The organism is Aquirufa sp. (assembly GCF_044239315.1).
In the GTDB taxonomy this organism is placed as follows: Bacteria; Bacteroidota; Bacteroidia; order Cytophagales; family Spirosomataceae; genus Aquirufa.
Genome location: NZ_JBIIBQ010000006.1, coordinates 57,672 through 115,342 on the forward strand (window position 1 = coordinate 57,672; position 57,671 = coordinate 115,342).

Genomic DNA, 57,671 nt, shown 5'->3' on the forward strand with positions numbered 1-57,671 from the left:
AAGCACAATCGCCTTTACTGATTTGCTCTCGCGAAGTTTCTTCAACTCTTTCACAAAATCATCTGAACCAATGTTTCCTTCACTGGCTCTCGTTCCAGAAATCTCCCCTTCCGCTACTAAAACCGCAATACGATCTTTCCCTTCGACTTCATCAATTGGATTTTTTGCTTTTAAATAGTTATTCAAAGACACATAAATCACTTTTTCCTTTTCCCCCGACGCCTTTTTCAATAAAGCCTCAAACTCATCCCAATATCCTTGCTTAATCATGCCTAATTTCTCTGCTGATGATGGCTCAAACGCTTGAAGACTATCCGCAATTTGATCTAATTTACGCACCGGGATATTTTTACTACGGGCTATTTTATCAAAAATATAGGTGTTAATGGATTGCAAGAAAGACGAGGTCTGTGCCTTGCTTTCCTCGCTCATATCTTCACGAATGAAGGGCTCCACCGCTGATTTATAGGTTCCTACGCGAAATACTAATGGTTCGATGTCTAATTTGTCCAAAGCCTTCTTATAGAAAGTGTACTGAACGCTAATTCCATTAAAATCCAATAAACCATTCGGATTTAAATAAGTCTGATCCGCCACGGAAGAGATGTAATAGCCTTTCTCTGTGTAGGAATTGGCATAAGCATAGACGAATTTACCAGACTTTTGAAACTTCTGAATCGCCTCCCGAATCTCCGATAACTGAGCATATCCAGCCATTGGAAAACTAGCATCTAAATAGATTCCCTTGATTTTAGGGTCTACTTTTGCGCGCTCTAAAGCGGACAATAATTGAATCAGACCCAGATTTTCAGTAGGAGCAAAATACGCATCTGTTAAAGCTGAAAATGGATTATCCTCTGTCGATGCATTTTCCACGATAGGCCGATTCAAATCCAACCTTAGAACGGAATTATCTTTCAATTCGTATACCTCGTCTGAACTACCAATAGCGGCACCCACGCCAGCTAAAAGCAATATAGAGACGATTGCAAATAAGAAAAGACCAAAAACAGTCGCTAATGAATACTTGACAAATTGCCACATAATCTTATTTTTTATAAGTTTCTAACCAAAGTTTTTACGGTAATCCTCGCGCGCTTGACGAATCACTTCATAAGCTACTTCGCGACCATAAATATCATCAATATCTACCGTATTTGAGGTAGTTTCACCTGGTAACATTTTATAGGTCCAAAAATAATGCCTCAATCGCTCTACAATAGCCTTGGGCGCATCAGAAATATCTTTCCATTTGCCATAAATCGGATCATCCTTCAATACCGCAATAATTTTATCATCCGCCTCTCCCTTATCAATCATGCGAATTCCTCCAATTGGAATCGCTTGACATAAAATATCGCCATGCGTAATCGCACGCTCTGAAAGCACTAAAATATCTAATGGATCCCCATCCCCTCTTTCAATATCCTTTCCCGAATATTTACGTGCTAATTCCGCGATTCCATCAGAACAATAGGTTTGTGGCAAAAATCCATATAAAGCGGGGACAATGTTCGAGAACTTCTGCGGACGATCAATCTTTAAATAGCCCGTCTGCTTATCAATTTCGTACTTTACCGTATCAGTAGGTACAATTTCAATAAACGCGGTCACTAATTCAGGCATTTGATCACCTATTTGAACGCCATGCCAAGGATGTGCCTTAAAGAAGTTTCTATTCATAATCAATTTAATAAATCTCACTTAGGTTAAAAATCCCTGCAAATTACGAAAAACAAAGGATAAATTCTGCTAAATTTGTTGTTTGCATTGCGTTAATAGACATGATTTATCCAATTATACCCTACGGGGATCCCGTTTTAAGAAAAGTCGCATCCCCTATACAATTAGGTAGTATCGATTTAATCAAACTATCGGAAGACATGTTTGAAACGATGTATGCTGCTAGTGGAGTAGGATTAGCTGCCCCTCAAATAGGCATGGACATTCGCTTATTTGTAGTGGATGGACGCCCCATGAACGAAGGAGAAAAAGACGAGGATGTAGATCAGTCATTAATTGGTTTCAAAAAGGTGTTCGTCAATCCCACCATTTTAGAAGAAACAGGCGACGAATGGGGTTTTGAAGAGGGTTGCCTTTCTATTCCCGGCATTCGCGGCGAAGTGTATCGCCCAGAATATGTAAAAATCCACTATTGGACGGAGCAAGGCGAGGAAAGAACCGACCTATTCGAAAGTTTAGCCGCCCGTATTATCCAACACGAATACGATCATATCGAAGGCATTTTGTTCACAGATCATTTGAATCCCGTGAAAAAGCGCCTTATCAAAAATAAGTTAAGTGATATCACGAGAGGAAAAGTTTCCGTGGATTACAAAATGAAACTTACCCGTTAATTAGACAGATGAAAATTTCCCTTAATTGGTTACGCGATTTTATTGATATTTCGAAGCTTCCTGCAAAAGGCAGCCCAGAAGAATTAGACGTTTTATTAACAAACACGGGCTTAGAAGTGGAGGGAATCGAACCTCATGACAAGATTCCAGGTGGCTTAAAAGGATTTGTGGTAGGGGAAGTTTTAACCTGTGAGAAATTTGAAGTAAAAGAAAAGACTTTAAGCTTAACAACCGTAGATGCTGGTGTAGATGAAATATTAACCATTGTTTGTGGAGCTGCGAATGTAGCTGCCGGCCAAAAAGTAATCGTAGCAACTCCCGGCACCCAATTATACGATAAGGACGGTAAAGAATTGTTCACGATTGAGAAGCGTAAAGTCTACGGACAGCCTTCAGAGGGAATGATCTGTGCAGAAGACGAAATCGGAATTGGCACGTCTCATGACGGCATTTTAGTCTTGGATACAGACGCGCCTAACGGAACTCCTGCTGCCTCGTTTTTCGACATTGCTGGCGATTTAGTTTTGGAGATTGGATTAACGCCAAACCGCGCGGACGCTGCCTCTCACTGGGGCGTGGCTCGCGATATTCGTGCCGTAACAGGTCTTCCGATTCAATTGCCTTCGCCTGCTTTAGTCATTGAGAGCAACGCTCATCCAATTAAAGTAGAAATTAAAGACACTGGTTGTGATCGTTTCTGCGGAATTACGCTAGATGGCATTCAAGTGGCACCATCCCCTTCTTGGTTACAGGAACGCTTAGCTGCTATCGGCTTGCGCCCCATCAACAATGTGGTGGACATCACTAACTTCATCTGCCACGGCTTAGGACAGCCGATGCACGCGTATGATTGGCATGAGATCAAAGGTGGTAAATTAATCGTTGATAGCTTACCTGCGGGCACCTTATTCAAAACCTTAGACGGCGTAGAACGCAAGTTAACAGGGGAAGAATTAATGATCTGCGACGCTTCAGGTGCGATCGGATTAGCCGGTGTCATGGGCGGAGAACATTCTAGTATTAAAGATACTACGTCACGCGTTTTCTTAGAAGTGGCCCACTTCAAGCCAGAACGCATTCGTAAAGCGAGCCAAATCCATGGCCTGAAAACAGATGCCTCTTTCCGGTTTGAACGTGGGACAGATATCCAAGCGAAATTGTTCGCATTAGAATACGCAGCCCAATTAATTCAAGAATTAGCCGGCGGTAAAATCACATCCGAGCCGATTGATTATTATCCTACACCTGTTTCTTTAGTTCATATTCCAGTTAGCGTTCAACGTGTTCAACAATACATCGGTGTTGAATTAGCGGCAGATCGAATTAAAGAAATTTTGACACTTTTGGATTTCAAAATTGAGGCTGAAAAAGGCGATGATTTCACAGCCATTGCACCCGCATACCGCGTAGATGTCACCAGAGAGGCAGATATCATTGAAGAGATTTTACGTATCCATGGTTTAGATAACATTCCGTTATCGGATCATTTAAGTGCTAATTTCATTTCGGAATTTCCTTTGTTAGATAAAGAGCGCGTTCAGTTAAATATCTCACAGATTTTGACGGCCAAAGGTTTCCAAGAAATCATCACCAACTCGCTAACGAAAGCCGATGCACACGCAGCGATTGCAAAAGATTTACAATTCGAAACGGTAGAAATCCTGAATCGTCTTTCAGAAGATTTAGGCGTCATGAGACAGCACATGTCCTTCGCCGGATTGGAAGTATTAGCACACAATATTAACCGTCGCCAAAAAGATCTAAAGGTCTTTGAATTTGGCAAAACATACCATAAAAAAGGCGCTAAATACATCGAAAAGAAGCATTTAGCCTTATTTACTACGGGATTGTGGGCCGGAGAAACCTGGTCTAGTGCTACCACTAAAACCGCTTTGCACCACTTATACCAAGTGAGTATCGAGATCATGCGCTCTTTAGGGGTAACACAATTCGAGACAGACACGATTGAGAATTCGAGTGTATTCGCGTTCGGTTTACGCATCTCGATTAACAAAAAAGCTTGTTTAGAGGTAGGTATGATTCACCCGAATCTAGCCAGCAAATGGGAGGTGAAACAAGAAGTATTCTTTGCGGATTTCGATTGGGATTATTGGGTGAAGCAAGAGAAAGCTGACTTCGTGTACCAGGAGATTTCTAAGTTCCCGGAGGTGCGTCGCGATTTATCACTGGTGATTGACAAAACCGTGAGCTACCAGGCGATTCGTAAACTAGCCGAGCAATACGAGAAGACTTTGTTGAAAAACGTATCCATCTTCGATGTGTACGAAGGCAAGAACCTAGGTGAAGGAAAGAAAGCTTATTCTGTCAGCTTCACGCTACAAGACGAGTCTCAAACCTTAACAGATAAGGTCATCGAATCGACTATGGATCGCTTAATGAAAGGATTTGAGAAGGAAATCGGTGCGATAATTAGAAAATAATTATCGCTTGAACATGCCCCCTAAATTAGGCATCTTCATCTTTCCATCTTGTACCTTGTTCATCATCTTCATCATTTTGCGCATGTCCTCGAACTGCTTCAATAGGTTATTTACCTCTTGAATCGACGTTCCAGAACCAGCCACAATGCGATTCTTACGTGATGGATTTAAAATATCCGGATTCTGACGCTCTTTTGCTGTCATCGAATTGATGATCGCTTCGATCGGCTTAAAGGAATCATTGGAAATATCTACATCTTTCACCGCCTGACCCATTCCCGGCACCATTCCCATCAAATCCTTGATGTTACCCATCTTTTTGATTTGCTGTAATTGCGCGTAGAAGTCTTCGAAGGTGAAGTTATTTTGGCGTATCTTCTTATTTAAACGAGCCGCCTCATCTTCGTCAAAAGCCTGCTGAGCACGCTCCACTAACGATAAAACGTCCCCCATTCCCAAGATACGGTTCGCCATACGATCAGGATAGAACTGATCCAAGGCCTCCATTTTCTCCCCAGTAGAGATGAATTTAATTGGCTTATCTACGATTTGACGAATCGAAAGTGCCGCACCACCTCGCGAATCACCATCTAATTTCGTTAAAACAACACCATCAAAATTCAAGCGATCATTAAAAGTCTTTGCTGTATTCACCGCATCCTGACCCGTCATGGAATCCACAACGAACAAAATCTCGGTCGGCTTAATCGCGTCCTTCACGGCTGCAATCTCATTCATCATCACCTCATCTACGGCTAAACGTCCAGCCGTATCGACGATAACTACTTTCTTGCCCATCTTGCGAGCATAAGACAACGCATTTTCTGCGATGCTAACTGCATTCTTATTTTCCGGCTCAGCATATACCTCCACACCCACCTGTTCTCCCAATACTTTCAATTGGTCAATCGCGGCAGGACGGTAAATATCGCAGGCTACTAAAAGCACATTGCGACCCCCTTTTTTAATGTATTGAGCTAATTTTCCCGAAAAAGTTGTCTTACCAGAACCTTGTAAACCAGCGATCAAAACAACGGCTGGCTCCCCTTTCAGGTTAATATCCTGCTTTTGACCACCCATCAATTGGGTTAGTTCGTCGTGCACAATCTTAGTCAATAATTGACCTGGCTCGACGGCGATAAGGATTTTTTGGCCCATCGCCTGATCCTTAATTCTATCCGTGATTTCTTTTGCGACCTTGTAGTTAACGTCCGCATCCATCAAGGCGCGGCGAATTTCCTTCACCGTAGCAGCAACGTTAATATCTGTAATTCTGCCGTTCCCCTTCAGGGTACGCATAGCAGTGGTCAACTTCGAACTTAAATTCTCAAACATAGTATCTAAAAAAAGGACTGCAATTTACGTTTTTTCGGACAAATTTTAATCAAATAAACGAACTGAACTTTACCTGCCCCTTTTACTCAAAAAAATATCCAACATTTGGACAAAAATACCCCAAAATAATGGAGGAAAAAAGATTTAGTCTTTACCTTTGCAGGATTAACATAACCTATCAAAATTTTGATATTATAAAAATGGAAAAAATTAAAGTTGCCAACCCAGTCGTTGAATTAGACGGCGACGAAATGACTCGAATCATCTGGAAATTCATCAAAGACAAATTAATCTTGCCTTATTTAGATCTAGACATTAAGTACTATGATTTAGGCGTAGAATACCGCGATGAGACGAATGACCAAGTAACGATCGAGGCTGCTGAGGCAATCAAAAAATACGGTGTAGGTATCAAATGTGCTACCATCACTCCAGATGAGGCGCGTGTTTCAGAATTTGATTTGAAGCAAATGTGGAAATCTCCTAACGGAACCATCCGTAACATTCTAGATGGCACTGTTTTCCGTGAGCCTATCGTTTGTGCAAATGTTCCTCGTTTAGTACCAAACTGGACTGCTCCGATCATGATCGGTCGTCACGCTTTTGGTGATCAATACAGAGCAACCGATTTCGTTACAAAAGGGAAAGGTAAATTAACCGTTACATTCCAACCAGAAGATGGTGGTGCTGCTCAAACTTTCGAAGTATATAACTTTAAAGGCGATGGTGTTGCGATGACCATGTACAACACAGATGAGTCTATCAAAGGTTTCGCGCACTCATGCTTCAACATGGCATTGAGCAAAGGATGGCCTCTATATTTATCGACTAAGAACACGATCTTGAAGAAATACGATGGTCGTTTCAAAGATATCTTCGAAGAAATCTACTTAGCGGATTACAAAGCACAATTCGATGCTAAGGGTATCGTTTATGAGCATCGTTTAATCGATGACATGGTTGCATCTGCGTTAAAGTGGAATGGTAACTTCGTTTGGGCTTGTAAAAACTATGATGGAGACGTTCAATCAGATACCGTTGCGCAAGGTTTCGGTTCATTAGGTTTAATGACGTCTGTATTGATTACTCCAGACGGAAAAGTGATGGAAGCGGAAGCTGCTCACGGAACGGTGACTCGTCACTACCGCGATCACCAAGCTGGAAAGCCTACTTCTACGAATCCAATCGCGTCTATCTTCGCTTGGACACGTGGTTTAGAGTTCCGCGGTAAATTAGATAACAATGCGGCGTTGATTAATTTCTGCCAAACTTTGGAAAAAGTTTGCGTGGCTACAGTGGAGTCTGGTAAGATGACCAAAGACTTAGCCGTTTGTATCCATGGAAACAAAGTAAACCACGGAGAGCACTACTTATATACAGAAGAGTTCTTAGAGGCTTTAGATACGAATTTGAAGGCAGCGCTAGCGTAGTCGCCGCAGGCGGCTCAGTCGCGACTTCGTCGCTTAGTCGGAGAAAAGTCGTCTCTACGAGACTTAGTCGTTGCTTCGCAACTTAGTCAAAGAGTCGTCTCTGCGAGACTTAGTCGACTTCGTCTTAGTCAAAGAGTCCGGAGGGGAAGAAATTCCTTTCCGGATTTTTTTTGCTTTTTTTCGACTAGGCGACGCAGTCACGACTAAATCGCGCAGCGATGACTAAGTCCGCAGGACGACTAAGCGACGCAGTCGCGACTAAATCGCGCAGCGATGATGACTAAGTCCGCAGGACGACTAAGCGACGCAGTCACGACTAAATCGCGCAGCGATGACTAAGTCCGCAGGACAACTAAGCCGCTTTGCGGCGACTAGCGACTAGATTTTTTTTGGCTTAGGCCAAAAAAAATCGCGCCGATTGCTCAGCGCGATTCCTACTTATCGTTTTGTTTCAAATACTATTCTGAAACCACAGAGAAAGCAATCTTGTGCTTTACTTCCTTGTGTAAGTCAAGCGTAGCAGCGTAATCGCCGATAGTCTTCACTTCTGTATCAAATGAAATTTTCTTACGATCGATATCAAAGCCTTTTTCTTTCAGCATTTCTGAAACTTGAAGGCTAGTCACACGACCAAAGATTTTTCCACTATCACCTGTCTTCGCAGGAATAGTCAATGTCATTTCACCGATCGCTGTAGCTAAATCGAAAGCATCTTGGCGAACTTTCTCCACTTTGTGAGCAGCTTGCTTGATGTTTTCCGCTACAACCTTGCGGTTAGACGGAGTCGCCATGATAGCGAATCCTTGTGGAATTAAGTAATTACGACCGTAACCAGCTTTCACTGCAACGATATCGTTCTTATAACCTAATCCAGCAATATCTGTTTTTAATATAATTTCCATCTTATGTATACAATCAAATGTTTATTGGATAAGGATCTATTTTAAACCGTCAGCCACGTAAGGCATCAATGCCAAATGACGAGCACGCTTAATAGCTTGTGCCACACGACGTTGGAATTTCAATGAAGTTCCAGTGATACGACGAGGTAAGATTTTACCTTGCTCATTCACTAACTTCAATAAATAGTCTGGGTTTTTGAAATCAATATATTGAATACCAGATTTCTTGAAACGGCAATATTTCTTACGGTTACCGTTCTTATCTACAGGTTCGTTAACTAGTGTCATATTATTCTTCTGTTTTTTCTGGTTTTCTACCTACTAATCCTTTTCTCTTTTTTTCATTGTACGCTAAAGCGTGCTTATCTACCGCTAAAGTTAAGAAACGAATCACGCGCTCATCACGCTTGTATTCTAATTCTAATTTAGCGACTAAGGTAGGAGCTGCTGCGAATTCGAAAATTTGGTAATATCCGGTGTGCTTGTTCTGAATCGGGTAAGCTAACTTACGTAAGCCCCAAGCGTCTTCATGAACGATTTGCGCACCGTTTTCTACCAACAGATTCTTGAATTTCTCAACAGTGTCCTTTGTCTGTTGTTCAGACAAAACGGGAGTTAAAATGAACACCGTCTCATAGTTTTTTAATTCCATAAAAAAATTGTTGTTTAAAAACTGGTAAAAATTTGGAATGCAAAGGTACAAAAATTCCTTCACAATCAAAACGTTAACAACAAAATTTTGGAATTAGCGCACTTCGAAAGTGCCCAAGCCGATCAAATAACCTTCTGCATAAAGTTCGATTTCATGCTTCCCATTTTTAAATCCATTGGGTCTCGTATAGATAAACTCCACCGATTGATGGTTATTTTCATAGAATATTCGCTGGCGGCTCGTAAAGGTCAAATCCCGGCCTTTAAATTCAAAGGAACCTGAACCTAAATTGTAATCTGAGATGGTGGAACCGGTAGGCTCAATGATACGGAGAAAAATTGTCTTAATTTCTTTCGAAGCAAGTGTGTTTTCTTGCAGATGAAACATCACCCGTATTTTATCTACTTTCTTTGCTTTCTGATTATTCACTGTGGCCTCTTTCCCTCTAGAAGAAATAGCGTATACATTCACGCCTTCTGCACGCAAGGCTGCTGCGGCACTCACTTTGTCTGCTAACTCTTTGTTCTTGATTTCCAAAACACGGGATCTCTCACTTAACTCTCTTGCTTTTAAACCAAAGGTCTTGCTGGAATCCTTAAGAGCCTTTTGAATAGTAACTAAGCCTACTTTTAGATTTTGAGCTTCCCTGCTAAGCGAATCATTACGTTTTGTTAAGTTAACATTCTCTTTCGTAAGCTTTTTAATCTCTGCATCCTTTAGTCCTAAAAGGTGAACATAAAAACTGATCTTTTTTTGAAATTCGGCCGGATCGATATCCTCTAAGTGTGCTTGGTCGCCCAAAATTTGCGCCTTGGCCGTTTCTAGCTCATTTACTTTCCCACCTAATTTCTTGATTTGAATCAAACGCAAATTCAATTGCTCAGAGACTGAATCTAGTTTATCCTGCGCATTTTCGACGAATTCGTCTTGAGATGGCTGCGATTTCCCTGTACTAAATACTAACTTGTCTACGAGAATCCAACCTACTAATAAGCAGACCAAAATTGTCAAAAGCAATACACGCCGCTTCAAGCCACTCTCCTTTACCTTTGTATTCTCGGATTCCATTTAATCTGCTTTATTTGATCTTATACTCTTGAATCAAAAATAATAAATTAATTTTAATAATATTTTTTAGCCCAAACAAAATTTATACTCCAAGCCCCATGGCCATCGCAGAACAAATTTCCTTGATTAACAAGCAATTAAACGACAGCAATGCTCGTCTTATTGTGGTTACTAAAACAAGAAGCATCGAAGAATTGCAAGAAACGTATGCAGCTGGGGCGATGGAGTTTGGGGAAAACCGGGTGCAAGAGATGGTGGAAAAGCAGGCGGTGTTGCCTAAGGACATTCTTTGGCATCAAATAGGTCACCTGCAGACGAATAAAGTAAAGTATATTGCCCCTTTCGTTCACTTAATTCACTCCGTGGATTCGCTGAATTTATTACAGGAGATTAATAAGCAAGGGGCAAAGAACAACCGGGTAATCAATTGCTTACTTCAACTATTTATTGCGACTGAGGAAAGTAAGTTTGGATTAGATTTCGCAGAGGCGGAGTCTTTGCTAGCGGATCCAGCTTTTGCGCAAATGCAACATATTCGCATCGTAGGATTAATGGGTATGGCTAGTTTTACTGAAAATGAATCACAAATTCGAAAGGAGTTCACGAGTTTAGCTGATTTTTTTCAACAGCTTAAAAACAACAAAACCGGTGTTTCGACCGGTCTTGTTGAATGGACTGAATTGTCCATGGGTATGTCGGGAGATTACTTGATCGCAGCAGAACTAGGAGCCACTTTAGTACGCGTAGGTTCTGCGATCTATGGCCCTCGTCACTAACGCGTTAAGGACATAATCTCAAATTCAAGCTTACCAGCAGGAGCTGTAATTTCAGCTAAATCCCCTACCTTCTTGCCTAATAAACCTTTTCCAAAAGGAGACGAAACCGAGATTTTTCCCAATTTCAAATCTGCCTCTTCTTCAGAAACAATCGTATAGGTTACGGTCATTCCACTTTTCGTGTTTTTGATTTGAACAATTGAATAGATCGAAACCACCGATAAATCGATTGTCGACTCATCCAATACACGGGCTATAGAAATGATTTCCTCCATTTTAGAGATCTTCAATTCCAATAAGCCTTGTGCATCTTTCGCCGCATCGTATTCGGCGTTCTCACTTAAATCACCTTTATCACGCGCCTCTGCGATTTGTTTGGCCATATCTGAACGACCTGTAATCTTCAAATAATGTAATTCCGCTTTTAATTTATCGAGCGCCTCTGCCGTATAATATTGAAACTTTGCCATTCTCTTTTTAGGGTTTTACCTCTGTGCTTAAAAACAAAATAGAACGGCCTCCGACCGTTCTACCTAATTTATTTGTAGTTTTGTTTCGGGTTCGCAACTAAAGTTTTTGTTTTTCTAACAGCACGCAAGGGTTGTTTTGTAGGGGACAAAGATAATAAAAATTCAGACGGATTCCACAAACTATCAAAATCAAGGATGCGGATTATATTTTTTGGAACCCCAGAATTTGCAGTAGCTAGTTTACAGGCCTTAGTTGAGGCTAAGATGGAGGTGGTTGCCGTCGTAACCGCACCAGATAAGCCAGCGGGACGTGGACAGCAGATGCAATCCTCCCCAATCAAGGCCTATGCTTTGTCCTGTGGCATCCCTGTTTTACAGCCTTTAAAACTAAAAGACCCTGTATTTTTAGAGGAACTAGCGGCTTACAAAGCTGACTTACAAATCATAGTAGCCTTTAGAATGCTTCCGGAAGCGGTTTGGAATATGCCGCCGATGGGTACGTTTAATTTACATGCCTCCTTACTTCCTCAATACCGTGGTGCGGCGCCTATTCACTGGGCGGTCATCAATGGAGAGATGGAAACGGGAATTACGACCTTCTTTCTGCAACATGAAATAGATACAGGGGACCTCTTATTTCAAGAAAAGGAACCTATCTCGGAGACAGATACAACGGGGGAACTTTATGAACGCTTGATGAACAAAGGCGGTGCTTTGGTGGTCAAAACGGCCAAAGCCATCGAATCTGGCGATATTCACCCGACTCCACAACAAGAAATAGCTGAACTAAAATCCGCTCCTAAGCTAGATCGAAGCACGGGCGAAGTTCATTGGACGCAGGATGGACAGAACATCGTTAATTTAGTGAGAGGAATGCATCCTTTTCCAGGAGCACATACTGTTTTTCAGGGCAAAAATTGCAAATTAATTGCCGTCGAATTTCATCCAGAAATCATCCCCGATCTAGGGCTGGGGGTTTGGGATACAGATAAAAAAACGTTCTTGCGGGTAGGTTGCAAGGATGGGTATATTAAGATCTTAGAGTGGCAGATGGAGGGTAAAAAACGGCTTAAGATCGACGAATTTTTACGCGGATACAACTTTAATTTCTAACTAATTTCCAGCGACCCGTCGAATAAAAGTAGCCATAGGAGCCTTTTTGGATGAAAATATAATTCTCCTGTAAGTTCGCTAAAACGGTAACGGTGTAGGATTTCAAGGTAAGGTTCTTTGCTGAACTCGGAAAAGGAATCGCTTGAGAGCATGCGCATGGCTTATTGTCGCGCAGCTTATTTAATTCATTCAATAAATCACGCGAATCCTCCACCAATTCTTCTCTACCAATATCCACCTTTTTAAAGTAATTCCGTTCATAGGCATTCTTAAATGGCTCATATTCCAAGGCTACCTCCGGATATTTTTGAATCAAGCTTGCACTGTTTGAAAAGGCTTGAATGTGGCCAGGATCTGGGAATCCCACAAAATCACCGCCCCAATACAAGCCTATTCCCTTTGCTTTGGCACCATATTGATCGTAAATAGCGCCATGTCGCAAATGTTTGCCTTTTCTAGAAATGGCTCCATCCGCAGCTAAACCAAAATTATGAAAGGAAATGAACGCTTTCGAAAAACCCCTCTTCTGTAGCGCTAATTGTTGCTTCTTATTACGAGTGGTAGAGGTATACCGTAAGCGATAGGGGAAATGTATACGCTTGATTAAGCTATCCCGCTTTATTTCAAAGGAATCAATTTCAGCCGCTAAGAGATCTGTCCACGGCCGATGTAATTCAGCTACTTCACGCGCCTCACGCGTACCATCCGGATTAATCCGAATAAAGACATAGTTCGCAACGGAATCCCCTGAAAAGGTTGAATCTTGCTGCTTATAAAGCCACTTGAACTCCTCCCAATCCAGCGATTCTAATGGGACAGGCTCACAAATACGTTGTTCAGCATCTAAATCACTAAAACTCAAAAAGAACCACAAAAGTGGTAGCAAACCAATTAGAATCATTTTTTTAATGGAATGATCAGCACTTCGCCACGAAGTGTAACATCATCTTTCTTGTGGTTAGCCTCCATGATCGCCTCTTTACTGACACCGTATTTTTCGGCTACTTTACGTAATATATCACCAGGCCCCACCGTATGAACGGCTTGAATCTTCACATTTAATTTAGTCGATCCGCTTTTTATTCCGTCTGGATTCACTCCTGGATTTAAAGCTTTCAATTGATCTACTTTCAAACCAAATTTTCTGGCAACAGCAGAGAAGGTCTCCCCTTTTTCTACCGTAATGGAATGAGATTTTCCTGCAGGAGTCGCTACCTCTGGAACGACTTCAGCCTCTGCTTCTTTCTTTTGCTCCGCTAATTCTTCCTCGTCTGACTTTCTGATTATAGAATCTTTTGGCACAATTAATGAATCTGCTGGATCTTGGACTGAATCTATCACCACTTGGGACGCTTCTGGTAACACCTCTTCCTCTATTTCTACAAATTTCTCTGCCTTGATTAATTCATCCTTATCAGGACTCACAAAGTGTTCGAAACCCACTGCAATTAATCCGACAAGTGTCAATAAAAGAATACCCAAGGTGATCACGGGCAGTTTACTGCTTTCTTCGTTCTCGCTCATTATTTTGAAAATTTAGCTTTCGTTTCTTGGCTCATATCAGCCACTTTATCTTCTAATTCCGCTTTGTAAGCGGTATATTTTTCTGCCAAAGAATCATCCGAAATTGCCAACATTTGGATAGCTAAAAGACCCGCATTTTTTGCCGCATTGAGGGCTACCGTTGCAACTGGAACACCATTTGGCATTTGTAAAATAGATAGAACCGAATCCCAACCATCTATTGAATTAGATGATTTAACAGGTACACCTATCACCGGCAAAATGGTTGCTGAAGCAATCATTCCTGGTAAATGTGCCGCACCGCCGGCTCCCGCAATGATCACCTTGATGCCGCGGGACTTCGCCTGCTGCGCATAGGTCATCATTTTCACTGGTGTGCGATGTGCTGAAACGATGTCTACTTCATAGGCCACCCCAAAATCTTTGCAGACTTGAATGGCATCTTGCATCACTCCTAAGTCTGAGCTGCTGCCCATTATAATTCCTACCATAGCTATCAATTTATGCGATTACGCGTATGCTTTGTTTTACTAATTCTGCTTTTTGTTCGATCTCCTCTCGAGAGGCCGCTAGTATCGTAATGTGCCCCATCTTTCGAAAAGGTTTCGTTATTTTCTTTCCGTACAAGAAAGGATGAACGCCAGGAATACCTAAAATCGTATCCAAGCCTTCGTATTTCGCCGGTCCCGTATATCCTTCAGCGCCTAATAAATTCAGCATCCCAGAGTAACTATGCGCATAGGTATCTCCCAAAGGAAGCCCCGTAATCGCTCTCAAATGTTGTTCATATTGTGACGTATCATTCGCTCTAATCGTTTGATGGCCTGAATTATGTGGTCGTGGCGCGACTTCATTTATGAGGATTTTACCGTCTTTCGTTAAAAACATTTCTACCGCTAAAACGCCCACTAATCCCATTTTATCAATTAGGCTAACGGCAATTTGCTCAGCTTCCCGCTCAATTTCGCGTGAAATGGCGGCTGGTGACACTAAAAACTCGACTAGGTTTTGGACTGGGTGAAATACCATCTCCACGGCAGGAAATGCCTTAATCTCTCCTTGCGGATTCCTAGCAACAATAACGGCTAGTTCCTTGTCAAAATCAATCGCCTTCTCTAAAAGCCCAGGTTCTGTAAATCCTTTCGAGGCATCGGCTGCTGAACCGATGTATTGCACCCCTTTGCCATCGTATCCTCCTTTGCCTAGTTTATTAAATGCCGGCAAAAAATCTTCATTTGCTACAATTTCTGCCGCAGATTCAATTAATCTGAAGTCTGCGGTGGGAAAACCGTGGGTTTGAAAAAAGGTCTTTTGGATGCGTTTGTCTTGAATCATTCGAAGCAAATGAGGTTGTGGATAAACCTTAATTCCCTCTGCTTCTAGTTGTTCTAATGCTTCAATATTGACATGCTCAATTTCGATGCTAATTAGGTCAAACTGCTTCCCAAAGGCATATACCGTGTCAAAATCCTGAAATGAGCCCTGTGTGAATTGGGTCGTCAAGGTGTGACAAGAAGCTTCTGGATCTGGATCAAGGCAGGCGATTTGCAAATCTAAGTCGATGGCTGCCTGTAACAGCATTCTTCCTAGTTGGCCGCCGCCTAATAATCCGATTTTGGGAAGTGAAGTAGACATAAATTCGAATTCAATGGGTAAAATTACGGCTTTTGTTTTACCTTTGGAAATTATTTACACCTCGAGAAAAAATATTCTTGTTGGAATCCAATTAAAGACCATGTCAAAAAGAAATTCTACGATTATCGCTTTTATATTGCTTGCTATTGCGAGTCGTTTATTGATTTTAGCCGGACCAGGTTGGGCTAACTTCTCACCTATGGCATCTATGGCCCTTTTTGTTGGGGCGTATTTACACAATCGCAAGCAAGCGATAGCTTGGACTTTATTAGCGGTTTGGGGATCGAATTTGATCCTGAATAACACGTTATATGATTCCTTTTTTCCTGGGTTCTCCTTCGGAATTGACGCGGTTCACATGGGATTGTTTGCCTTGATCTCTTTATTGGGTCCAAACACGACGGCAAGCGCCTCTCGTTTCATCGGCACTAACTTAGCGGCAGCCATGGGATTCTTCTTCATTTCAAACTTCGCGGTTTGGGCAGGATCTGAAATCGCTTACAGTAAAGACATCACAGGATTAATGAACTGCTACGCTGCAGGTATTCCTTTCTTAAAAAATACGATTGCTAGTCAATTCTTATTCTCTGGATTGTTCTTCGGAGCATTTGAAGTATTGAAAAAACAAGTTCCAGCCTTGCGCTAGAATATAAAAGACATAAAAAAAGGGTCGGCTTGCAGATGCGAGCCGACCCTTTTTTGTTTATTCAATTCTAGTTTTTGTAGACCTTTCCGTCTTTCATCACAAAGTTTACCTTAGTCATCAATTTTACATCTGCCACAGGGTCACCAGGCACCGCAACAATATCTGCCACCTTTCCTACTTCGATGGATCCGATCAAATCACTTTGGCCTAATAAATCTGCTGCAGTGACTGTCGCTGATTTAATCGCCTCTAAAACAGGCATCCCTCCTTCATTCATCAGTACGAACTCATAGCCATTTTTACCATGGCCAAAAACGCCCGCATCAGTACCAAATGCTATCTTCACCCCAGCCTTGTACGCTTTAGCAAAAGTTCCTTGAATAACTGGTCCAATAGCTGCGGCTTTCTTCGCCACCATTTCTGGGTAATAATTCGGAATCTTGGAAGAATCTGCTGAAGAACGTCCGGCAATTACCGTAGGCACATAATAAGTCCCCATCTTTTTCATCAATTCCATTAGCTCTTCGTCCATGAACGTTCCATGTTCAATAGAGGTAACGCCGCCTAAGATTGCGCGCTTCATACCTTCTTTTCCATGGGCATGAGCGGCTACCTTATACCCGTAATCTTTCGCCGTTTGAACGATCGCGCGTATTTCTTCATCCGTAAATTGGGCTCCTGAACCATCTTTGGCATAACTCAATACACCGCCAGTTGCCGTGATTTTAATTAAATCAGAACCTTCCTTGTAGCGTTGACGCACCGCTTTCGCCGCATCTGCTACTCCATTCACCACACCATCTTCAGGACCCAAATCCTTTTTGAATGTTTCATTAATTCCATTCGTGTCATCCGCGTGACCACCGGTAGTTCCGATGGTAACACCCGCCGTAAAAATACGTGGACCTTCAACCAGACCTTTGTTAATCGCATTACGAAGACTAATCACTACATGGGTGCCTCCTAAATCACGTACCGTTGTGAATCCAGCCATCAAATTTCTTTTAGCGTACACTAAAGCTTGATAAGCCACATCACCTGGATTCTTCACAAAGCGATCTAAATAGGCGCCTGGATTTGTTTCTGATTCAAGATGCACGTGTGAATCGATCAAGCCCGGCATCACCGTTCTGTCTTTCAAATTGATCACGACATCTCCTTTTCCAGGACTCATAAAGCCATCTGAAACGGCAACAATTTTCTTTCCTTCCACTACAATCGAACGGTTCTTCAAAACCGTTTGCGTTTTCACGTCAATCAAAGAACCGCAGTGTAAAATGGTCTTTTGGGCAAAACCAGCGAATGCTAGTAGGCTTAAGCCCAGGGTCAATACTTTTTTCATAGTTTAGATGTAATTAAGGTTGAAACATGTTTCCAGAAACTTGGATAGCTTTTATTCACTACCGAAGGATCCAATAGGGTAATTTCTTTTTGCATGGCTACCGGAGCAAAAGCCATGGCCATGCGGTGATCGTCATATGTCTCGATGGGTTCGATCATCGATACGCTAGAGAAATCACCACGGACTTCATATTTGTGATTAGTTTGCACTTCTACTAAACTTGCCCCTAATTTCTTCAATTCATTCTGCAAGGCAAGCACGCGATCAGTTTCCTTCACTTTCAAGGACTCTAATCCCGTTAAGGTCAAGGAAATATTCTTGACTGCAGCTACAACGCAGATGGTTTGGGCTAAATCTGGGCAATCAGTGAAGTCCCAAGCTAATGAAGTTTGCGCAGGAATTTTGGTCAACAAATAACCACGGCCGGTATATGTACTTTTCACGCCTAAAGGCTCCATAATGGCTTTAATTTCCGAATCCCCTTGCAAGGAAGCTTCTTTCAAGCCCAACAATTCCAATGAGCTATCTTCGAATGGAGACAAAGCCACCATCGAATACCAATAGCTGGCACCAGACCAATCCGATTCCACGGCAAAAGGCTGCAAAGTGTATTTTTGAGTAGGAATTTCAATCGTACCGTTGGCCCAATCCGTCTTGGCCTGAATACCAAAATGCTTCATCTGAGCCAACGTCATCTCGATATAAGGCTTCGATCCTAAAGCACCCGTGATTTGCAATTTCAGACCTTCAGGCAGCAAGGGTGCCACCATCAAGATTGCCGAAATAAACTGCGAACTTACGTCTCCACGAATGGCGATTTCGCGATTGCCTTGAAATGAAAAACCATTTAATTGTAGCGGAGGATAACCTTCTTGATTCAAATAGGTAATATCAGCTCCCAGCGTTCTTAATGCATCCACTAAAATACCAATAGGGCGCTCGCACATCCGCGGTGTTCCTGTCATCTTTTTCGGGGTACCTGTCACCGCATAATAGGCTGTTAAGAAGCGCATCGTCGTTCCCGCATCTAACACATCTGCCTCCGCACCATTCTCGGACAACAAACGAATCATCGTTTGGGTGTCACGAGCTTCCGCTAAATTCGAGAGATTATCTAAAGATCCTTTCGCAAGGGCATTGATAATTAAGGCCCGGTTGCTCTCAGACTTAGAAGCGGGCAAAGGAATAATCTCCGAAAAAGAAGACGTGCGTGGAAATAACGTAATTTGACTCAAAACTAACCTGCGACTAACGCAATTTTAAAGTGACTAATGACAGAACGGCTAAGATAATTCCGACGATCAAAAAGCGAATAACGATTTTCGATTCGTGGTAATTTTTCTTTTGGAAATGGTGGTGCAGTGGCGACATCAAAAAGACGCGTCGCCCTTCTCCATATTTGCGTTTCGTATATTTAAAGTAGGCCACCTGGATAATGACGGACATATTTTCTATTAGAAAGATTCCACATAAGACCGGAATCAACATTTCTTTTCGAATAACAATCGCTAAAGTAGCGATTACTCCACCTAACATTAAGCTTCCCGTATCGCCCATGAAAACCTGGGCCGGATAGGCATTATACCAAAGGAATCCGATACAGGCCCCCACAAAAGCAGCACAAAAAACGGCGAGCTCCCCTGAGTTAGGAATAAACATCACATTCAAATACTGTGAAATCACTTTATTACCAGAAACGTACGCTAAGATGGCTAAGGCAATACCAATAATCACTGAAGTTCCAGCCGCTAAACCATCAATCCCATCTGTGATATTGGCGCCATTTGAAACGGCCGTAATGATGAAAATGACAACTAAAACGTATACTATCCACACATATTCATCTGGAATAAAGCTAGGCAATAGCATGTTATAATCGAACTGGTTATCCTTCATAAAAGGAACCGTTGTTACCAGTGATTTATGATCAATAAAGGTGCCATCGGTAGCAAACTCTCGAACCTTGATGTGCTGATTAAAATACATGGTTAAACCTACAATGATACCTAAGCCAATTTGACCTATCACCTTAAATTTGCCCGATAAACCCTCTTTATTTTTCTTGAATACTTTAATGTAATCATCTGCAAAACCAACCGCTCCTAACCAAATAGCTGAAGTCACCAAGAGCACAATGTACACATTCGTAATCTTCGAAAATAATAAGGTAGGAATCAATAATGACAACAAAATAATAAAGCCTCCCATCGTAGGAGTGCCTTTTTTTGCCATTTGGCCTTCTAATCCTAAATCCCGAATTTCTTCTCCGATTTGCAATCTTTGCAAACGGTATATCACGGATTTACCCCAAATCGCTGCAATACCTAAAGACGTAATGATCGCCGCAAAAGCACGGAAGGTGATGTATTGAAAAACACCGGCGCCCGGAATATTCAAGGTCTTGTCTAGGTATTCAAAGAGGTAATAAAGCATCTAAATGGATTTTAATTTATAAAATTGCAAAAATTCGAGGGGAATTCAAACTCAGCTAAAGGCCTCCCCAAGGACTATTTTATCATCAAAGTCATATTTCACACCCTGAATGTCTTGGTAGTTTTCATGGCCTTTCCCTGCCACTAAAATGATATCTCCTGCACCTGCTAATTCCCGAACCGCATAAAAAATTGCGTCTTTACGATCTGAAACGCGGTGCACCTTGGATTTTAACTCCACTGGAACACCTACCTCCATTTGGTCTAAAATCAATTCCGGATCTTCCTTGCGTGGATTATCAGAGGTTAACACCACTGAATCACTGTATTTTGCAGCTAATTCGGCCATAATAGGTCGCTTACCTGTGTCGCGATTCCCACCACAACCCACTACTGTAATGATTCTTTGAGATTTATCTCGAATCGTTTGAATTGTTTTCAAGACATTTTCTAAAGCATCTGGGGTATGGGCATAATCCACTATCCCCATTTTATTTTGAGATCCCGCTAATTGCTCAAACCGGCCAGGTGCTGTTTTAAGGGCCGAAATCTGCACCAATACTTCGTGTGATTCTTCGCCTAATAAGAGTGCCGCCGCATAAATTCCCAATAAATTATAAGCGTTAAAAGTCCCTATTAACTGTGCGTGCACTTGCTGGTGGTCGATCTCTAATTGCAAACCGCCCACGCCGTTGCTGATAATCTTCGCCTTAAAGTCTGCTGCGTTTAATAATCCGAAACCGTATTTCTTTGCTGCCGTGTTTTGTAACATCACCATTCCACGCTTGTCATCTACGTTTGTTAACGCGAAGGAAGATGCGGGGAGGGCGTCGAAGAAGCCTTTTTTGGCCTTAATGTATTCGTCAAAAGTCTCGTGGAAATCTAAATGATCGCGGGTAATATTCGAGAAAATGGCACCTGAAAATTGCACACCATGAATACGTTTCTGAACTACCGCATGAGAACTCACCTCCATAAAGGCATGACTACAACCCGCCGAAACCATATCCGCAAGCAAGGCATTTAAACTCAAGGCATCCGGCGTCGTGTGCGTCGAAGGAATGACCTTGTCTTCAATCTTATTTACCACCGTCGAAATCAATCCACACCGATGACCCAAACGCTTAAACAATTCAAATAATAAGGTAACGGTGGTCGTTTTTCCATTGGTACCCGTTATCCCCACTAACTTTAATTTCTTCGAAGGATGACCAAAAAACTCAGCCGCTGCCTCCGCTAAAGCCTCATTTGAATCAGCAACTTGAACACATTGTACATCTGATGGGACATTTGATGGTCGTTTTTCTACCACCCAAAAGGTGCAGCCTTGCTCATATACTTGAGGCAAAAAAGAATGACCATCCACCTGCGTTCCAGGAATGGCAAAAAATACGGAACCGGCAGTTGCTTTCCGGGAATCAAAGCACAAATTCTCAATGTCAACACCTGGAAATAAAGAGATTTGAGCCATATTAATGCAATTGTATAAAGACTAAACTGTTTTTTGCAGCGGCAGAGCCGGCAGGAATAGATTGATTCGTTACCGTCCCAAAACCATTCGCCCGAACCTTCAAACCCTTATTTTCTAACGCAAACAAGGCATCGCGTAAATTCATCCCCACCACATTAGGAACCGTCTTAGGAGTCATGGTGATCGCTTGATTTTTCACCGTTTTCTTCTCCAAATTAAAGTTCAACCACTGTCCATTTTCTTCCACTTTAGGTAGGCCTAATCGGGAGAATAAGATGTTTTGATCGCCTGGATGGATGGTATGTGCTAATTTGTTTTTATTCAATGAATCAGGCAAATAACCCCGTAGTGTTTGCTGCAATTTCATGTCGCGCAAATAAATTCGGTCAGAAATCTCCTTAAATACAGGGGCTGTTACTTGGCGTGCATACGTTCCCTCTGCACTTCCCTTAGGCTCATCCACGGCGATAATCATGGTATACTTAGGATTCTTCACTGGGAAATAGCCCGCAAAGGTGGTGTAGTAATTTCCTTTTCGATAGCCTTTGGCTCCCGTAACCGTTCTTTGAGCAGTACCTGTTTTACCAGCGATGCCATAAACCGAACCCTTAATATTGTTAGCTGTTCCTTTCGTCACAACACCCTCTAACATAATTTTCAATTTCTGTAAGGTCTCCGGCGAACATAAAGGCTTCGAGTCACGAATTTGTGAAGCAGTAAAATCTGTTACCACTTCATCACCCCGAGTAGCCTTACTTACCACAATAGGCTGAATCCAATACCCATTGTTCGCAATAGCATTATAAAAAGCTAAAATTTGTAATGGAGTATATTGAGTCGAATAGCCTACTGAAGACCACAATAACTGCAATCCATCCCATTTAGAAGGTACAGGGAAAACGGGTTTTCGACTAGGCTTCAACTGAAAGTCCAAGGATTCAATCAAATGGTATTTCTTCAAGTAATTGTAAAACTTCTCATTATTCGATGTACCAAAAGCCTCCTGAACCAGCTTCATCGTTCCCACATTAGAGGAACTTGTAATCACTTGCTCTAACGATATCGTACCTAATGGGTGGGAGTCTGACATGACCCCATTGTACAAACGAAATTTACCATCACCTGTGTTCACCATCTTAGTCAGTGGGTAATTCTTTTCCTCTAATACCGCCATAATGGAAGGCAATTTAAATACCGATCCAGGGTCGCGTGCCTCTAATAATGCATAATTATAGGTTTCAGAATATCCGGTGGGCGAAAGGGGATTAGCCGCAATATTCGACAAGGCCTTAATTTTACCTGTCGAGGTCTCCATCACGATCGCCACAGCGTAATTTCCCTTAAAGATTTTCATCCCATTTAAAAGGGCAGATTCCACTATCTCTTGGATATTTATGTCTATCGTAGAGTGCAAGTCCACGCCAGCCACCGGCAGCTTAGGCTCATCGCCAGGCTCTGGACGCCAGGTATTATTATCCATTTTCTCATACATGCCCTCTCCAAATTCTCCCCTTAATTCTTTATCAAAACTATTTTCAATTCCAACACGGCCTTTATCACGCAAATCTTTTAAGTATCCAACAGTTCTATATGCCATTTGGCCAAAGGGTGCGTAACGCACATTAATTTTATCAAAAACAACCCCCGATTGATTCGATGTTTTCGCATCCTTAAACAATGGGAAACTCAATACCTTCTTCTTTTCTTGGTAATCCAATAGGCGATTATTCAAGAGCAAATACGTTCGACCACTGCGTCTGGCTGCCGCTATTTTTTCCTTGTATTCATCTGCTGTGCGATCTTTAAAGAAATTAGAAAGCGCCGCAGCTAGACCATCAATGTGCTGCTTGTAAAACTCATCTGCTTTCGCGTTCCCTGTCAATACAGACGGGTCCATCCCTAAACGATATTTAGGCAAAGTAGTAGACAATAAACTACCATCATCTGAGTAGATATTTCCTCGGGTCGCCTCGATTTTTCGCTTCTTTACATAGGTAGCCATTGCCTCCGACCGAAATCTGGGTCCTTTCAAAACAACCACCTTATACAAACTGAATAGCAGGTACAAGAAAACAGCCAAAATGATAATAAAAAACGTGTAAAAACGTCTTGTAATTAAGCCCCGAATATTAGGTCTTTTCTCTTTAGCCATTACTTATCTTTGTCTACTTTAATGATGATTTTAGTAGGAGGAATCGTGCTTACACCTATTTGATAACGTCTTAAGGTTTCTTCCAAATTACTTTGCTTACTTACCTTCATGTACTCCGCTTTTTGCGTTGTATAATCAGCTCGATCCTCTTCTAACGCACTTTTTTCCTTCTGTATTTGATGTAGTTTACCATCCGCTAACATCGAATAATAGATATTTACGAGGGTCAAAAAGGCTACGAAAGCAATTCTTTTCACCCACATGACTGGCAGCTCACCGCCCGTGAAATAATCGATATTGAAGATGGAATCAAAGATCCCCTCTTTTTTAGGTGATGAAATTCGCTTAGCCCCTTCCTCCTTTGGTTCGATCGGTGTTGCCATATTATAATTTAGACGCTATTCGTAGTTTAGCGCTTCTTGAGCGCGGGTTTAATTTCAATTCTTCTTCAGAGGCGGTGATTGGTTTGCGAATCACAGACTCCAAGGGGCGGTGTACCACCCCGTACAAATCCTTATCCTCTTTCCCTTGCACATTTCCGGCTTTGATAAAATTCTTCACCAAACGATCCTCTAACGAGTGAAACGACATGATGACTAATCTGCCTTCTGGCTTCAAAACCGCCGGGGACTGTACTAAAAATTCTTCGATGACGGCTAGCTCTTGATTCACTTCAATTCGAATCGCCTGAAAGACCTGAGCGAAGTATTTAAACTCCCGGTGTTTAGGAGCTAATTTATTCAAAATTTCTTTAAATTCCTGCGTGGTCTCTAGGGCTTTTCTGGTCCGGGCTTGAATAATAGCTTGGGCCAAAGTTCGGGCATTCTTCACTTCCCCATACATTCCCAAAATGCGCTGTAATTCCTCCGCAGAATATGTATTCAATAATTCTGCAGCAGTCATGGATGCCGAGGGACCCATCCGCATGTCCAAAGGCCCATCAAAACGAATTGAAAATCCTCTTTCAGGGGCGTCCAATTGAAAGGATGACACCCCAAAATCCGCTAAAATTCCATCCACCTGTTTAACGCGATGTAAGCGTAAATATTTTTCTAAGTAGCGAAAATTTGCCGTGATTAGCGTTAAGCGATCATCATCGATCTTTTCTGCTTGCTCCCAGGCATCCGGATCTTGATCAAAAGAAAATAACCTGCCTTCCGGACCCAGCTTCGCTAAAATAGCTTTCGAATGCCCGCCTCCTCCAAAGGTCACATCCACATAGGTTCCCGAAGGATTTATGTGTAAACCATCGATGCATTCAGGCAACATGACGGAGGTATGGTAGGTGTTTTCTGGCATAATTTTGGACGAAAACAAAAATACAAATTATCCCTCGGCTATGCCACCAATTTGCGAATTTGTACCCGTTTTTTTTGTGGCAAGTTTCGAACGCGTATCTTTGCCCAAACGCCATTTATATTCTTGTATGAAAAAGACTTTGTTTACACTCTTATTTGCCCCCTTATTGAGCCTTGCTCAGGTGCCTGTTTCAGGAATTTGGCGAGCAGAAATTTCTACACATGGAGGAGCTCTACCGATACATTTCGAAATAAATGCCGGCTCTAAATCCGGTAATCTAGATATCAAATTGATCAATGGAGCCGAAAAATCTACTCTTGGTGAATCGTATTTTAGAGCTGATTCTCTTGTCATTCCATTCGACCTGTACGACGCTGAACTTGTATTTAGGGTAACAAAAACGACTGAGATGAGCGGGTTTTTCGTCAAAAAAAGAAATGGCAAAACGGCTTATCGCCTGGCCATTTCTGCACTTGCTGGCGAGACAGACAGATTTACAAACCTAAAACCTTCCAGTGTAAAGGTAAGCGGCAAATGGATGGCAGATTTCTTTAGTGATGCCACAAATCACAGCCCTGGCGTGGGAGTCTTCGAACAAATAGGAAACAAGGTGACCGGGACTTTTTTGCGTACCTCTGGCGATTACCGGTTTTTACAAGGAAATGTCAGTGGTGACAGTTTATTTCTAAGCTATTTCGATGGTAGTGGTGTCAACATGTTAAGAGCAAAAGTAAACGGAACGCATTTTACTGGCCGATATACTTCTGGATTAAGTGTGGTAAGAACAGTGGAAGCGACATTTGATCCAAATGCAGCCTTACCTGATCTGAAGAAATTAAGCTTCCTAAAACCTGGTTACGATCGAATCGATTTCAAATTACCCACCACATCAGGTGAGTTAATTAGTTTACAAGATGAGCGCTTCAAGAATAAAGTGGTCGTTATTGAATTAATGGGATCTTGGTGCCCAAACTGTTTGGATGAATCCAGGTATTTGTCTCCCTTTTACAATAAATACAAGGATAAAGGAGTAGAAGTGATAGGTCTTGCTTTTGAAAATTCGGCAGATTTGGCGATTTCAGGTCCGAAAATCAATAATTTCCAAAAGAAAATCGGTATCAGTTATCCCCTCCTATTTGCAGGCACGGCAGAGGATAAAACCATTGCGCAAGTGCTACCGATGCTGAGTAAAATGAACGGCTATCCAACCACTTTTATCATTGATAGAAAGGGAATCGTGAGAGAGATTCATACCGGTTTCTCAGGACCTGGTACCGGAAAATATTATGCGGATTGGATCTCAGATTTTGAGCAAACTGTTCAGAGCCTTTTAGCTGAAAAATAATGAGAGTTCTCGCCTTACTTTGTTTGATTTCTTTGACAGCTCAGGCTGAAAAACCTTCCGTAAAAAAATGGATGACACCACTAGCCTTGGGAATTGCTAGTGGCATTACCTACAACCCATTTGCAAAGCAGATTCAATCAAACATAGTGGCGCCTGGAAAATTAACGCCTTTAGATGGATATATTCAATATGGTCCTGCTGCCCTGTATGTGGGCTTGAATATTGCCAAATTTAAAAGTACGGAGGCTGCTTTTGATCAGGCAGGGGTTTTTCTTATTGGGACGGGAATTTATGCGGCAACTACGTATGGATTAAAAGCGGCCATCACAGAACCAAGACCCGATGGATCTGCAAAAACTTTTTCCTCTGGACATACCGCGACTGCCTTTTTCGGGGCGACCGTTTTAGCACATGAGTACATGGATACCCATCCTGAATTGGTCATTGCTGGGTATACGCTTGCAGCTGCCACTGGCGCTTTACGCATCGCGAATAATAAACATTGGGTAACAGACGTGTTGATGGGATCCGCGATAGGTATTGCTTCGGCAGAATTAGCCTATATTTTATACCCGAAAGTGCGTACTCATTGGCAAAAACTGAATCGATTTACCTTGACTCCTCAAGTATCACCAGCGTATTACGGTGCGAGTGTGACTGTTGGTTTTTAATGCAAAAGTAAATAGAGTCCTGCACCTGCGAAATACCCCACTAAGGCAAGAAAGCCTATTTTTTTCAGGTACCAGCCAAATTCGATTTTCTCCATTCCCATCACGGCAACACCTGCCGCAGAACCAATAATCAGGATACTACCACCCGTTCCAGCACAGAAAGCGAGGTATTCCCACATCGCGTGATCCATAGGAAAATCGGTTAACGAATACATCCCCATTGTAGCCGCGACTAACGGTACATTATCTACCACCGCAGAAGCTAAACCTATGATGGTGACAATTAGGTTTTGGTTACCTAAAGTTTGAGCTAACTGATCTGAAAGTGCATGTAGATAACCAAAAGATTCTAAACCTCCTATGGCTAAAAGTATTCCTAAGAAAAAGAGAATGCTAGACGTATCTATTTTAGTTAGTGCGTATCCCACACTTAAGTGTTTTTTAGCTGCTTCGTCCTTTTCTGAATGCAATAGTTCAGACAAAATCCAAACCAATCCCAAGGCCAACAAAATACCCATATAAGGGGGCAAATGGGTGAGAGACTTAAATACAGGAACGCCTAATAAGGAACCTGCGCCAGCGAAAAGCATGATTTTTCCATCTCTTTGCTCTTGTGATGTTAATTGCTCAGTGCCAAGCGGCTGACCGATCGTCTGGTTTTTCAAGACATAGGATGCCATGCCTAAAGGCACCACTAAGGAGACTAAAGCAGGTAAGAATAAGACCTGGATGATTCCTAAGGCTGATATTTGGCCACCTATCCACAACATTGTAGTCGTGACATCACCAATGGGCGACCAAGCACCACCAGCATTCGCGGCGATAACTACTATACCGACAAAATACTTGCGGGTTTCCTTATTGCTTATCAACTTCCGTAACAAGGTGACCATCACAATCGCAGTGGTCAAATTGTCCAATACAGCGGACATAAAGAAGGTGATCAAACCCACTATCCAAAGCAGCTTAATCACCTTATCTGTTTTAATCAATCTCGAAACGAAATAAAATCCTTGATGGGCATCCACTAATTCCACCAGGGTCATCGCACCTAACAGGAAGAACAAAATCTCCGAAGTCGAAGCTAAGTGATGACCTAATTCCGTAGTTGAACCTGTTGAAATCGCATACATGGTCCACACTAAAACGCCTGTAACTAATGCAGAGGCTGTCTTATTTATCTTCAAAGGATGCTCGAAAGCAATAGCTAAATAGCCTACAAGGAAGATAAGTATGGACGCAATTCCCATCTTATTTTAATTTAGCCACGGCCGCTTTGATGCGATCGCAAGCTTCTACTAGTTGCTCATCAGCTGCAGCAGTTGAAATACGCATACAATCTGGTGCACCGAAACCTGAACCAGCCACGGTAGCAACAAACGAATCTGCTAATAACCAAGAACAGAAATCATCTGAATCATTGATCATGGTAGTACCATCTGATTTACCGAAGTAATAAGAAATATCTGGGAAGGCATAGAATGCGCCTTCTGGCATATTCACTTTGAAACCTGGGATCTCGCGTAATTTCTCTACTACTAATTTACGGCGGCGATCGTAGGCCGCTTTCATTTCGTAAGCATGATCCAAGCCTCCGTTAAAGGCAGCCACTGCCGCTTTTTGAGCGATAGAGTTCGTCCCTGAAGTCACTTGACCTTGTAATTTTTCGATACCGTCTGCGATCCATTTCGCTGCAGCAATAAATCCAATTCTCCAACCAGTCATCGCATGGCCTTTCGCTACCCCGTTTACCGTGATAACGCGCTCTTTGATTTCTGGAATAGAACCGATCGAGAAGTGACCACCTTGCGTGAAGTTGATGTACTCGTAAATTTCATCCGCTAGGACATAAATATTTTCATGACGCGCTACCACGTTCGCGATATCACGTAATTCTGATTCTGTGTAAACCGATCCAGTCGGATTGTTAGGAGATGCGAACATCACCATCTTCGTTTTAGGCGTGATGGCTGCTTCGAATTGCTCTGGAGTCACTTTGAAATTGTTATCAAAAGCACCTTGTACGATGACCGAAGTTCCTTCTGCAAGTTTCACCATCTCTGAGTAAGAAACCCAATAAGGAGAGAAGATGATTACTTCGTCGCCTGGGTTAATTAAAGCTGCAATCGCGTTTGCTAAGGAGTGTTTTGCCCCGGTGCTCACGACGATGTTTTCAGAACCCCACTCCAAGTTGTTATCACGCTTTAATTTATTCGCAATTGCCATGCGCAAGTCAGGATAACCAGCTACGGGTGAGTACCCGTGGAAACCATCATCAATCGCCTTTTTCGCTGCCTCACAGATGTGAGCAGGTGTTTTAAAATCTGGCTCTCCTACAGAAAGACTGATTACTTTGTGACCTTGGGCTGCTAATTCACGCGCTTTTTTGGTCATCCCTAACGTAGATGATTCTTCTAATGCTTGAATTCTTTGGGCTAATTGTGCTTGTGACATGGTATCTAGAAACGAATATTTGTATATAAAAACGGTAGCAAAATTACTTTTTTGCGAACGGATAAGCTAATAAAATGTGTAAAAATTAGGCTGTAATGCCTTGTGCCAAAACCGCGTAGGCCCCTTTCTTGTTCTTCAACAATTCTTCATGGGTGCCGCGTTCGATGATTTCGCCTTTTTGGACGACTAAAATCTGATCCGCATGTTGAATTGTAGATAAGCGATGGGCTATCACTAGCACGGTGCGGTTCTCCATCAAATGATTTAGTGCTTCTTGTACAAGTTTTTCGGATTCATTATCTAATGCACTAGTCGCTTCGTCTAAAATTAAAATAGGTGGATTTTTGAGAACGGCGCGGGCGATGGAGATGCGCTGTCTTTGGCCACCTGATAATTTAGACCCTCGATCCCCTATCACCGTTTCATATCCCTCCGGATTCGCAACAATAAAATCATGCGCATTCGCGATTTTCGCTGCCGCTTTCACTTCTTCTAACGAGGCTTCCGTCCCAAAGGCGATGTTATTGAAAATGGTATCGTTAAATAAGACAGATTCCTGGGTTACAATACCCATTAAGCCTCTTAAGTCGTCCAAAGGAATGTTCTTCAAGTTCACTCCATCTAACGTAATTTTCCCCGTTGAAGTATCGTAAAAGCGGGGCAGTAAATCCGCAAGTGTAGACTTTCCGCCTCCTGAAGTTCCCACTAGGGCAATCGTCTTACCTCTTGGAATATCAAAACTAATTTTTTGAAGGATTGAGCGACCTTTCACATATTCAAAACCAACATTATCAAAGGAGATCTTATCTTTAAATTCTTTCACGGCAGTGATAGGCTCTTCCGCTACAATTTCTGATGGTGTATCTAGGATTTCAATAATGCGATCTGCAGAAGCCATTCCACGTTGAATGCCGCTAAAAGCATCGGCAATGGATTTAGCAGGACGCATGACCTGAGAAAAAGTAGCAATAAAGGCAATAAAGGTGGAAGCTGACAATTCACCTTCTCCACTGATTACCAAACTACCTCCGTACAACAAAATGCCTGTCAGAACGAATACCCCTAAAGTTTCAGAGGTAGGTGACGTTAATTCTTGCCGAAAAACCATCTTCAAAAGTGAATGTCGGTACCGATCATTGCCAGCTCTAAAGCGGGCATCCATCATTCTCTCCGCCCGAAATGCCTTCACCACACGCATCGCCCCAAATGTCTCATCTAATAAACTAATGATTCCACTTAAGTGCTGTTGTACCTCTGATGCTGCACGTCGTAATCTTCGCGAAATGGTGGCTATAACTGAACCTGAGAGTGGTAATATAATCAGAGAAAACAAGGTTAATTTAATGGACATACTTGCCAGAAAAACAAAGAACAAAATCAAAGTAAATAGCTCTTTAAACGTGGCAGTAAATGCGCGACCTATACTATTTTCCACTTCTTGCACATCGGTGGTCAGACGAGACATTAAGTTTCCTTTTTTCTGCTCTGTGAAATAGCTTAAATCTAAACGGATGGCACGTTCAAAAACGGCTTGGCGTAACGAAAAAATGGTATCCGCTTCCACCCTTTTGAGAACTCGTTGAGAGAAATAACGGAAAAAATTCGCCAAAATCACTGAAACCAAAATAGCTCCGCAGGCATATTGCAGCGCTCCAATTCGACCAAAATTCTCCAAAGCACCATAAAAATAGTGATTGAACACGAAAGAGAAATAAGAAGGCGTTAGCGAAAAAGCGGGTAGCACACGGTAAATCTGCATGTTTTCCGGAGCTGACTGATTGAACAAAACATTCAAAAGAGGAATCAGCAAGGTAAAATTTAGAATGCCAAACAAACTCGCTAGTAAGGAAAATCCGAAGTATGGAAAAACATACTTACGGATCGAAACGGCATAGCTTAGTAAGCGAAAATATGTTTTCAATGCGGCTTTTTATCAAAATTTTGGTCAAATTACGACAATTTTCAGAAACTACTCCGAATGTCACCCTTAATTTCCATTGTGATGGCCACCTATAACGGGGAGAAATACCTCCGGGAACAGGTGGACAGCCTGCTCTTGCAAAGCTATCCTTATTTGGAATTTATTTTTGTGGACGACGCCTCGACAGACGGGACTCTTACTATTTTGCGCGATTATGCCGCTCGTGATTCGCGCATTCAGCTCATAGAAAACTCCGTTAATCAAGGCTATCGCAAAACGTTTGAGAAGGGCATCTTAAAAGCTAAAGGTGAATTCATCGCCTTATCTGATCAGGACGATTATTGGCTACCTTCAAAAATTACTGAACTAGCCAACTCAATTGGTGATTATTCCTTGATTTATTCCGACTCAGCGTTAGTGGATGATTCTGGCAAATTTATAGGCAAAAAAATGTCTGACATTAAGCGCCAAATAGCTTATAGCAGTCCATTAATGTACACTTTTGGAGCTTGGGCTCCTGGACATAGTATGTTATTTCGAAAGGATTTGCTTCACTTTGCCTTGCCCGTAGTTGATTACGTAGCGCATGATTATTTAATTGGATTTGCAGCCACCTGTGCTGGAGGAATCACCTATCTGCCTAAATCTCTCGTTCATTATCGTCAGCATGCCACTAATACCATAGGGGCAAATTTAAAGAATGCTACAAAACCTTATAAAACGAAAAAAGAGCGTAATCATCTCATCAATTTGCGTCTACAGCTTATCTACGAAAGATGCCCAGAAGGTGATGATAAAGTGATATTAAAAAACTTTGCACAAGCTTGTGCGGGTTATTCGATAAATGATAGAATCAAGCGTGTAATCATTTTAATGAAACACCACCGTGCGATGCTAGCCTACAAAGGGAAATCTCCATTGGGCAGTTTCCTATATAGCTTCAAACTTCTAATTTCAATTTACTAAAAGCTATTTTCTAAACGGAAGACTCAGGCGGTAATACAGATTTTTCAACTGAACTGTCACAGGAATCGGACGTTGTTCTAACGGACCATCAAAACGGTCGCCTCTTCTTAAATAATACTTCGACAAGGTAGACGAGGTCATTCCCCATTTGCGAATAAACTGGTAATATCCCTTATTCTGCTTCACTCGTTTCACGGAGATGGATCCAAAATGATACACTCTACTCCGAGAAATCCCCTTAAATAAACGAACTCCCGCCTGCCAGCATTTCATCGAAAAATCGGGATCTGAATACATCCCAGGGGTGAATTCATTCGAATAACCTCCTACCTTTTCCCACAAAGAACGGTGAACCACATTAGGTGGCCAAGTCGCTCCCTGCCAATCGTGGAAAGGTAATGAATTATATGTTTCTAATAATCTCGCCTCTTCGAAAGTGGCAATCGAACGACCGAAATCAGCCTGAATGGAGCAAGCACTCTGAGCTTTAGGCTCGATGGCTGTAGCGGATAAAAAGAATTCTGTATGTCCTATTTTCAGGATCTCCTCCTTCAGAAAGCCATCCCAATTAGGCAGCACGTACATATCATCATTCAAATACAAGAAATAATCTGCACGTGCTAGCTCCACCATCGCGTTCATCGCATAGCAAACGCCCACGTTAATGGAACTATAAGAAAATGCGATATCTTTTTGTGATTCAACCCACTCTTTCGAACCATCGTTTGATTCATTCAGATGCAAGACGATTTCATAGGATGTTGTTGAATGTTTTCTGATCGCCTCCACGCATAATTGTAAATAGGCTAAATTATTCCAAGATGGAATGAGGATGGAGAAATAGGGCTTTTGGGGCGCCTTCGCAGCAGGGAAAAATTGAATCGACTCTTCCATTACAGCAGGCGGTAATTTTTATATTCCCCAACACGGTAACCCGTTAGGTCCTCGATTTTCTGTAAGATTTTACGACGCAGGCTCATTTTCATCTCTAATTCTATTGGATCGAAATAGAAAGGCCAGTTAGAAAGGGCCACGCGATCCGCCATCACGGCCGGGTGTGTACCCTCAAAACGGAAAAGTCGCTCTGCATTACCATAATCAAACTGATAATCTGCTGGAACATTTTCTGCTAACCAAGCATCTTCATGGTAGAATTGAGTAAAGTTTCGCACCTTATTATTCAGTCCTTCGGGCGGTTTTACCCAGCCATAATGGTTGATGTAAGCGGGAATCAGCTTCACTTTCATCTTGTTGCCGTCCTTTCTGAAACCCTGCGCATCTTTGTAGGAATGAACACCTGGGTGCATTTTCACCACCCGAATTTCTCTTCTGTACCAGCGTCTTGACACCGCCACATGCTGATAAGATCCATAGAAATGTCGATAATGGAAAAGCAATCCTTCGACGTTATCATTCCTTAAGTTCGCTTCCATCGCTGCTTTAACGATAGGCAGATCAGCCTCGTGGACACATTCGTCGCCCTGAATATAGAAAGCCCAATCGATGTCTTTGGAAATTGCCTGAAGCGCTTTATCCGTTTCTAAGGCAAAAGTCGCTCCACCCTCGCGTTTCGTATCATCCCAAACCGTCTCCACAATCTTGATTTTATCCGAAGGAATACCTTGAATTAAGGCCAAAGTATCATCTTCTGAATTGCCTACTGCCACTACAAATTCATCGCAGAGGGACAAAATAGAGGTGATAGCTTCCACGATCGCATAATCGTTCTTCACCGCATTTCGAATAAAGGTAAAGCCCGCTATTTTCATCGATCGTATTTCACTTGAATACCGTGGTATTTCGATTGTTCTACGTAATCTTTACGCAATGGATGACCTTCCCAGTCCTCTGGAAGCAATATTCTACGTAAATCAGGATGACCCTTAAATTGAATTCCATAAAAATCAAAGGCTTCGCGCTCATGCCAATCCGCTGTTCTCCAGACAGATGAAACAGAAGATACAGTGGGCTTTGATCGATCTAAGATCACGCGCAAGTGAAAGGTTACGTGATTTGGGATCGAATACAGAGTATAAATGACTTCCATTTTCCCTGCTTCTGGGCCTTGATCGATGGCTGTCAGACAGGAAAGGGAATCAAAATAGGTAGACGGATTCTTCCAAAGAAACTCGCAGACAGGCAAAATATGCTCAGCCGGTAAGGTCAAACGCCCCATATCCTCTTCCCATTCGGCTTCGAATTTGAATTGCGTTTGAACTAAATCTTTGATCGATATTAAATCCATCTTATTTATTTAAGGCAGCTAGAATACGCTTAGGCACCACTAAACTCTCTTGATTAATCTTTTGCTGTAATTTAATGATCCCGCCTAACAAGGCTTCTGGACGCGGTGGGCAACCGGGAACATACACATCAACCGGAATGATTTTATCCACCCCTTTTACTACGTGATACCCGTGCTCCCAATAAGGTCCGCCACAATTTGCACATGATCCCATGGAAATCACATAACGCGGTTCTGGCATTTGTTCGTAGAGACGGCGGATGCGATCAGCCATTTTAAAGGTCACGGTTCCGGCCACAATCATTACGTCAGATTGGCGCGGGGAAGGCCGAGGAAACACCCCAAAACGATCTAAATCATAACCAGAGGCAAAAGCCTGCATCATTTCAATCGCGCAACACGCTAAACCAAAACTCATCGGCCAAAGCGAACTCGCCCGAGCCCAATTAAATAAATCCTCTACATTGCTCAACACAAAGCCATCGGATTCAAATTCTTGGTCTAAAAAACTCTTCATGTTTGGGGGTATTTTCGCAATCGTTCTGTAAATATACCTAAATTCACAAAATTTTTCGTCTATGTCGCTCGCAGCTTTTTTCGATACTGATTTAGCCAAACTCCGTGGGATGACCCCCGCGAAGCTATCGCTATTGCAGACGGAACTCGGGATGTTCAACTACGGCGACTTGATTCAGTATTTCCCCTTCCGCTACGAAGACAGAACCCTGGTTCACCCCATCGGCTCGATAACGGACGATATGGACCATGCACAGTTCATCGGCCGAATTCGGTTCAAAGAAAAAATAGGCGCAGGCCACCGCCAGCGCATCGTTGCGCAAGTTTGCGACGCGTCAGGCTGCATAGAAATTGTTTGGTTTCAGGGAGTCAAATGGCTTGAAAAATCCTTAAACACCGGAGTCGACTACCTCTTTTACGGCAAGCCGACTAGCTTTAACGGACAACTTCAAATGACCCATCCAGAGATGGAGGTCTACAAAGGAGAACAAGCGACAGGGAAATATTTCCAACCCGTTTATCCCTTAACGGAGAAGCTGCGCAAGAAATACATCGACAGTAAAGCCATAGCCACACTGCAGAAAAACCTGTTAGAGATTGCATTTCCCTACATACGCGAAACCTTACCTGCAGAAGTCAATGCGCAGTTTAAGTTGATCTCAAAGCAAGAGGCGCTGTACCATATTCATTTACCCCAAAGCGAAAACTGGCTGCACCAAGCGAGAAGGCGACTGAAATTTGAGGAACTTTTTTATAATCAACTGCGACTGATTAAGCAGAATTTGATTCGCAAAGTGGCTTTCCCGGGTCAAGTTTTTTCTTCGGCGGCACTTTTAACCAAGTTCTACCAAGAGCACATGCCATTCGAATTAACGAATGCACAGAAGCAGGTGATTCGGGAGATTTTTGCTGACATGCGATCGGGTCAACAGATGAACCGTTTATTGCAGGGGGATGTGGGATCTGGAAAGACGATTGTGGCGTTTATTTCGATGCTTTTGGCGATTGATAACGGGACTCAGGCCTGCTTGATGGCGCCTACGGAGATTTTAGCAGATCAACATTACCAAGGTTTGAAGAAGTTCGCGGACTTATTAGGTTTGACGATTGCGAAGTTGACCGGCTCTGTGAAAAAGAAGGATCGAGTGGGACTGCACGAGGATTTACAGTCCGGTAAATTGCAGATTCTAGTGGGAACGCATGCCTTATTCGAGGATTCTGTTCAGTTCAAAAACCTGGGAATGTGCATCATCGATGAGCAGCACCGGTTCGGGGTAGCACAGCGGGCTAAGCTTTGGGATAAGAATAAGGAGTTTCATCCGCACATTTTAGTGATGACGGCGACGCCGATTCCACGGACTTTAGCGATGACACTTTATGGAGATTTAGATATTTCGATAATTAACGAATTACCCGTGGGTCGCAAGCCTATTCAGACTACACATCGCTACGATAGCCACCGCTTGCAGGTTTTCGGTTTCATCCAAAACGAGTTAAGCAAGGGGCGTCAGATTTATATCGTCTATCCGTTGATCGAGGAATCCGAAAAAATGGACTTCAAAGACCTGATGGATGGTTACGAGAGTATATCAAGAGCCTTCCCGGAGGTGCCTTTGGGCATTTTGCATGGAAAAATGAAGCCCGCGGACAAGGATATCGAGATGGCCCGTTTCGTGAAAAACGAAACCAAGATCATGGTGGCCACAACCGTCATCGAGGTGGGGGTAAACGTACCGAACGCTTCCATTATGATCATCGAAAGTGCGGAAAGATTCGGCTTATCCCAATTGCATCAGCTGAGAGGCCGCGTAGGTCGGGGTGCTGAACAGAGTTATTGCATCTTGATGACGGGCTATAAAATATCGGCAGATACAAAGAAACGCATCGACACCATGGTTAAAACGAACAATGGATTCGAAATCGCAGAGGTGGATTTGCAATTACGTGGTCCCGGGGATATTTCGGGCACTCGCCAAAGTGGCGCCATCGACCTGATGATCGCTGACCTCGCAAAAGATGGTGAAATTCTAAAGGTAGCTAGAGAAACGGCGCAAAAAATCTTAGAAGAAGATCCTAACCTAGAAAAGCCAGGCTACCAAATGATTCGCGAACAAGTACGTTCACAGCGCAAAGACACCACCAACTGGGCGAGAATATCCTAGTTTAAAGTAGGGTCATCTGGATAAGTGGAGAGAACTCTGAAATCACCCCCTTTGGCATACATAATCTTCCGCCACAACGACTCATGCGATTCATCAAAAACCAATTTATCATTCCCCGGATGCAAAATCCACGCATTCGACTTCACCTCACGCGCTAATTGCCCCGCTCCCCAGCCGGAATAGCCAATGAAAAATTTGATTTCATCAAATCCGATCTCACCAGCTACCACCTTATCGATTGCTACTTCGAAGCTTCCAGACCAAAAAATCCCCGGACCTATCAAGACCCCATCTGGAATTAAATCAGGTCTACGATGCACAAACTGCATAATCGTAGGATCCACCGGGCCTCCGGAATACAAAGGAACATCCTCCAGCACCTTCTCATCCACAAAAGAATCAAAGACAATTTCCTGCTTATTATTCAGCACTAAACCGAACGAATGGGCATTGGTATGCTCACAAAGTAAAATGACCGAACGATGAAACGACGGGTCCTCTAAGAAGGGCTCAGCTAACAAAAGCATGCCAGGTTCTAAATCCTCCACAGAATAATTCGGGTGCATAGCGCAGAAATTAGTAATTTTAAGAGATGATCAATCAGCTCTTCCTCTCTTTAGGCGGCAATCTAGGAAATACCCGGGAAATATTCGAGGGGGCCTACCCGCTTATTGAAAAAAAAATAGGAAAAATTTCGGTTTACTCCTCCATTTATCAAACCGAAGCCTGGGGTCCCATCCCACAAGCAGACTTTCTGAATCAGGTTATTTTAGTGAGTACGACCCTCCCTCCACAAGCCTGTTTAAAAGAAATGTTAGCGATTGAAAAGGAATTTTGTAGAGAGCGGAAAGAACGCTGGGGTCCTCGAACACTGGATTTAGATATACTTTATTACAGTGATGTAACGATTGCAGAGGAAGATTTAACCGTTCCTCACCCGCGGATTGCTGATCGTAAATTTATCTTGACACCTTTAGCGGAAATTGCGCCTTTTTATGTAGACCCGACTTCGGGGAAATCAATGGTGGAACTGCTAGACTCCTGCACAGATTCCAGCCAGGTTAATCGTTCTGTTTAGGAAATTTCCAACTCTTCGAGGTAACGCGCTCGTAGAACTTTTCGTACAAAGGAAGAATTTTAACAATGTCAAATTCTTTCGCACGCGCTAAGGCATTCGCCTTCATATTATCATGTAAAATAGGATCACTCAGCATCTTAATGGCATTCGCTGCCATATCGTTCACATCCCCTACCTCGCTAACAAAACCCGTGACACCGTGAATATTTACCTCAGGAATACCACCCGCATTCGAGGAAATAACCGGAACTTCGCAGGCCATTGCCTCTAGGGCGGCTAAGCCGAAACTCTCTTTTTCGGAAGTCAACAAGAACAGATCAGCCAGCGATAAAGCCTCCTCAATACCGTCCATTTTACCTAAAAAACGGACATCATTTTGCACCTCTAATTCACGACATAAAGCCTCGATGCCTGAACGTTCTGGACCATCCCCTATCAAGACTAATTTCGCTGGAATCTTCTTGCGAACGAGCGCAAAAACTTTCACAATATCCTGAATACGCTTCACTTTTCTAAAGTTCGAGGTGTGCATTAATAGCTTTTCGCCATTCGGACAAAGTGATTTCTTAAAGTGTTCGTGGGGACGTTTTTGGAACCGATTAAGATCAATAAAATTCGGAATTACCTCAATATGACTTAAAATCTCAAACTCATTATAGGTGTCATTCTTCAAACTCTCCGAAACCGCCGTGACGCCATCCGATTCATTAATCGAAAACGTAACCACCGGCTCGAAAGACGGATCACGTCCTACAAGAGTTATATCCGTTCCGTGCAAGGTTGTAATAACCGGCACGTGAATACCTTTGTATTTTAATATTTGCTTCGCTAAATAAGCCGCCGAAGCGTGCGGAATGGCATAATGAACGTGGATTAAATCCAACTTCTCGTTGATGGTCACATCCACCATTTTACTGGCTAATGCAGACTCATAAGGCAGGTATTCAAATAAAGGATAGGATGCCACAGAAACTTCGTGGTAGAAGATATTCTCGGAAAAAATATCCAAACGCGGGGGTTGCGTATACGTGATAAAGTGCACTTGATGACCTGCTAAGGCCAAAGCCTTACCTAATTCTGTCGCCACTACACCACTTCCGCCATACGTCGGATAACAAACGATCCCTATTTTCATGCCTTAAATTTAGCTGAAAGAATGTAAATTTGTGTTAAACAACTGATAACCTTTGAAAAATCTCGTCTTATTTGCTTCCGGTTCGGGTTCTAATGCCGAAAAAATTTTCGAACATTTCAAAGGTTCCGATCAAGTCCAAATCACCCACATTTACTGCAATAACCCTTCTGCAGGCATCATTCAGCGCGCAGAACGACTAGGTGTGCCATGCCGGGTTTTTGACCGAGAATCCTATAAGAACGGAACGGTGTTAAAAGAAGTTCAATCGCTACGAACAGATTGGATCATTTTAGCGGGTTTCTTGTGGTTAGTTCCTGCTGATTTCGTGAAGGCATTTCCACAAAAAATCGTCAATATTCACCCGGCTTTATTGCCTAAGTTTGGGGGGAAAGGCATGTACGGACATTTCGTACATGAGGCAGTTGTAGCAGCAGGCGAAAAGGAATCGGGGATAACTATTCACTACGTAAACGAGCACTATGATGAAGGTGCAACCATCTTCCAGAGCTCTTTCCCGGTGTTGCCGAGTGATACTCCAGAAGATGTTGCTAAAAAAGGTCAGGTACTCGAGCACCGCGATTTCCCTCGAGTGATCGAATCGCTTGTTTTACCAGCCTCCTCCTAAAACTCTGTACAAATTAATGGCGCGCATCCATTGATTACGCGATATTTCCAATAGTTCTAATTCAGATCTCAAGGCGTTTTGCTGGGCTGTTAATACCTCTAAATAACTGGCGTTTGCCGTTAAAAATAAGGTTCCTACGGTGTTGATTGCCCCTTTTGTTAATAATACCTCGCGTTGCTTCAGTTGCTGTTGGGTCTGTAAATAGGTCAAAGACTTTACCTGGGTATCCCATTCTAAATAACCTTTGACTAGGGCATTTTGGTAGGCTAAATCTTGCGCCTTCCAAGAGGACTCTGTACGCAACATCTCCGAAGTAATGGCTGATCTATTCAACCATGGCGCAGTAATTCCTCCCAATAATTGATAAGCCATCGACGCAGGTAGCTGGAACAAATAAGCTGGCTGAAAACCCTGTACACCTAAAATTCCAGAAAGAACAATGGAAGGCTTTAAAGCTAATGCAGCACTTTCTTTTGTTTCAAAAGCAGCCATCAGATTTAATTTTGCCTGTTTTACATCTGGTCTACGCCCTAATTGATCAATCTTTAAACGGGTAAACAAGCTGGTATCCAAAGCGCATTGAAACGGAAATTTAGATCGATGAATCGTTGCCGTAGGCTTATTTAAAAGGAATCGAATATCATTCTCTAACGTGGTGATTTGCTGCAACACATTGCCTTCTTGCGCGCGCGAGTTTAACCACTGCGCTTCCAATTGTTGGACGGCTGATTCATTGACCGAACCTGCCTCTTTTTGTACCTGGACTAATTCGAAGGCCTTACGCTGAATTTCAATATTGTTTTTCAAAATATCTAATTCTTTGTCTAAAGCGATTAACTGCCCATAGGAACTGGCTACGTCTGCCACTAAAGAAGTAATTAGCCATTGTTGGCCTGACTCAGTAGCTAAATAACGAAGGGCACTAGCCTTTCTTCTTTTAGCTAGCTTACCCCAAATATCCAACTCCCAACTCGACTGTAGACCGATTTGTAGATCGGGAAGATTTTTAGGAATAATTTGGTCATCGGTAATATTGGGAGAGAAATTGGTATCAAAATTACCTATACCATCCATGGTATATTTTCCAAATCGACGCATACTAGGTTGAACAATTCCATTGACGGCAGGTTTAAGCAAGCCTCTTTGGTAGCCAAAATCAGCCTTTGCCATCGCTAATTGCAGAAATCCAATCTTAATATCATTGCTTCTAACTAGAACCGAATCAATCAACTGCACTAATAAGGTATCTCGCTTCCAGCATTCCTGCACATCTGCTACCGACTTTTCCTCTTCAGGTTCTCGGTAAGTACCTAGTTCAGCTTGTAATTTGTACTGCTCTTTTATCAAACCTGAGGTGCATGAACCCAATACAAACACCAAACACAGGGCATATAAACTATTTTTCATTTGTAGACCATTTAGCCGAGAGTGTGGCGAAAACCACATACAATCCCGGGATTACCAATAAACCTCCTACCGTACCTAAAATCATTCCTCCAGCGGAAGCTGTACCAATTGTCCGATTACCGATCGCACCTGCGCCAGAAGCCAACATCAATGGAATTAAGCCCGCGACAAAGGCAAAGGAAGTCATCAAAATAGGACGCAAACGAGAGAATGCTCCTTCTTTGGCAGCCTCGATAATCGAGGCGCCTTCCTTCTGTTTCGCAATGGCGAACTCAACGATTAGAATGGCATTCTTTCCTAACAAACCGATTAACATCACGAGCGCGACTTGCGCATAAATATTGTTTTGCAAGCCGAATAGGTACAAGAATGCATAGGTCCCCATGGCTCCCATAGGTAGGAATAATAAAACAGGGAATGGCAATAAGAAGGATTCATATTGCGCGGCCAGCAATAGATATACGAATAACAAACAGATCGCAAAAATGAAAATGGCTTGATTACCCGCTAAATCTTCCTCCCGTGTCATGCCTGACCATTCTAGCGTATACCCACGCGGTAGGCTCTTCAAGGCTTGTGCACGGATAATATCCAAAACCGCACCCGAACTAAATCCAGGGGCAGGTTCGCCATTCACCATCGCCGAAGTAAACATGTTGTAACGCGTAAACTGCTCCGGTCCATAGACACGCTTCATCTTCACAAATGAAGAGTAAGGAACCATTTCGCCATCCTTGTTTTTGGCGTAAAACTTCAACACATCATCCGGATGCGCGCGGTAACGCGGATCCACCTGAACCATAACTTTGTACATTTGGCCAAAACGAATGAAGTTGGTAGCATAAAAACTACCCAACAAGGTCTGCAGGTTATCCATCGCAGGCAAGACATTAACTCCTTTTTGTGCAGCGGCTTCTTGGTCTACTTCCAACATGTACTGTGGAAAGGATGGGTCAAAACTCGAGAAGGTGTTTTGAATCTCAGGAACCTCATTTAATTTCTTAGCAAACTCATTCGCTACGCCAGCCAACTTCTGTAAATCCCCGGAACCTGTTCGATCCTGAATACGGAACTCAAAACCAGACGCATTTCCAAAACCTGGAACGGCCGGCGGCGGAAAAAACTGAATACTCGCATCCTTGATTCCATTCGTCTTTGAACGAATGATTTCCGTTAATTCGTCTACGGTTTCCTTACGCTCTTCCCAAGGTTTCAGGGTGATAATACCTGTACCATAAGAGGCTCCAGAACCATCGGTCAACAAACTAAATCCAGCCAAGGTAGAAAAGGACTCAATCGCATCTACCCCTTTAATCGATTTATAGACTTGATCCATCACACTTTCTGTACGCTCTAATGTCGCGCCAGCCGGAGTCGTCGCATTCACATACAATGTACCCTGATCTTCAGATGGAATAAATCCACTCGGAACGATGCCAGATAAAACGGCCGTACCCACCACAGATCCGAGTAAAATCAACCACATCAATAGACGCTTGCTAATCAAGACACCTACCCAAACCAAATATTTTTGAGCGATTTGATCATAGCGGTGATTGAAGGCATGGAAGAATTTACCCAGCCAGTTCTTCTGATTATGCTCCGGCTTTTTCAGAAGCAATACACAAAGTGCTGGCGTTAAGGTTAAGGCAGTTAAGCCAGACAAAGCAATCGATATCGCCATGGTTACCGAGAACTGTCGGAAAAACACACCGATCGGCCCTGAAAGAAACGCTACCGGAACAAATACGGCTCCCATCACCAAGGTGATCGCTAGAATCGCACCAGAAATTTCGTGCATCGCCTCTTGCGTGGCGGCCAAAACGGGCATGTCTTTTTCTTCCATTTTGGCATGGACCGCCTCCACGACGACAATCGCGTTATCCACCACAATACCGATGGCTAATACCAACGAAAATAGGGTCAATAAGTTAATCGAAAAACCGAAGGCCAACATAAACGCAAACGTACCTACCAAGGAAACGGGTACCGCGATAATCGGAACTAATGTTGCCCGCCAATCCTGCAAGAAGATAAACACCACCAAGGCAACGAGTAAAAATGCCTCCAATAAAGTCTTGATTACTTCCTGAATGGAGGCATCTAAAAAGCGGGAAACGTCATATGAAATGGTAAAACCCATGCCCGGAGGGAAGGTCGTTGTCTTTAATTCCCCTAAGCGTTTCTTCACATTGGCAATAACCTCCGCGGCATTAGAACCGGGACGCTGCTTCAATAAAATCGCAGCGGACGGTCGGCCATTTTCTTTTGAAAGCACATCATAATCCAGCGACCCAAATTCCACATCGGCTAAATCTTTCAAGCGCAAAATCTGCCCAGTCTCCGTCGCCTTAATCACTAAATTTTCATATTGAGCCACCTGCGTAAACTTCCCCGTATACCGCATGACATATTGCAAAGCTTGCGGATGTTTACCGGAACTCTCCCCAATTTTACCCGGGGCAGCTTCCACGTTTTGATTCCGCAAAGCCTGAACAACATCATCCGCAGATAATTTATAGGCAAATAAACGATCTGGATGCAACCAAATACGCATAGCGTATTCACGTGAACCCATGATATCTGCAAAACCTACACCATCAATACGCTTCAATTCTGAAAGCACATTGATGTCCGCAAAATTATAAATAAACTTCTCATCGATGTCTTTATCCTCACTCAAAAGATTCACATACAGCAACATACTATTCACCTCTTTCTCGGTGATTACCCCTGCTTTAATAACCTCTTCGGGCAATTCATCGAGCACAGTTTGCACACGAGTTTGCACGTTTACAGCTGCCACATCGGGATCTGTACCCACTTTAAAGTAGACTTGAATAATACTGGTTCCATCGTTTCCTGAAACAGACGTCATGTAAGCCATTCCAGCTACGCCGTTGATGGCGCGTTCGAGCGGTGTTACCACGGCTTTGGCACAAACTTCCGCATTTGCTCCCGTATACTTCGTGGTCACGGTTACCGCAGGCGGAGCAATATCAGGGAATTGTGTAATGGGCAATTGCTTCATAGCAATCACACCTAAAATCACAATAAAGATCGATACAACGATCGACAATACCGGTCGGGTAATGAACTGTTGGATCATCTTAAAGAGCTTTATATTCCGTTAATAATTGGCGCATCGGCTTGAAAGTCGACTTGATTTTTTGACCTTGTTTTACTAACTGGATACCCTCAATTAGGACGGTGTCCTTCGCCGAAAAACCCGATTTAACTAAATAAAAATGCGGAATGCGTAAGTCGGGGACAATACTTTTCATCTTGACAATACCACTTGCATCCTTGACGAACACGTAACTTTTCTCTTGAATTTCGAAAACAGACTTCTGAGGAATAGCCCAATAACCAGATACCTTCTTCGGTAATTGTACCTTTCCGGATGCTCCGTGTCGAAGTAACTTATTCGGATTTGAGAAACGCGCACGGAAAGCAATATTTCCTGTGTTTTTATCAAACTCTCCTTCGATGGTTTCGACTAAACCCTTTTGGGGATACATTTCGCCATTGACTAAAACCAAATCAACTGTAGCAGACTTATTAACCCCACCTTGATCACTAAATGCTAAGTACTCCTGTTCGGAAACGTTGAAATACGCATATACATTTTGGTTGTCCGAAAGGGTCGTCAACAAAGTACCTTCATCCACTAAACTTCCTCTTTTAAATGGCAAACGGTCAACAATTCCATCAAATGGTGCACGAATATTCGAATTTTCTACTTTTAATTCGGCGGCTTGGACATGGGCCCGTGCTTCTTCGCGCTTCGCCGCTAAACCGTCTACCTTCGCTAGCGAAATAGCTAATTGGTTTTTAGAAATGACATTTTTATCCACGAGCAAACGTGTATTGACTAAGGTCAATTCCTCCGCTTTTAACTCCGCAGATGCTTGACTAAGTACAGCTTTTGCTTGAGCTAAATCAGTTACATATTCCTGACTATTTATCGTGAACATGATCTGACCTTTTTTAACTTGTTTTCCTTCGTCAACTAAAATTCGATCTAGGTAGCCTTTGACCCGTGCACGAATCTCCACATTTTGAACGGCGTTAATATCAGCTACAAACTCCTGCTGTATCGTTGTATCGATGGAAATAGGAGATGAAACTTCAAGCGTTTGTACGTCAACAGTTTCTTCTTTTTTAGCAGTACAAGCGCTTAAAAGCAGCAATCCAATTAAATATTTTTTCATTTCTACTTAGTTAGGCCTTCCTCCATGTTGCTTATAGGAAGGCGGTTGATTTTTCTTTTTCACCGTATCTATCCATTCCACATTAGATGATTTAGGCTGGTATTTAGGTGTTTGTGTCGAAGGCTTACTTTCTTTTTCCTCCACGCTGCGTTGCAAATTAATTTTTTCGGTCAAAGTCCGGTTTATCTGATTTTTGTAGTTTTTTTCTTGGCTGAAGCCAACAAAAACCGTGCAAATAAACATAGACACCATGGCGTATGTTTTCATAATATTAAGATTCTACGCGTTTAACCGCATAGAAGACAAGAAGATTTTATGATTTTGTTTCTAATTACATGGGTAACTACACCATGCGGGGAGGGGGACTCACTTGCTCGAGGAGCACGTTCAATTCAGACTCATTCCACTCAGGAAACGAAGTCTTTTTCAGGTTAGGTATTTGCAATTGTAGAACTACGTTTATTGAGGCTGCATGACTACACCAATCTTCTGGCACTCCTTCTTCCTCCATGGAATCTTCGCAGGGAGGGTCAGACAAGACAGATACATCTACCGTCTTCTTTAAAACATCGAATGCATAGGAAAGCCCATCTTTTGTTAAAAGACTGGTAAACAACATGAAATAAAGCAAAATGCGTTTGAACATATTAATCTTTTATTTCTTCATACGGGACATAATCTCCCCCCACTTCATCTGACTTGGACTTTGATTTCGGTGGAACATAATCCACATCTATCGTACCCTCTTTGCGAGCTTTCGAGGCAGCTTGCTTCGCTCGAATATCTTGCTCAGACATCTTCTTATGCACCTGCGTGATGACAAATGCCTTCATTAAAAAACGAAGCAATGGAATCACCACGTAAATAAAAACTAAAATAAGGGCAATAAGTTTTAACATTTTACCTACTTAAGTATAAATTTCGTTCACCATATACTTTGCGGAAGAAATCATCTTTCAAATCATCAATGAAATAGATTGCCTCACCCGTTGACTTCATTTCTGGCCCTAATTCCATGTTTACGTTCGGGAATTTACTGAAAGAAAACACAGGAATCTTAATCGCAAATCCTTTTTTCACTGGTTTGAAGTTGAAATCTTTCACTTTCTTATCCCCTAACATGACCTTGGTTGCATAATTTACATACGGCTCTTGGTAGGCTTTACAAATAAATGGAACCGTTCTAGACGCACGTGGGTTCGCTTCGATGATGTACACAACTTCGTCCTTTACGGCAAACTGGATGTTCAATAAACCTTTTGTTTTCAAAGCCACCGCAATTTTACGCGTATGATCTTCGATTTGCTTGATCACGTTATCCGATAAATCGAATGGAGGTAATACGGAGTGGGAGTCCCCCGAGTGGATCCCCGCCGGCTCGATGTGCTCCATCAATCCGATAATGTAAACATCCTCTCCGTCACAGATGGCATCTGCCTCCGCCTCGATCGCGTTCTCTAAGAAGTGATCTAATAAGATTTTATTCCCCGGAATATCGCGCAAAATATCTACAACGTGTTGCTCTAATTCTTGTTCATTAATGACGATTTTCATGGATTGACCTCCCAATACATACGAAGGGCGCACAAGCAATGGATAGCCTAATTCGCGACCTAAAACCACCGCATTGTCTGCATCTTCACATACCCCAAATTTCGGATACGGAATACCTAAATCTTTCAATAAACTTGAGAATGCACCGCGGTCTTCCGCTAAATCTAAGGCTTCGAACGAAGTACCTAAAATTTTGATACCGTATTTCGACAGTTTCTCGGCTAGTTTCAGAGCTGTTTGGCCACCTAATTGAACGATAACGCCTTCTGGTTTTTCGTGTTGAATAATATCATACACGTGCTCCCAGAATACAGGTTCGAAGTATAATTTATCTGCGATGTCAAAGTCTGTCGAAACCGTTTCTGGATTCGAGTTAATCATAATCGTTTCGTATCCTGCTTCTTTCGCCGCTAAAACGCCATGCACACACGAGTAGTCAAACTCGATACCTTGACCGATGCGGTTAGGACCAGAACCTAATACCACTACTTTCTTCTTCGTCGAAGAAACAGATTCGTTATCTAAAACAGCCGACGCTCCTTCTTGACCAAAAGTCGAGTAGTAATACGGTGTCTTTGCTTCAAACTCTGCCGCACACGTATCCACACATTTGTAAATACGCTTGATGCCTACCGCGTTACGCTTGTCGTAGACTTCTGATTCTAGGCAACGAAGCGTGTGAGCGATTTGGCGATCTGCGAAACCTTTGTGCTTCGCTTCTTCCAATAATATCGTAGGGATATTGTGAATGGAATATTTCTCCATCTCTTTCTCCACGCGCACTAAATCCTCAATTTGGTTCAAGAACCATTTGTTGATCTTCGTTAACTGCTGAATCGTCTTGAAGGAAATGCCCATTTTAAAGGCATCATAGATGTGGAACAAACGGTTCCATGATGGATTCGCTAAGGAATATAAAATCGCATCTTGATCGCGTAATTCTTTTCCATCCGCACCCATTCCATTACGCTTGATCTCTAGAGATTGACACGCTTTTTGTAAGGCTTCTTGGAAATTACGGCCGATCCCCATGGTTTCACCCACCGATTTCATCTGTAATCCTAAAGTACGATCTGCGCCTTTGAATTTGTCAAAATTCCAACGCGGCACTTTCACAATCACGTAGTCTAATGCCGGCTCGAAATATGCAGACGTCGTTCCAGTAATAGCATTCGTTAATTCATCTAAATTAAAACCGATGGCCATTTTCGCAGCAATCTTAGCAATCGGATAACCTGTTGCTTTAGAGGCCAAAGCCGAAGAGCGAGACACCCGCGGATTAACTTCAATCGCGATAATCTCATCTGTCTCTGGATTCAAAGAGAACTGAACATTACACCCACCCGAAAACTGACCGATGGCGTTCATCATCTTAATGGCCATGTCACGCATGCGTTGGTAGATCGTATCTGGAAGCGTCATCGCTGGCGCCACCGTGATGGAATCTCCCGTGTGAATACCCATTGGATCGAAATTTTCGATCGAACAGATAATGATCACGTTCCCTAAATTATCGCGTAATAATTCTAATTCATATTCTTGCCAACCCATGATGGATTGCTCCACTAAAACCTCGTGGGTAGGGGATGCGTGCAAACCTTTGTTCAAGGCTGCATCAAAATCTTTCGGATCGTGCACGAAACCTCCACCGGTTCCACCTAAGGTAAACGAAGGACGGATTACCAAAGGGAATCCTGTTTCTTGTGCAATCTCTTTACCTTCGAGGAACGAACGAGCGGTACGTCCCTTACAAACGCCTACCCCGATTTCGATCATCTTCAAACGGAATTTCTCGCGATCTTCCGTCGTCTCGATAGCTTTAATATCTACTCCGATGATTCGAACCCCATATTTCTCCCAAATCCCAGCAGCATCACAGTCAATCGCAAGGTTCAAGGCAGTTTGACCACCCATGGTAGGTAAAACCGCATCTACTTTGTGATTTTCTAAAATATGAATGATAGAAGCCTTCTCTAAAGGCTTCAAATACACGTGATCCGCGTTCATCGGATCGGTCATGATTGTCGCTGGATTCGAGTTAATTAAGATCACCTCAATACCTTCTTCCCGTAAGGAACGGGCGGCTTGGGAACCAGAGTAGTCAAATTCACAAGCTTGACCAATCACAATAGGACCAGAACCAATAATTAGGACGGATTTAATCGAGGAATCTTTAGGCACAGGAGGTATAAATTAAAAGCTGAATGTATATGTCTTTTTGGATGCTTTTGGTTAAGCTCCAAAATTGTGCAAAGTTAGCGTTTTAGGGTCGATTTACAAAATAAAAAAGAGACTTTTGTGTAGGTGAGGCAGAACCCAAAAATTCCCTTATTTTTGACAACAAATTGTAAAAATCGTGATAAAAATACTTGTAGCTTTTGATGAAAACAGAGTCATTGGAAAAAACAATGAACTGATTTGGCACTTACCTGCAGATCTGAAAAGATTCAAGGCCTTAACGACCGGTCACGTAATTATCATGGGAAGAAAAACCTATGATTCCATAGGCAAACCCCTCCCTTACCGAACCACTATCGTTATATCCCGCACACCCGGCTTAAAAATCGAAGGTGTTATCTGTACCACCTCCATCGAGGAAGCTATTTTAAAGGCTAAATCACTCAGCCGCGAAGACATTTTCATCGTGGGAGGTGCTGAAATTTATGCTTTGTCTTTAGCAGTCGCTGACCAGATTTTGGTGACACAATTACATGATATTTTCGAGGGCGATGCCTTTTTTCCAGAAATTTCAGCGGATCAATGGACCGTTACCGAAAAAGAACGCGGCGTGACCGATGAGAAAAACACCTACCAATACAGCTATTTGACTTACAGCAGAAAATGATTCACAAAATCGACTTAAGTGTTGAGGCCATTTCGATCGACCCTTACTACCAATTCCTGCAGGATCCGGTGGCGGGTGGCATTTGTCTGTTTATAGGTACGATTAGAAATAAGAATCAAGGAAAAGACGTCAAAGCATTGACGATGGAGGCCTACCCTCCCATGGCGCTAAAACAAATCGAATTATTGTGTGAACAAGCAGCCTCGAAATGGCCGGTTGAACGCATTGCGCTAGTTCACAGAACTGGTCCTTTAGAAATCGGAGACATTGCCGTTTTAATCGGTGTTACTTCGGTTCATCGCGCTGAAGCATTCAAAGCTTGTGAATGGCTGATCGATACCTTAAAAAAGGAAGTACCTATTTGGAAAAATGAATTTTATGAGGACGCATCATCCTGGTTAGTTCCCCATCCCTGAAACCATCAAACTGCAACCGCGCATTTCGGAATTATCGAAACGGCCTAAGACTTTAAATCGCACTCCATCTTCCTCCAGCGAACCTAAATCGCGTGTTTCAATAAACGCACAGGAGTCGATATTACCTAAATCAGCGATTTTGATCCCTCCTGTTTTATGTGGCTGAGTAACTTGTGCAAAGGGATCACTCACCTCCCGCAAACAAACGCGCATCGTATATGCCGGCGTAAATATTCCCTGCGATTTAGCATAGCCTTGGGAAAACAATTCGGTCATTCCATACTCTGAAGCAATCGAATCAAGCCCCATCTTTTCTTGCAGATAAGCATGCACCTTGTCCCGAATCCACTCTTCGCGACGACCTTTCATTCCGCCCGTTTCCATCACGATCAATCGATCTTTGTGCTCCTTTAGAAAAGTTAAATCAATTCCAGAATCTACTAAATCCAACAACCCAAAAGTAACACCCATCAACCACACCTTTTTATCTGTCGCTAACGCGATGCGCAAAGCATCCACCACAGAAGCATATTGATTCAAATAAAATCCAGATAACTCGGAGCCGGATGCCTTGATGAAATGATCCATCATGAAGACAAGCGAGGAAGTAGAGCGCTCTAAATAGGATGGCAGCAAGGCAAAAATATGGTAATCACTCAGCGGTCCATACTCCCGCTCAAAGGCGATAGTAGAAATCTGCTGGTAAAATCCGGGATCGCAAACGGGGTGCTTCGAGGGAATTTGACCGGTCGTGCTAGAGCTTTCGAAAGAAAATAAAACCGGTAAAGATCCTGTTAATACCTGGTGGGATTTAAATAGTTCGATGGGCAAAAAGGGAATTGATGTCCAATGCCCTACCTTTTCTGGTGAAACACCTGACATTTGCACATACTGCTGATAAAGTGGATTATTAGCAACTTGAAAACGAAATACGTCCAAAGCCAGCGCCTCAAATTCAGATTCTTGCATATGCAAGACACGCCTTTTTAAACTTTCCCTTTCTTTTGTGATCGCTTGATCCATTTGATTTTACCTGATGTTGCGCAAAATTAACGCAAATCATTAACTTTACTGTCGAAATTCGAATGAATCAATGCGAAAATTAGCCGGAATTGTAGCGATTATTTTACTGAGTCTAGGAGCTTGTATACAAGAACCTAACTTTAGTTCCACGCCTGTGATTTCATTTAAGTCAATTCAGAAGATTACGAAAACGAGTAATGATGGTTTTGGCGGAACGACGAAAATCGATTCAGTCATTATGAGTATCAATTTTCAAGACGCAGAAGGCGATTTAGGATTAACGGAATCTCAACTAAAATCGGACGTTAAATACAAGGATTTTCGCAATTTCGATGTATCAGTTCTACTAAGGAAGAATGGGGTCTTTATTCCTATCACGTTCACTCCTGCACTAGGCGGATTGATGAATTTCAACTTTAAGCCCAATCAAAAAGCAGGACCTATTGAGGGCAGCATCGACTATTCCACACAATTTGTCTATGCTTTTTATAAGGGATATAGCCCCCAATTTACAGCGAAGAATGATACGTTAAAGTTCAAGATTTTCATCAGAGATAACGCATTCAATCAAAGCAATACGATTGAAACGGATCCCATCATCATCTTCAAGGACTAAAGATTCTTCAGTTTCTTGTATATTTCGGAATGCAAGCGATACGTAAACATACGTTGATCACGCTCATCTAATTGCACATCCAGTATTTCTTGATTTTTAAAAATTAGACTCAAGGTTTTGGTGAAATTTTCAATCAATTTCGCCCTAAATTGTCTTTGCGATTCAGGTGAGCTTTTATGTTTGCCAAAAAAAGCGATTATCTGATGCCCGCTCACAAAGCCTTGTTCGTAGTTCAAAATTAGGAAATCCAAGAATAGGCGCTCATTTGCACCCAGCGTCATTCGAATGGATTGATTTAACCTATTCAACCGATATCGACGGTATAAGATAAATAACAATAGTAAGGTTAGCGTTCCTATTGAAATTCCAGCCAGAAAGGAGAATTTTTCCACCCAAGTACCTTCGTCTAACGTACCTATATAGACCGACTCATTGAGTAATGTTTGTACTGAAGCTACCGAATAACCTGGCTCTTCCAGAGAGGATTTCACTAAATTATTAGCCCAAACCAAAGAATCTCCACTAACATGCATATAGGATTCAGCATCATCCCCTCGTTGTGCATTTAAGTAGATACGGTGTGGGTTTTGCCATTGATATACCTTAAAGTTATCCTCCACATCAATAATGAACATCGTATCGTAAGCAAATTCTTTATTAGGCTTATCGGAAATAATAAAATAGCGCCCATTAAATACAAAAGGTTTGGTTTCTTTAGAGTCTAAGAAATTCCGGACGATTTCAAGTTTAATTTCTCCCAAACGGGTGAATTTATGATTAAAAAAATCATATTCATAGATACCGTAATCCCGATTAAAAGCTGTTTTCTTCTCCGTATCATTCATCTCAACGGTACTCAAAAGATAGAAGCGATCTTTTTTAGGTGAATACCCCGCCAACCCATCAAAAATCGAACCAGGTACATCTCCTTCAGCACCGATACTCAACCATTCTTTGGCAATAAAATCATACTTAGTTAACAAATTCGTAGATCGCCAAAATCCATATCCGCCAAAAGAGTATAAATCATCTCCCCGCTTGAAGAAACTGTTCTTGCAATTAGCCCCTCGAAAAAATGTTTTATCTAATCGATTCAAGGTCCAATTAGATTTATCTAAAACATACACCTGGCCCGTGCAATGTATCGTTAAGTAATAGGTAGAACCTTGATTAATTTGAAACTCGTGAACTCCCTCTGCTGTGGGTAGAATTTCTCTAAAATCTACATTACTAGACTTTATGGTATCTAACTTTAGCCAACCGGTCTTATGACTAAAGCGTTCAATTACACGTGTAATAACGTTTAAACGTAAATAATTTACGGAGTGATCCTCCTGCCATTTAATATACTGTCCCAGGCCACTGAAGGCTATTTGGGTAAAGAATAAGAAGAACAGAATTGCTTTTTTTAGCATTTAGATGTGGTTGCGTCCTCAAAAATAACTAATTTTGTAAATTAACAAGGTTATTTAGCATTCAACGTATGACATTACACAGAGAAGGACGGACCCTATTATTCACTTCATTACTTATCGTATTAGGTATTAATGGCCTGGTTGCGTATTTCTTCCCTGAAAATGTCTATTTGAGAGAGACCATCGTGGTCATCACCTCATTATTCTATCTAATCATCTTACAATTTTTCCGTGTTCCTAAGCGCGTGACGGAGATTAACCCGAAACACATCATCGCCCCAGCGGACGGGAAAGTCGTTGTAATTGAAGAAACCATAGAAACAGAATATTTTAAGGGCCCACGCCGCCAGGTGTCGATCTTTATGTCGCCGATTAACGTGCACGTAAACTTCAACCCTATCTCAGGAATCGTATCTTATTTCAAGTACCACCCAGGCAAGTTCTTAGTGGCTTGGCATCCTAAATCAAGCACAGAAAACGAACGTACCACCTACGTAGTCAAGCATGAAAATGGCACTGAGGTATTGTTCCGCCAGATTGCAGGTGCTTTAGCAAAGCGTATTTGCTGGTATGCAAAAGAAGGGGATGCTGTCGTTCAAGGAACGGAATTCGGCTTCATTAAATTTGGTAGCCGTATCGATATCTACTTGCCATTAGACGCAGAAATCTGTGTGAATATCGATGACAAACCGGTAGGAGGCGAAACGGTAATTGCTAAATTAGCTTAGGACCACGAAGTCCAAGACTCCTCAATCAACTTGATAATTTTTTCCAGACCTTCCTGATCCACTTCAGTGAAGTCGGCTAATTGATCTGAATCCAGATCAAAAACAAGCACGACCTCCCCATTCACGATGGCAGGCAAAACGATCTCCGATTTCGAAGCTGACGCACAGGCAATATGCCCAGGGAAAGCCTCCACATCCGGAACTAAAATCGTCTCACGAGTCGTATAGGCATGTCCGCAAACACCTTTGTGAAAAGGAATTCGGGTGCAAGCCACTGGACCCTGAAATGGCCCTAAAACTAATTGATTTTCTTTCGTGAGATAAAACCCTACCCAGAAAAAGCCAAACACCTCGTGCACCGCCGCAGCGATGTTTGCTAGGTTGGCGTATTTATCTGTCTCTCCTGCTAATAGAGATTGAATTTGGGGATAAAGTGAGACGTATTTCTCCTTGCGGCTTCCCTCGATTTTGATTAGATCCTCTGCCATCTTATGCGAAATATCGTTTTAACCAAGTCGTATCCGCTCTTTGTAACCAGCCTGAGCGGTAGGCTCCTAATGATTCGGTTTGCAAAGGGATCACGTCTTTCGAAGGGGTCAGAAAAGGGTTATTCTTTAACGCCGTCAATGGAATCAAAGTCACCTCGTCCCCGTTTACTACAGCTGTACTTCTATCGAAGAAATCAATACCTAATTCAGCGCCCATCTCTTTAAACCAGCGCGTTGAAGCGTCTATCGAACAACCGGAGGCTGCATTTATTGTTTCATCTACCGCGATCACGATTACTTGCTGAAAACGAATTTCATAGGAAGCATTCAAACCTGCTCCATGCGCCGCCCATTGGGTTAAGGCAGGGGCTAGGTAGTTTTCAATCGCTTGGATTTCAGACGTAGAAAAAGGTCGGTTCGCCTGATATACCCACACGCGGGAATGATCGGGCATTTGTTCTATCGGTAAGTACATAATTTTACATGGATTGCTGAACGAGTTCAGCTAAATCGACTACTTGGATGTGTTTATCTTTGCCTACTTTATTTAGGCCATCTTGGACCATAACCATGCAGAATGGGCAGGCTAAGGCTACCTTTGTGACGCCAGAGTCCACCATTTCTTGCACTCTTTTCACTTGCACGTCTTCGCCTCCTGTTTCTGGCTCTTTAAATACCTGCGCACCACCGGCTCCACAGCAAAGTCCTTTGGTTCGACAACTTTTCAACTCGATTAGTTCCTTTTTTAATCCGGAAATGATTTCGCGAGGGGCCTCATATACTCCATTGGCTCTGCCTAAGTAGCAGGAATCATGGTAAGCCACTTGCTCTAATGACGTATCATCTGAGGCTTTAATTTTTCCGGCGCTGATTAATTCTGCCAAAAGTTGGCTATGGTGAATCACCTCATAAGTGCCGCCTAGGCCTGGGTATTCATTTTTTAACGTATTAAAACAATGCGGACAAGCCGTTACAATTTTCTTCACGGCATAGAGGTTCAAGACCTCGATGTTCGCCATCGCTTGCATTTGGAATAAAAACTCATTCCCTGCTCTTCTCGCTGGATCACCTGTACAAGACTCTTCTGTGCCTAAAACCGCAAAAGAGATACCCACTTTTTGCAAGATCCCTGAAAAGGCTCGCGTTACTTTCTTGTGGCGATCATCAAATGACCCCGCACATCCTACCCAAAAAAGAAATTCCGGCTGCTCCCCCGCTGCGGCGAATTCAGCCATGGTTTTGATCTTTTCCATTAGCTCTTTTGTTGCTCTCGCATTTGTGTTACCGTTAATCGACTTCCATCATCACTCCATCCTGGAGGCCCAAAAACATAACCAAAGGCAGCCTTTATACTTTTAGCTTTGGCTACATCTTTCACCATCTGAACCCATTCGTAAAAGGCAATTTTAGCCGGATTATAGCTTTCAATCTGCTTCGTTAAACCGTATTGAGGACGTTGATTCTCGGATACAAACGAGCCGAACATTCGATCCCAAATGATCAATACCCCCGCATAATTCGTATCCAAATAATCTAAATCCGTGCCATGGTGCACGCGGTGATGTGACGGCGTGTTCAAAATATATTCGAACCAACGTGGCATCTTATTGATCAATTCGGTGTGTATCCAATACTGATACAATAAACTGGTTTGTTGGAAGAACATGACGATGAACGGATGAACACCGATCAAGGGCAACCAAAGCCAAAAGATAAAACCACCGGATAGATTGCCTGTCCACGTCTGGCGGAGAGCAGCAGCTAGATTGTACTTAGGCGAAGAATGATGTACCATGTGCGATGCCCAGTAGAAGCGAACGACATGCGAGATGCGATGCACCCAATAATAGGTTAAATCCTCCCCAAAAAAGGCAAGCACCCAAACGGGCCAGGTTTGGCCTAAATCAAATAGTTTCCAATTATTATAGACATAAAACGAAGCGCCTATGGTAATCGCTTTCGTCACAAATCCGATTCCTAAATTGCCCAAACCTAAACCAATCGAGGTCATCGAATCCTTCGCCTCCACATAGTCGCGGTGTGTCTTGTACAGGATATAGGACTCCAGCAAGACCGTGAACAGGAAAAAAGGAACCGCATATAAAATCAAGGTAGGACCCATCTTAGTTTAGTTTAACAACGTTTCGTAAAAAGGCTTCAGACGAAGCAATCGGTGCATCCGTCAGCTTTCCTAACAGGTTAGACGTAATGACATGATTACCTGAGTTAGGAAAGGCCTCCGACTTCTTCAAACTAGCAGGCGTACCCAATTGTTCAAACATCTCCTTCATCGCATCCACGGAAACGACATTATCTTGATGCTCCTCATCCTTGTAGTAATAGCCCATAAATACGGGTATTTTCACCTTTTCGAAAACCTCCTTAGTCATCGCGTGCGTTAACAGATTTTGGACAGCTACTACACCCTCTAAGCGGTAATGCAGACTCCAGTTCTCCGCATGACCTTTCGCCATCACCGGAATGTCACGGTAATCACTTCCTGTGATTAAATGAGCCATTTGCAAGCCCCAAGGATTATCTAAAAGCGTTGCATTCGGATCTTTAATCGCGATACAAGGACCATACAGCATTAAAGCCTTAATCTCTGGATGCTTCGAGGCTAAGATTAGTGACATGGCGCCACCAAAAGACGTCCCTAACACCACCACCTCATTGCCTAATTTCTTTGCGATGGCATAGTAGTTTTCGACGCTTTGGTAATATTCATCCGCCGTCACTTTCGCAAAAGTTGAATCGGAATCCGGCACCCCGTGACCTGCCACGCGAGCTAAAAGTAAATTA

At 42.6% G+C, this 57,671-nt stretch carries 58 protein-coding genes (2 of these 58 cut by a window edge); 16 read left to right on the forward strand and 42 right to left on the reverse strand.

Annotated features, from left to right (window positions below; genetic code table 11):
- Both sppA and ACILP5_RS03365 read right to left on the reverse strand, forming a co-directional pair.
- Positions 1-1,044, reverse strand: partial view of a signal peptide peptidase SppA gene (gene sppA / locus ACILP5_RS03360; protein WP_395617247.1) — the 5' portion only. Its footprint begins 726 nt before the window's first position; the window shows 1,044 of its 1,770 coding nt (coding positions 1-1,044); its start codon is at positions 1,042-1,044; its stop codon lies off the left edge, out of view.
- A gap of 21 nt (positions 1,045-1,065) precedes the next feature.
- Positions 1,066-1,683 (reverse strand): inorganic pyrophosphatase, encoded by a 618-nt coding sequence (locus ACILP5_RS03365; RefSeq protein ID WP_395617248.1) that lies wholly within the window; start codon positions 1,681-1,683, stop codon positions 1,066-1,068.
- A 101-nt stretch (positions 1,684-1,784) separates the two neighbouring features.
- On the opposite strand from ACILP5_RS03365, the gene def reads away from it, so the two are divergent.
- A complete protein-coding gene (gene def / locus ACILP5_RS03370; protein ID WP_395617249.1) occupies positions 1,785-2,357 on the forward strand; it encodes a peptide deformylase in 573 nt (190 codons plus the stop codon).
- Between the two features lie 8 nt (positions 2,358-2,365).
- Complete coding sequence (pheT, locus tag ACILP5_RS03375) at positions 2,366-4,798, forward strand: phenylalanine--tRNA ligase subunit beta (RefSeq protein ID WP_395617250.1); 2,433 nt, start codon at positions 2,366-2,368, stop codon at positions 4,796-4,798.
- On the opposite strand, the gene ffh is transcribed toward pheT, so the two are convergent.
- Entirely contained in the window at positions 4,799-6,133 is a 1,335-nt protein-coding gene (gene ffh / locus ACILP5_RS03380; protein ID WP_395617251.1) for a signal recognition particle protein, read from the reverse strand.
- A 200-nt stretch (positions 6,134-6,333) separates the two neighbouring features.
- On the opposite strand from ffh, the gene ACILP5_RS03385 reads away from it, so the two are divergent.
- Positions 6,334-7,563, forward strand: coding sequence for an isocitrate dehydrogenase (NADP(+)) (locus tag ACILP5_RS03385; protein WP_395617252.1), 1,230 nt, complete (start codon positions 6,334-6,336; stop codon positions 7,561-7,563).
- A 458-nt stretch (positions 7,564-8,021) separates the two neighbouring features.
- Here the strand turns inward: ACILP5_RS03385 and rplI are convergent, their stop codons facing one another.
- From rplI to ACILP5_RS03405, 4 genes are all read right to left on the reverse strand, one after another.
- On the reverse strand, positions 8,022-8,465 hold the full coding sequence (rplI, locus tag ACILP5_RS03390) for a 50S ribosomal protein L9 (RefSeq protein ID WP_395617253.1): 444 nt from the start codon (positions 8,463-8,465) through the stop codon (positions 8,022-8,024).
- Between the two features lie 36 nt (positions 8,466-8,501).
- Positions 8,502-8,753, reverse strand: a complete 252-nt coding sequence (rpsR, locus tag ACILP5_RS03395; RefSeq protein ID WP_130894912.1) for a 30S ribosomal protein S18 — start codon at positions 8,751-8,753, stop codon at positions 8,502-8,504.
- Position 8,754: 1 nt separating this feature from the next.
- Complete coding sequence (gene rpsF / locus ACILP5_RS03400; RefSeq protein WP_395617254.1) at positions 8,755-9,117, reverse strand: 30S ribosomal protein S6; 363 nt, start codon at positions 9,115-9,117, stop codon at positions 8,755-8,757.
- Between the two features lie 93 nt (positions 9,118-9,210).
- Positions 9,211-10,185, reverse strand: a complete 975-nt coding sequence (locus tag ACILP5_RS03405; RefSeq protein ID WP_395617255.1) for a hypothetical protein — start codon at positions 10,183-10,185, stop codon at positions 9,211-9,213.
- A gap of 98 nt (positions 10,186-10,283) precedes the next feature.
- Here ACILP5_RS03405 and ACILP5_RS03410 point away from each other — a divergent pair, with 98 nt between their 5' ends.
- Positions 10,284-10,961, forward strand: a complete 678-nt coding sequence (locus ACILP5_RS03410; protein ID WP_395617256.1) for a YggS family pyridoxal phosphate-dependent enzyme — start codon at positions 10,284-10,286, stop codon at positions 10,959-10,961.
- Here the strand turns inward: ACILP5_RS03410 and greA are convergent.
- Positions 10,958-11,431 (reverse strand): transcription elongation factor GreA, encoded by a 474-nt coding sequence (greA, locus tag ACILP5_RS03415; protein ID WP_130894908.1) that lies wholly within the window; start codon positions 11,429-11,431, stop codon positions 10,958-10,960. The genes ACILP5_RS03410 and greA overlap by 4 nt on opposite strands.
- A 195-nt stretch (positions 11,432-11,626) precedes the next feature.
- Between greA and fmt the strand changes: the two genes are divergently transcribed.
- A complete protein-coding gene (gene fmt, locus ACILP5_RS03420; protein WP_395617257.1) occupies positions 11,627-12,544 on the forward strand; it encodes a methionyl-tRNA formyltransferase in 918 nt (305 codons plus the stop codon).
- On the opposite strand, the gene ACILP5_RS03425 is transcribed toward fmt, so the two are convergent.
- The 4 genes from ACILP5_RS03425 to ACILP5_RS03440 are packed head-to-tail and all read right to left on the reverse strand — an operon-like array spanning position 12,534 to position 15,703.
- Positions 12,534-13,445: a M15 family metallopeptidase gene (locus tag ACILP5_RS03425; protein WP_395617258.1), complete on the reverse strand. Its 912-nt coding sequence runs from the start codon at positions 13,443-13,445 to the stop codon at positions 12,534-12,536. The two genes, fmt and ACILP5_RS03425, sit on opposite strands and share 11 nt — an antisense overlap.
- Positions 13,442-14,068 (reverse strand): LysM peptidoglycan-binding domain-containing protein, encoded by a 627-nt coding sequence (locus ACILP5_RS03430; RefSeq protein WP_395617259.1) that lies wholly within the window; start codon positions 14,066-14,068, stop codon positions 13,442-13,444. The genes ACILP5_RS03425 and ACILP5_RS03430 overlap by 4 nt, the downstream gene beginning before the upstream one ends.
- Positions 14,068-14,559: a 5-(carboxyamino)imidazole ribonucleotide mutase gene (gene purE / locus ACILP5_RS03435; RefSeq protein ID WP_395617260.1), complete on the reverse strand. Its 492-nt coding sequence runs from the start codon at positions 14,557-14,559 to the stop codon at positions 14,068-14,070. Before purE ends, ACILP5_RS03430 begins: the two co-directional genes overlap by 1 nt.
- Before the next feature lie 10 nt (positions 14,560-14,569).
- Positions 14,570-15,703 (reverse strand): 5-(carboxyamino)imidazole ribonucleotide synthase, encoded by a 1,134-nt coding sequence (locus ACILP5_RS03440; protein ID WP_395617261.1) that lies wholly within the window; start codon positions 15,701-15,703, stop codon positions 14,570-14,572.
- A 100-nt stretch (positions 15,704-15,803) separates the two neighbouring features.
- Here ACILP5_RS03440 and ACILP5_RS03445 point away from each other — a divergent pair, with 100 nt between their 5' ends.
- Complete coding sequence (locus tag ACILP5_RS03445) at positions 15,804-16,349, forward strand: DUF6580 family putative transport protein (RefSeq protein WP_395617262.1); 546 nt, start codon at positions 15,804-15,806, stop codon at positions 16,347-16,349.
- A gap of 67 nt (positions 16,350-16,416) precedes the next feature.
- Here the strand turns inward: ACILP5_RS03445 and ACILP5_RS03450 are convergent, their stop codons facing one another.
- The 7 genes from ACILP5_RS03450 to rsmH all read right to left on the reverse strand — a co-directional run bounded on the left by ACILP5_RS03450 (position 16,417) and on the right by rsmH (position 25,045).
- Positions 16,417-17,691, reverse strand: a complete 1,275-nt coding sequence (locus ACILP5_RS03450; protein WP_395617263.1) for an amidohydrolase family protein — start codon at positions 17,689-17,691, stop codon at positions 16,417-16,419.
- Complete coding sequence (locus tag ACILP5_RS03455) at positions 17,688-18,926, reverse strand: 3-phosphoshikimate 1-carboxyvinyltransferase (RefSeq protein ID WP_395617264.1); 1,239 nt, start codon at positions 18,924-18,926, stop codon at positions 17,688-17,690. The genes ACILP5_RS03450 and ACILP5_RS03455 overlap by 4 nt, the downstream gene beginning before the upstream one ends.
- Positions 18,927-18,939: 13 nt before the next feature.
- Complete coding sequence (gene mraY / locus ACILP5_RS03460) at positions 18,940-20,124, reverse strand: phospho-N-acetylmuramoyl-pentapeptide-transferase (protein ID WP_395617265.1); 1,185 nt, start codon at positions 20,122-20,124, stop codon at positions 18,940-18,942.
- 51 nt (positions 20,125-20,175) lie between these two features.
- Positions 20,176-21,594: a UDP-N-acetylmuramoyl-L-alanyl-D-glutamate--2,6-diaminopimelate ligase gene (locus ACILP5_RS03465; protein ID WP_395617266.1), complete on the reverse strand. Its 1,419-nt coding sequence runs from the start codon at positions 21,592-21,594 to the stop codon at positions 20,176-20,178.
- 1 nt (position 21,595) lies between these two features.
- Positions 21,596-23,596 carry a penicillin-binding protein gene (locus tag ACILP5_RS03470; protein WP_395617267.1) on the reverse strand — a complete coding sequence of 667 codons (2,001 nt, stop codon included), beginning with the start codon at positions 23,594-23,596 and terminating at the stop codon, positions 21,596-21,598.
- A gap of 149 nt (positions 23,597-23,745) precedes the next feature.
- Positions 23,746-24,129 carry an FtsL-like putative cell division protein gene (locus tag ACILP5_RS03475; RefSeq protein ID WP_395617268.1) on the reverse strand — a complete coding sequence of 128 codons (384 nt, stop codon included), beginning with the start codon at positions 24,127-24,129 and terminating at the stop codon, positions 23,746-23,748.
- 1 nt (position 24,130) lies between these two features.
- On the reverse strand, positions 24,131-25,045 hold the full coding sequence (gene rsmH, locus ACILP5_RS03480) for a 16S rRNA (cytosine(1402)-N(4))-methyltransferase RsmH (RefSeq protein ID WP_395617269.1): 915 nt from the start codon (positions 25,043-25,045) through the stop codon (positions 24,131-24,133).
- A gap of 127 nt (positions 25,046-25,172) precedes the next feature.
- Between rsmH and ACILP5_RS03485 the strand changes: the two genes are divergently transcribed.
- Both ACILP5_RS03485 and ACILP5_RS03490 read left to right on the forward strand, forming a co-directional pair.
- Positions 25,173-26,390, forward strand: coding sequence for a peroxiredoxin family protein (locus tag ACILP5_RS03485; protein WP_395617270.1), 1,218 nt, complete (start codon positions 25,173-25,175; stop codon positions 26,388-26,390).
- Positions 26,390-27,061, forward strand: a complete 672-nt coding sequence (locus ACILP5_RS03490; protein ID WP_395617271.1) for a phosphatase PAP2 family protein — start codon at positions 26,390-26,392, stop codon at positions 27,059-27,061. The genes ACILP5_RS03485 and ACILP5_RS03490 overlap by 1 nt, the downstream gene beginning before the upstream one ends.
- On the opposite strand, the gene nhaD is transcribed toward ACILP5_RS03490, so the two are convergent.
- From nhaD to ACILP5_RS03505, 3 genes are all read right to left on the reverse strand, one after another.
- Positions 27,058-28,311: a sodium:proton antiporter NhaD gene (nhaD, locus tag ACILP5_RS03495; protein ID WP_395617272.1), complete on the reverse strand. Its 1,254-nt coding sequence runs from the start codon at positions 28,309-28,311 to the stop codon at positions 27,058-27,060. The genes ACILP5_RS03490 and nhaD overlap by 4 nt on opposite strands.
- A gap of 1 nt (position 28,312) precedes the next feature.
- Positions 28,313-29,515, reverse strand: a complete 1,203-nt coding sequence (locus ACILP5_RS03500) for a pyridoxal phosphate-dependent aminotransferase (protein WP_395617273.1) — start codon at positions 29,513-29,515, stop codon at positions 28,313-28,315.
- Between the two features lie 85 nt (positions 29,516-29,600).
- Positions 29,601-31,436: an ABC transporter ATP-binding protein gene (locus ACILP5_RS03505; RefSeq protein WP_395617274.1), complete on the reverse strand. Its 1,836-nt coding sequence runs from the start codon at positions 31,434-31,436 to the stop codon at positions 29,601-29,603.
- Between the two features lie 57 nt (positions 31,437-31,493).
- On the opposite strand from ACILP5_RS03505, the gene ACILP5_RS03510 reads away from it, so the two are divergent.
- Complete coding sequence (locus tag ACILP5_RS03510) at positions 31,494-32,402, forward strand: glycosyltransferase family 2 protein (RefSeq protein ID WP_395617275.1); 909 nt, start codon at positions 31,494-31,496, stop codon at positions 32,400-32,402.
- Positions 32,403-32,405: 3 nt separating this feature from the next.
- On the opposite strand, the gene ACILP5_RS03515 is transcribed toward ACILP5_RS03510, so the two are convergent.
- From ACILP5_RS03515 to ACILP5_RS03530, 4 genes are read right to left on the reverse strand one after another with little or no spacing between them, the layout of a single operon-like run.
- Positions 32,406-33,296: a glycosyltransferase family 2 protein gene (locus ACILP5_RS03515; RefSeq protein ID WP_395617276.1), complete on the reverse strand. Its 891-nt coding sequence runs from the start codon at positions 33,294-33,296 to the stop codon at positions 32,406-32,408.
- Complete coding sequence (locus ACILP5_RS03520) at positions 33,296-34,171, reverse strand: glycosyltransferase family 2 protein (RefSeq protein WP_395617277.1); 876 nt, start codon at positions 34,169-34,171, stop codon at positions 33,296-33,298. Before ACILP5_RS03520 ends, ACILP5_RS03515 begins: the two co-directional genes overlap by 1 nt.
- A complete protein-coding gene (locus tag ACILP5_RS03525; RefSeq protein ID WP_395617278.1) occupies positions 34,168-34,647 on the reverse strand; it encodes an NADH-quinone oxidoreductase subunit C in 480 nt (159 codons plus the stop codon). Before ACILP5_RS03525 ends, ACILP5_RS03520 begins: the two co-directional genes overlap by 4 nt.
- Position 34,648: 1 nt before the next feature.
- Positions 34,649-35,164 carry an NADH-quinone oxidoreductase subunit B gene (locus ACILP5_RS03530; protein ID WP_395617279.1) on the reverse strand — a complete coding sequence of 172 codons (516 nt, stop codon included), beginning with the start codon at positions 35,162-35,164 and terminating at the stop codon, positions 34,649-34,651.
- Between the two features lie 61 nt (positions 35,165-35,225).
- Here ACILP5_RS03530 and recG point away from each other — a divergent pair, with 61 nt between their 5' ends.
- A complete protein-coding gene (gene recG, locus ACILP5_RS03535) occupies positions 35,226-37,325 on the forward strand; it encodes an ATP-dependent DNA helicase RecG (protein ID WP_395617280.1) in 2,100 nt (699 codons plus the stop codon).
- Here recG and ACILP5_RS03540 read toward each other — a convergent pair.
- Entirely contained in the window at positions 37,322-37,891 is a 570-nt protein-coding gene (locus tag ACILP5_RS03540; protein ID WP_395617281.1) for a YqgE/AlgH family protein, read from the reverse strand. The two genes, recG and ACILP5_RS03540, sit on opposite strands and share 4 nt — an antisense overlap.
- 26 nt (positions 37,892-37,917) lie before the next feature.
- Here ACILP5_RS03540 and folK point away from each other — a divergent pair, with 26 nt between their 5' ends.
- On the forward strand, positions 37,918-38,403 hold the full coding sequence (folK, locus tag ACILP5_RS03545; protein WP_395617282.1) for a 2-amino-4-hydroxy-6-hydroxymethyldihydropteridine diphosphokinase: 486 nt from the start codon (positions 37,918-37,920) through the stop codon (positions 38,401-38,403).
- On the opposite strand, the gene bshA is transcribed toward folK, so the two are convergent.
- Complete coding sequence (bshA, locus tag ACILP5_RS03550; protein ID WP_395617283.1) at positions 38,387-39,538, reverse strand: N-acetyl-alpha-D-glucosaminyl L-malate synthase BshA; 1,152 nt, start codon at positions 39,536-39,538, stop codon at positions 38,387-38,389. The genes folK and bshA overlap by 17 nt on opposite strands.
- Positions 39,539-39,590: 52 nt before the next feature.
- Here bshA and ACILP5_RS03555 point away from each other — a divergent pair, with 52 nt between their 5' ends.
- Positions 39,591-40,163, forward strand: coding sequence for a phosphoribosylglycinamide formyltransferase (locus ACILP5_RS03555; protein WP_395617284.1), 573 nt, complete (start codon positions 39,591-39,593; stop codon positions 40,161-40,163).
- Here the strand turns inward: ACILP5_RS03555 and ACILP5_RS03560 are convergent.
- The 7 genes from ACILP5_RS03560 to carB form a co-directional block, all read right to left on the reverse strand.
- Positions 40,146-41,570 carry a TolC family protein gene (locus ACILP5_RS03560; RefSeq protein ID WP_395617285.1) on the reverse strand — a complete coding sequence of 475 codons (1,425 nt, stop codon included), beginning with the start codon at positions 41,568-41,570 and terminating at the stop codon, positions 40,146-40,148. The two genes, ACILP5_RS03555 and ACILP5_RS03560, sit on opposite strands and share 18 nt — an antisense overlap.
- Positions 41,560-44,679, reverse strand: a complete 3,120-nt coding sequence (locus ACILP5_RS03565; RefSeq protein WP_395617286.1) for an efflux RND transporter permease subunit — start codon at positions 44,677-44,679, stop codon at positions 41,560-41,562. The genes ACILP5_RS03560 and ACILP5_RS03565 overlap by 11 nt, the downstream gene beginning before the upstream one ends.
- 1 nt (position 44,680) lies before the next feature.
- Positions 44,681-45,784 (reverse strand): efflux RND transporter periplasmic adaptor subunit, encoded by a 1,104-nt coding sequence (locus tag ACILP5_RS03570; RefSeq protein WP_395617287.1) that lies wholly within the window; start codon positions 45,782-45,784, stop codon positions 44,681-44,683.
- A 6-nt stretch (positions 45,785-45,790) separates the two neighbouring features.
- Positions 45,791-46,051, reverse strand: coding sequence for a hypothetical protein (locus ACILP5_RS03575; RefSeq protein WP_395617288.1), 261 nt, complete (start codon positions 46,049-46,051; stop codon positions 45,791-45,793).
- Positions 46,052-46,127: 76 nt separating this feature from the next.
- A complete protein-coding gene (locus ACILP5_RS03580) occupies positions 46,128-46,430 on the reverse strand; it encodes a hypothetical protein (RefSeq protein WP_395617289.1) in 303 nt (100 codons plus the stop codon).
- A gap of 1 nt (position 46,431) precedes the next feature.
- The gene (locus ACILP5_RS03585; RefSeq protein WP_395617290.1) at positions 46,432-46,683 is read right to left on the reverse strand and encodes a hypothetical protein; all 252 of its coding nucleotides are present in this window, start codon (positions 46,681-46,683) and stop codon (positions 46,432-46,434) included.
- Position 46,684: 1 nt separating this feature from the next.
- Positions 46,685-49,519, reverse strand: a complete 2,835-nt coding sequence (gene carB, locus ACILP5_RS03590) for a carbamoyl-phosphate synthase large subunit (protein WP_395617291.1) — start codon at positions 49,517-49,519, stop codon at positions 46,685-46,687.
- Positions 49,520-49,694: 175 nt separating this feature from the next.
- Here carB and ACILP5_RS03595 point away from each other — a divergent pair, with 175 nt between their 5' ends.
- Both ACILP5_RS03595 and ACILP5_RS03600 read left to right on the forward strand, forming a co-directional pair.
- Positions 49,695-50,183, forward strand: coding sequence for a dihydrofolate reductase (locus ACILP5_RS03595; protein WP_395617292.1), 489 nt, complete (start codon positions 49,695-49,697; stop codon positions 50,181-50,183).
- On the forward strand, positions 50,180-50,599 hold the full coding sequence (locus ACILP5_RS03600; RefSeq protein WP_395617293.1) for a molybdenum cofactor biosynthesis protein MoaE: 420 nt from the start codon (positions 50,180-50,182) through the stop codon (positions 50,597-50,599). The genes ACILP5_RS03595 and ACILP5_RS03600 overlap by 4 nt, the downstream gene beginning before the upstream one ends.
- Here ACILP5_RS03600 and ACILP5_RS03605 read toward each other — a convergent pair.
- Entirely contained in the window at positions 50,582-51,622 is a 1,041-nt protein-coding gene (locus tag ACILP5_RS03605; protein WP_395617294.1) for an acyl transferase, read from the reverse strand. The two genes, ACILP5_RS03600 and ACILP5_RS03605, sit on opposite strands and share 18 nt — an antisense overlap.
- 70 nt (positions 51,623-51,692) lie before the next feature.
- On the opposite strand from ACILP5_RS03605, the gene ACILP5_RS03610 reads away from it, so the two are divergent.
- Positions 51,693-52,238, forward strand: coding sequence for a hypothetical protein (locus tag ACILP5_RS03610; protein WP_395617295.1), 546 nt, complete (start codon positions 51,693-51,695; stop codon positions 52,236-52,238).
- Here the strand turns inward: ACILP5_RS03610 and ACILP5_RS03615 are convergent.
- Complete coding sequence (locus ACILP5_RS03615; RefSeq protein ID WP_395617296.1) at positions 52,235-53,653, reverse strand: hypothetical protein; 1,419 nt, start codon at positions 53,651-53,653, stop codon at positions 52,235-52,237. The two genes, ACILP5_RS03610 and ACILP5_RS03615, sit on opposite strands and share 4 nt — an antisense overlap.
- 68 nt (positions 53,654-53,721) lie before the next feature.
- On the opposite strand from ACILP5_RS03615, the gene ACILP5_RS03620 reads away from it, so the two are divergent.
- Positions 53,722-54,381 carry a phosphatidylserine decarboxylase family protein gene (locus ACILP5_RS03620; RefSeq protein ID WP_395617297.1) on the forward strand — a complete coding sequence of 220 codons (660 nt, stop codon included), beginning with the start codon at positions 53,722-53,724 and terminating at the stop codon, positions 54,379-54,381.
- Here the strand turns inward: ACILP5_RS03620 and ACILP5_RS03625 are convergent.
- The 5 genes in view from ACILP5_RS03625 to ACILP5_RS03645 are tightly spaced (at most 4 nt apart) and all read right to left on the reverse strand, a layout consistent with a single transcriptional unit that may run on beyond the window.
- Entirely contained in the window at positions 54,378-54,869 is a 492-nt protein-coding gene (locus ACILP5_RS03625; RefSeq protein WP_395617298.1) for a GAF domain-containing protein, read from the reverse strand. The two genes, ACILP5_RS03620 and ACILP5_RS03625, sit on opposite strands and share 4 nt — an antisense overlap.
- Before the next feature lies 1 nt (position 54,870).
- Positions 54,871-55,344 carry a hypothetical protein gene (locus ACILP5_RS03630; protein ID WP_395617299.1) on the reverse strand — a complete coding sequence of 158 codons (474 nt, stop codon included), beginning with the start codon at positions 55,342-55,344 and terminating at the stop codon, positions 54,871-54,873.
- A 4-nt stretch (positions 55,345-55,348) separates the two neighbouring features.
- Positions 55,349-56,122, reverse strand: coding sequence for a (Fe-S)-binding protein (locus ACILP5_RS03635; protein ID WP_395617300.1), 774 nt, complete (start codon positions 56,120-56,122; stop codon positions 55,349-55,351).
- A complete protein-coding gene (locus tag ACILP5_RS03640; RefSeq protein WP_395617301.1) occupies positions 56,122-56,991 on the reverse strand; it encodes a sterol desaturase family protein in 870 nt (289 codons plus the stop codon). The genes ACILP5_RS03635 and ACILP5_RS03640 overlap by 1 nt, the downstream gene beginning before the upstream one ends.
- 1 nt (position 56,992) lies before the next feature.
- Positions 56,993-57,671 carry the 3' portion of an alpha/beta hydrolase gene (locus ACILP5_RS03645; RefSeq protein WP_395617302.1) on the reverse strand. It continues 311 nt past the right edge of the window, so the window shows 679 of its 990 coding nt (coding positions 312-990); the start codon falls outside the window, past its right edge; the stop codon is at positions 56,993-56,995.

Coding starts and splice junctions, on each gene's coding strand:
- ACILP5_RS03365 (WP_395617248.1), bottom strand. CDS start 1,683: ATGAATAGAAACTTCTTTAAGGCACATCCTTGGCATGGCGTTCAAATA.
- def (WP_395617249.1), top strand. CDS start 1,785: ATGATTTATCCAATTATACCCTACGGGGATCCCGTTTTAAGAAAAGTC.
- pheT (WP_395617250.1), top strand. CDS start 2,366: ATGAAAATTTCCCTTAATTGGTTACGCGATTTTATTGATATTTCGAAG.
- ffh (WP_395617251.1), bottom strand. CDS start 6,133: ATGTTTGAGAATTTAAGTTCGAAGTTGACCACTGCTATGCGTACCCTG.
- ACILP5_RS03385 (WP_395617252.1), top strand. CDS start 6,334: ATGGAAAAAATTAAAGTTGCCAACCCAGTCGTTGAATTAGACGGCGAC.
- rplI (WP_395617253.1), bottom strand. CDS start 8,465: ATGGAAATTATATTAAAAACAGATATTGCTGGATTAGGTTATAAGAAC.
- rpsR (WP_130894912.1), bottom strand. CDS start 8,753: ATGACACTAGTTAACGAACCTGTAGATAAGAACGGTAACCGTAAGAAA.
- rpsF (WP_395617254.1), bottom strand. CDS start 9,117: ATGGAATTAAAAAACTATGAGACGGTGTTCATTTTAACTCCCGTTTTG.
- ACILP5_RS03405 (WP_395617255.1), bottom strand. CDS start 10,185: ATGGAATCCGAGAATACAAAGGTAAAGGAGAGTGGCTTGAAGCGGCGT.
- ACILP5_RS03410 (WP_395617256.1), top strand. CDS start 10,284: ATGGCCATCGCAGAACAAATTTCCTTGATTAACAAGCAATTAAACGAC.
- greA (WP_130894908.1), bottom strand. CDS start 11,431: ATGGCAAAGTTTCAATATTATACGGCAGAGGCGCTCGATAAATTAAAA.
- fmt (WP_395617257.1), top strand. CDS start 11,627: ATGCGGATTATATTTTTTGGAACCCCAGAATTTGCAGTAGCTAGTTTA.
- ACILP5_RS03425 (WP_395617258.1), bottom strand. CDS start 13,445: ATGATTCTAATTGGTTTGCTACCACTTTTGTGGTTCTTTTTGAGTTTT.
- ACILP5_RS03430 (WP_395617259.1), bottom strand. CDS start 14,068: ATGAGCGAGAACGAAGAAAGCAGTAAACTGCCCGTGATCACCTTGGGT.
- purE (WP_395617260.1), bottom strand. CDS start 14,559: ATGGTAGGAATTATAATGGGCAGCAGCTCAGACTTAGGAGTGATGCAA.
- ACILP5_RS03440 (WP_395617261.1), bottom strand. CDS start 15,703: ATGTCTACTTCACTTCCCAAAATCGGATTATTAGGCGGCGGCCAACTA.
- ACILP5_RS03445 (WP_395617262.1), top strand. CDS start 15,804: ATGTCAAAAAGAAATTCTACGATTATCGCTTTTATATTGCTTGCTATT.
- ACILP5_RS03450 (WP_395617263.1), bottom strand. CDS start 17,691: ATGAAAAAAGTATTGACCCTGGGCTTAAGCCTACTAGCATTCGCTGGT.
- mraY (WP_395617265.1), bottom strand. CDS start 20,124: ATGCTTTATTACCTCTTTGAATACCTAGACAAGACCTTGAATATTCCG.
- ACILP5_RS03465 (WP_395617266.1), bottom strand. CDS start 21,594: ATGGCTCAAATCTCTTTATTTCCAGGTGTTGACATTGAGAATTTGTGC.
- ACILP5_RS03470 (WP_395617267.1), bottom strand. CDS start 23,596: ATGGCTACCTATGTAAAGAAGCGAAAAATCGAGGCGACCCGAGGAAAT.
- ACILP5_RS03475 (WP_395617268.1), bottom strand. CDS start 24,129: ATGGCAACACCGATCGAACCAAAGGAGGAAGGGGCTAAGCGAATTTCA.
- rsmH (WP_395617269.1), bottom strand. CDS start 25,045: ATGCCAGAAAACACCTACCATACCTCCGTCATGTTGCCTGAATGCATC.
- ACILP5_RS03485 (WP_395617270.1), top strand. CDS start 25,173: ATGAAAAAGACTTTGTTTACACTCTTATTTGCCCCCTTATTGAGCCTT.
- ACILP5_RS03490 (WP_395617271.1), top strand. CDS start 26,390: ATGAGAGTTCTCGCCTTACTTTGTTTGATTTCTTTGACAGCTCAGGCT.
- nhaD (WP_395617272.1), bottom strand. CDS start 28,311: ATGGGAATTGCGTCCATACTTATCTTCCTTGTAGGCTATTTAGCTATT.
- ACILP5_RS03500 (WP_395617273.1), bottom strand. CDS start 29,515: ATGTCACAAGCACAATTAGCCCAAAGAATTCAAGCATTAGAAGAATCA.
- ACILP5_RS03510 (WP_395617275.1), top strand. CDS start 31,494: ATGTCACCCTTAATTTCCATTGTGATGGCCACCTATAACGGGGAGAAA.
- ACILP5_RS03515 (WP_395617276.1), bottom strand. CDS start 33,296: ATGGAAGAGTCGATTCAATTTTTCCCTGCTGCGAAGGCGCCCCAAAAG.
- ACILP5_RS03520 (WP_395617277.1), bottom strand. CDS start 34,171: ATGAAAATAGCGGGCTTTACCTTTATTCGAAATGCGGTGAAGAACGAT.
- ACILP5_RS03525 (WP_395617278.1), bottom strand. CDS start 34,647: ATGGATTTAATATCGATCAAAGATTTAGTTCAAACGCAATTCAAATTC.
- ACILP5_RS03530 (WP_395617279.1), bottom strand. CDS start 35,164: ATGAAGAGTTTTTTAGACCAAGAATTTGAATCCGATGGCTTTGTGTTG.
- recG (WP_395617280.1), top strand. CDS start 35,226: ATGTCGCTCGCAGCTTTTTTCGATACTGATTTAGCCAAACTCCGTGGG.
- ACILP5_RS03540 (WP_395617281.1), bottom strand. CDS start 37,891: ATGCACCCGAATTATTCTGTGGAGGATTTAGAACCTGGCATGCTTTTG.
- folK (WP_395617282.1), top strand. CDS start 37,918: ATGATCAATCAGCTCTTCCTCTCTTTAGGCGGCAATCTAGGAAATACC.
- bshA (WP_395617283.1), bottom strand. CDS start 39,538: ATGAAAATAGGGATCGTTTGTTATCCGACGTATGGCGGAAGTGGTGTA.
- ACILP5_RS03560 (WP_395617285.1), bottom strand. CDS start 41,570: ATGAAAAATAGTTTATATGCCCTGTGTTTGGTGTTTGTATTGGGTTCA.
- ACILP5_RS03565 (WP_395617286.1), bottom strand. CDS start 44,679: ATGATCCAACAGTTCATTACCCGACCGGTATTGTCGATCGTTGTATCG.
- ACILP5_RS03570 (WP_395617287.1), bottom strand. CDS start 45,784: ATGAAAAAATATTTAATTGGATTGCTGCTTTTAAGCGCTTGTACTGCT.
- ACILP5_RS03575 (WP_395617288.1), bottom strand. CDS start 46,051: ATGAAAACATACGCCATGGTGTCTATGTTTATTTGCACGGTTTTTGTT.
- ACILP5_RS03580 (WP_395617289.1), bottom strand. CDS start 46,430: ATGTTCAAACGCATTTTGCTTTATTTCATGTTGTTTACCAGTCTTTTA.
- ACILP5_RS03585 (WP_395617290.1), bottom strand. CDS start 46,683: ATGTTAAAACTTATTGCCCTTATTTTAGTTTTTATTTACGTGGTGATT.
- ACILP5_RS03600 (WP_395617293.1), top strand. CDS start 50,180: ATGATTCACAAAATCGACTTAAGTGTTGAGGCCATTTCGATCGACCCT.
- ACILP5_RS03605 (WP_395617294.1), bottom strand. CDS start 51,622: ATGGATCAAGCGATCACAAAAGAAAGGGAAAGTTTAAAAAGGCGTGTC.
- ACILP5_RS03610 (WP_395617295.1), top strand. CDS start 51,693: ATGCGAAAATTAGCCGGAATTGTAGCGATTATTTTACTGAGTCTAGGA.
- ACILP5_RS03615 (WP_395617296.1), bottom strand. CDS start 53,653: ATGCTAAAAAAAGCAATTCTGTTCTTCTTATTCTTTACCCAAATAGCC.
- ACILP5_RS03620 (WP_395617297.1), top strand. CDS start 53,722: ATGACATTACACAGAGAAGGACGGACCCTATTATTCACTTCATTACTT.
- ACILP5_RS03625 (WP_395617298.1), bottom strand. CDS start 54,869: ATGGCAGAGGATCTAATCAAAATCGAGGGAAGCCGCAAGGAGAAATAC.
- ACILP5_RS03630 (WP_395617299.1), bottom strand. CDS start 55,344: ATGTACTTACCGATAGAACAAATGCCCGATCATTCCCGCGTGTGGGTA.
- ACILP5_RS03635 (WP_395617300.1), bottom strand. CDS start 56,122: ATGGAAAAGATCAAAACCATGGCTGAATTCGCCGCAGCGGGGGAGCAG.
- ACILP5_RS03640 (WP_395617301.1), bottom strand. CDS start 56,991: ATGGGTCCTACCTTGATTTTATATGCGGTTCCTTTTTTCCTGTTCACG.